At 70.9% G+C, this 57382-nt stretch carries 50 protein-coding genes (1 of these 50 cut by a window edge); 19 read left to right on the top strand and 31 right to left on the bottom strand.

Annotated features, from left to right (window positions below):
• From ABZX22_RS33905 to rpmE, 16 genes are all read right to left on the bottom strand, one after another.
• Positions 1-613: the 5' portion of a F0F1 ATP synthase subunit gamma gene (locus tag ABZX22_RS33905; RefSeq protein ID WP_354917256.1), read on the bottom strand. The gene continues 290 nt to the left of window position 1, outside the view; only the first 613 of its 903 coding nucleotides appear in the window; the start codon lies at positions 611-613; its stop codon lies off the left edge, out of view.
• Between the two features lie 3 nt (positions 614-616).
• A complete protein-coding gene (gene atpA / locus ABZX22_RS33900; RefSeq protein WP_354917253.1) occupies positions 617-2266 on the bottom strand; it encodes a F0F1 ATP synthase subunit alpha in 1650 nt (549 codons plus the stop codon).
• A 23-nt stretch (positions 2267-2289) separates the two neighbouring features.
• The gene (locus ABZX22_RS33895; RefSeq protein ID WP_354917250.1) at positions 2290-3099 is read right to left on the bottom strand and encodes a F0F1 ATP synthase subunit delta; all 810 of its coding nucleotides are present in this window, start codon (positions 3097-3099) and stop codon (positions 2290-2292) included.
• Positions 3099-3650 (bottom strand): F0F1 ATP synthase subunit B, encoded by a 552-nt coding sequence (locus ABZX22_RS33890; RefSeq protein ID WP_354917247.1) that lies wholly within the window; start codon positions 3648-3650, stop codon positions 3099-3101. Before ABZX22_RS33890 ends, ABZX22_RS33895 begins: the two co-directional genes overlap by 1 nt.
• A 34-nt stretch (positions 3651-3684) precedes the next feature.
• Positions 3685-3915, bottom strand: a complete 231-nt coding sequence (gene atpE / locus ABZX22_RS33885; protein ID WP_354917244.1) for an ATP synthase F0 subunit C — start codon at positions 3913-3915, stop codon at positions 3685-3687.
• Between the two features lie 71 nt (positions 3916-3986).
• Positions 3987-4781, bottom strand: coding sequence for a F0F1 ATP synthase subunit A (gene atpB / locus ABZX22_RS33880; protein WP_354917241.1), 795 nt, complete (start codon positions 4779-4781; stop codon positions 3987-3989).
• A gap of 70 nt (positions 4782-4851) precedes the next feature.
• Entirely contained in the window at positions 4852-5067 is a 216-nt protein-coding gene (locus ABZX22_RS33875) for an AtpZ/AtpI family protein (RefSeq protein WP_354917238.1), read from the bottom strand.
• A gap of 66 nt (positions 5068-5133) precedes the next feature.
• Positions 5134-5556: a hypothetical protein gene (locus tag ABZX22_RS33870; protein WP_354917235.1), complete on the bottom strand. Its 423-nt coding sequence runs from the start codon at positions 5554-5556 to the stop codon at positions 5134-5136.
• 129 nt (positions 5557-5685) lie between these two features.
• The gene (locus ABZX22_RS33865) at positions 5686-6933 is read right to left on the bottom strand and encodes an MraY family glycosyltransferase (RefSeq protein ID WP_354917233.1); all 1248 of its coding nucleotides are present in this window, start codon (positions 6931-6933) and stop codon (positions 5686-5688) included.
• 57 nt (positions 6934-6990) lie between these two features.
• Entirely contained in the window at positions 6991-8250 is a 1260-nt protein-coding gene (glyA, locus tag ABZX22_RS33860) for a serine hydroxymethyltransferase (protein WP_354917230.1), read from the bottom strand.
• Positions 8251-8271: 21 nt separating this feature from the next.
• Complete coding sequence (locus ABZX22_RS33855) at positions 8272-8649, bottom strand: hypothetical protein (protein WP_354917227.1); 378 nt, start codon at positions 8647-8649, stop codon at positions 8272-8274.
• Positions 8650-8700: 51 nt separating this feature from the next.
• Complete coding sequence (locus ABZX22_RS33850; protein ID WP_354917224.1) at positions 8701-10575, bottom strand: hypothetical protein; 1875 nt, start codon at positions 10573-10575, stop codon at positions 8701-8703.
• A 55-nt stretch (positions 10576-10630) separates the two neighbouring features.
• Entirely contained in the window at positions 10631-11278 is a 648-nt protein-coding gene (locus ABZX22_RS33845; protein WP_354917221.1) for an L-threonylcarbamoyladenylate synthase, read from the bottom strand.
• Positions 11279-11288: 10 nt separating this feature from the next.
• Positions 11289-12143, bottom strand: coding sequence for a peptide chain release factor N(5)-glutamine methyltransferase (gene prmC, locus ABZX22_RS33840; protein ID WP_354917218.1), 855 nt, complete (start codon positions 12141-12143; stop codon positions 11289-11291).
• Entirely contained in the window at positions 12140-13192 is a 1053-nt protein-coding gene (prfA, locus tag ABZX22_RS33835) for a peptide chain release factor 1 (RefSeq protein ID WP_354917215.1), read from the bottom strand. The genes prmC and prfA overlap by 4 nt, the downstream gene beginning before the upstream one ends.
• A gap of 93 nt (positions 13193-13285) precedes the next feature.
• Positions 13286-13501: a 50S ribosomal protein L31 gene (gene rpmE, locus ABZX22_RS33830; protein WP_354917212.1), complete on the bottom strand. Its 216-nt coding sequence runs from the start codon at positions 13499-13501 to the stop codon at positions 13286-13288.
• A 249-nt stretch (positions 13502-13750) separates the two neighbouring features.
• Between rpmE and ABZX22_RS33825 the strand changes: the two genes are divergently transcribed.
• Complete coding sequence (locus ABZX22_RS33825; protein WP_354917209.1) at positions 13751-14839, top strand: hypothetical protein; 1089 nt, start codon at positions 13751-13753, stop codon at positions 14837-14839.
• A gap of 239 nt (positions 14840-15078) precedes the next feature.
• On the opposite strand, the gene rho is transcribed toward ABZX22_RS33825, so the two are convergent.
• From rho to thrC, 3 genes are all read right to left on the bottom strand, one after another.
• Positions 15079-17064, bottom strand: a complete 1986-nt coding sequence (gene rho, locus ABZX22_RS33820) for a transcription termination factor Rho (RefSeq protein ID WP_354917207.1) — start codon at positions 17062-17064, stop codon at positions 15079-15081.
• 454 nt (positions 17065-17518) lie between these two features.
• Positions 17519-18490, bottom strand: a complete 972-nt coding sequence (gene thrB, locus ABZX22_RS33815; protein WP_354917204.1) for a homoserine kinase — start codon at positions 18488-18490, stop codon at positions 17519-17521.
• A gap of 121 nt (positions 18491-18611) precedes the next feature.
• Entirely contained in the window at positions 18612-19652 is a 1041-nt protein-coding gene (gene thrC, locus ABZX22_RS33810; protein WP_354917202.1) for a threonine synthase, read from the bottom strand.
• Positions 19653-19820: 168 nt separating this feature from the next.
• Here thrC and ABZX22_RS33805 point away from each other — a divergent pair, with 168 nt between their 5' ends.
• Positions 19821-21278: a glycosyltransferase gene (locus tag ABZX22_RS33805; RefSeq protein WP_354917199.1), complete on the top strand. Its 1458-nt coding sequence runs from the start codon at positions 19821-19823 to the stop codon at positions 21276-21278.
• A gap of 83 nt (positions 21279-21361) precedes the next feature.
• Entirely contained in the window at positions 21362-21715 is a 354-nt protein-coding gene (locus ABZX22_RS33800) for a carboxymuconolactone decarboxylase family protein (RefSeq protein ID WP_354917196.1), read from the top strand.
• Positions 21716-21767: 52 nt separating this feature from the next.
• Here the strand turns inward: ABZX22_RS33800 and ABZX22_RS33795 are convergent, their stop codons facing one another.
• Entirely contained in the window at positions 21768-23387 is a 1620-nt protein-coding gene (locus ABZX22_RS33795) for a glycosyltransferase (RefSeq protein ID WP_354917193.1), read from the bottom strand.
• Complete coding sequence (locus ABZX22_RS33790) at positions 23384-24493, bottom strand: glycosyltransferase family 2 protein (protein ID WP_354917190.1); 1110 nt, start codon at positions 24491-24493, stop codon at positions 23384-23386. Before ABZX22_RS33790 ends, ABZX22_RS33795 begins: the two co-directional genes overlap by 4 nt.
• 212 nt (positions 24494-24705) lie before the next feature.
• On the opposite strand from ABZX22_RS33790, the gene ABZX22_RS33785 reads away from it, so the two are divergent.
• From ABZX22_RS33785 to ABZX22_RS33770, 4 genes are read left to right on the top strand one after another with little or no spacing between them, the layout of a single operon-like run.
• Complete coding sequence (locus tag ABZX22_RS33785) at positions 24706-25140, top strand: hypothetical protein (protein WP_354917188.1); 435 nt, start codon at positions 24706-24708, stop codon at positions 25138-25140.
• Positions 25137-26612, top strand: a complete 1476-nt coding sequence (locus ABZX22_RS33780) for a glycosyltransferase (protein WP_354917185.1) — start codon at positions 25137-25139, stop codon at positions 26610-26612. Before ABZX22_RS33785 ends, ABZX22_RS33780 begins: the two co-directional genes overlap by 4 nt.
• Positions 26609-28468 (top strand): glycosyltransferase family 2 protein, encoded by a 1860-nt coding sequence (locus ABZX22_RS33775; protein ID WP_354917182.1) that lies wholly within the window; start codon positions 26609-26611, stop codon positions 28466-28468. Before ABZX22_RS33780 ends, ABZX22_RS33775 begins: the two co-directional genes overlap by 4 nt.
• Positions 28465-30150 (top strand): glycosyltransferase, encoded by a 1686-nt coding sequence (locus tag ABZX22_RS33770; protein WP_354917179.1) that lies wholly within the window; start codon positions 28465-28467, stop codon positions 30148-30150. The genes ABZX22_RS33775 and ABZX22_RS33770 overlap by 4 nt, the downstream gene beginning before the upstream one ends.
• A 119-nt stretch (positions 30151-30269) precedes the next feature.
• Here the strand turns inward: ABZX22_RS33770 and ABZX22_RS33765 are convergent, their stop codons facing one another.
• From ABZX22_RS33765 to ABZX22_RS33735, 7 genes are all read right to left on the bottom strand, one after another.
• A complete protein-coding gene (locus tag ABZX22_RS33765) occupies positions 30270-31244 on the bottom strand; it encodes a hypothetical protein (protein WP_354917176.1) in 975 nt (324 codons plus the stop codon).
• Positions 31245-31380: 136 nt separating this feature from the next.
• Positions 31381-32004: a TetR/AcrR family transcriptional regulator gene (locus tag ABZX22_RS33760; protein WP_354917173.1), complete on the bottom strand. Its 624-nt coding sequence runs from the start codon at positions 32002-32004 to the stop codon at positions 31381-31383.
• 88 nt (positions 32005-32092) lie between these two features.
• Positions 32093-32494, bottom strand: coding sequence for a DUF6463 family protein (locus tag ABZX22_RS33755; RefSeq protein WP_354917170.1), 402 nt, complete (start codon positions 32492-32494; stop codon positions 32093-32095).
• Between the two features lie 714 nt (positions 32495-33208).
• The gene (locus ABZX22_RS33750; RefSeq protein ID WP_354917167.1) at positions 33209-34492 is read right to left on the bottom strand and encodes a homoserine dehydrogenase; all 1284 of its coding nucleotides are present in this window, start codon (positions 34490-34492) and stop codon (positions 33209-33211) included.
• Positions 34489-35871, bottom strand: coding sequence for a diaminopimelate decarboxylase (gene lysA / locus ABZX22_RS33745; RefSeq protein WP_354917164.1), 1383 nt, complete (start codon positions 35869-35871; stop codon positions 34489-34491). Before lysA ends, ABZX22_RS33750 begins: the two co-directional genes overlap by 4 nt.
• Before the next feature lie 115 nt (positions 35872-35986).
• Complete coding sequence (locus ABZX22_RS33740) at positions 35987-36610, bottom strand: anticodon-binding protein (protein WP_354917161.1); 624 nt, start codon at positions 36608-36610, stop codon at positions 35987-35989.
• 65 nt (positions 36611-36675) lie between these two features.
• Positions 36676-38520 (bottom strand): hypothetical protein, encoded by a 1845-nt coding sequence (locus tag ABZX22_RS33735; protein ID WP_354917158.1) that lies wholly within the window; start codon positions 38518-38520, stop codon positions 36676-36678.
• A gap of 70 nt (positions 38521-38590) precedes the next feature.
• Between ABZX22_RS33735 and ABZX22_RS33730 the strand changes: the two genes are divergently transcribed.
• Both ABZX22_RS33730 and treS read left to right on the top strand, forming a co-directional pair.
• On the top strand, positions 38591-40234 hold the full coding sequence (locus ABZX22_RS33730; RefSeq protein ID WP_354917155.1) for an asparagine synthetase B family protein: 1644 nt from the start codon (positions 38591-38593) through the stop codon (positions 40232-40234).
• A gap of 279 nt (positions 40235-40513) precedes the next feature.
• A complete protein-coding gene (gene treS, locus ABZX22_RS33725) occupies positions 40514-42190 on the top strand; it encodes a maltose alpha-D-glucosyltransferase (protein WP_354917152.1) in 1677 nt (558 codons plus the stop codon).
• Between the two features lie 61 nt (positions 42191-42251).
• Here the strand turns inward: treS and ABZX22_RS33720 are convergent, their stop codons facing one another.
• Genes ABZX22_RS33720 through ABZX22_RS33710 form a run of 3 tightly spaced genes read right to left on the bottom strand, consistent with a single transcriptional unit; the run spans position 42252 to position 45744 of the window.
• Positions 42252-44513, bottom strand: coding sequence for an FtsX-like permease family protein (locus ABZX22_RS33720; RefSeq protein ID WP_354917150.1), 2262 nt, complete (start codon positions 44511-44513; stop codon positions 42252-42254).
• On the bottom strand, positions 44510-45241 hold the full coding sequence (locus ABZX22_RS33715; protein WP_354917147.1) for an ABC transporter ATP-binding protein: 732 nt from the start codon (positions 45239-45241) through the stop codon (positions 44510-44512). Before ABZX22_RS33715 ends, ABZX22_RS33720 begins: the two co-directional genes overlap by 4 nt.
• On the bottom strand, positions 45238-45744 hold the full coding sequence (locus tag ABZX22_RS33710; RefSeq protein WP_354917144.1) for a PadR family transcriptional regulator: 507 nt from the start codon (positions 45742-45744) through the stop codon (positions 45238-45240). Before ABZX22_RS33710 ends, ABZX22_RS33715 begins: the two co-directional genes overlap by 4 nt.
• A 135-nt stretch (positions 45745-45879) precedes the next feature.
• Here ABZX22_RS33710 and ABZX22_RS33705 point away from each other — a divergent pair, with 135 nt between their 5' ends.
• From ABZX22_RS33705 to ABZX22_RS33660, 10 genes are all read left to right on the top strand, one after another.
• Positions 45880-47085: an ABC transporter substrate-binding protein gene (locus ABZX22_RS33705; protein ID WP_354917141.1), complete on the top strand. Its 1206-nt coding sequence runs from the start codon at positions 45880-45882 to the stop codon at positions 47083-47085.
• Positions 47086-47101: 16 nt separating this feature from the next.
• Positions 47102-48418 (top strand): ABC transporter substrate-binding protein, encoded by a 1317-nt coding sequence (locus ABZX22_RS33700; RefSeq protein ID WP_354917138.1) that lies wholly within the window; start codon positions 47102-47104, stop codon positions 48416-48418.
• 12 nt (positions 48419-48430) lie between these two features.
• Positions 48431-49906 (top strand): ABC transporter permease subunit, encoded by a 1476-nt coding sequence (locus tag ABZX22_RS33695; RefSeq protein ID WP_354917135.1) that lies wholly within the window; start codon positions 48431-48433, stop codon positions 49904-49906.
• Positions 49906-50781, top strand: a complete 876-nt coding sequence (locus ABZX22_RS33690) for a carbohydrate ABC transporter permease (RefSeq protein WP_354917132.1) — start codon at positions 49906-49908, stop codon at positions 50779-50781. The genes ABZX22_RS33695 and ABZX22_RS33690 overlap by 1 nt, the downstream gene beginning before the upstream one ends.
• 376 nt (positions 50782-51157) lie before the next feature.
• Complete coding sequence (locus tag ABZX22_RS33685; RefSeq protein ID WP_354917129.1) at positions 51158-52525, top strand: M1 family metallopeptidase; 1368 nt, start codon at positions 51158-51160, stop codon at positions 52523-52525.
• A gap of 53 nt (positions 52526-52578) precedes the next feature.
• Positions 52579-53256, top strand: coding sequence for a uracil-DNA glycosylase (locus ABZX22_RS33680; RefSeq protein WP_354917126.1), 678 nt, complete (start codon positions 52579-52581; stop codon positions 53254-53256).
• 11 nt (positions 53257-53267) lie between these two features.
• On the top strand, positions 53268-53594 hold the full coding sequence (locus tag ABZX22_RS33675; RefSeq protein WP_354917124.1) for a hypothetical protein: 327 nt from the start codon (positions 53268-53270) through the stop codon (positions 53592-53594).
• Between the two features lie 501 nt (positions 53595-54095).
• Positions 54096-54389, top strand: coding sequence for an MTH1187 family thiamine-binding protein (locus ABZX22_RS33670; RefSeq protein ID WP_354917121.1), 294 nt, complete (start codon positions 54096-54098; stop codon positions 54387-54389).
• A 360-nt stretch (positions 54390-54749) separates the two neighbouring features.
• Positions 54750-56315: an FAD-dependent monooxygenase gene (locus ABZX22_RS33665; RefSeq protein WP_354917118.1), complete on the top strand. Its 1566-nt coding sequence runs from the start codon at positions 54750-54752 to the stop codon at positions 56313-56315.
• Between the two features lie 26 nt (positions 56316-56341).
• Positions 56342-57214, top strand: a complete 873-nt coding sequence (locus ABZX22_RS33660) for a winged helix-turn-helix transcriptional regulator (RefSeq protein WP_354917115.1) — start codon at positions 56342-56344, stop codon at positions 57212-57214.
• Positions 57215-57382: the final 168 nt, after the last annotated feature.

The raw sequence follows: 57382 nt of genomic DNA, 5'->3' as shown, positions 1-57382 counted from the left end.
CGGTCGCCGTCGCCTCCGACTCCTCGATCTCGAGCGGCAGGACGCGCTTGACCACCACGTTCTGGGTCAGCATCGAGACGAACTCGGTCGAGACGATGTGGATCTCGTCGATCCCGTTCTCGTCCTTGAACGCCTCGATCAGCTCGTTGGCGATCTCCTTGGCGTTGGCGTAGGACGGCCTGCGGGAGAACCCGACCCACTCGCCGGCCATCTCGCGACCGCGGAAGGAGTGCCAGGTGACACCCTTACGCCCGCTGACGAACGGCTTGACCTGGAGACCCCGCCCTTCGAGGTGACCACGCAGCGCCTCGGCCTCACGCAGCACGTTGGCGTTGAAGCCGCCGCAGAAGCCGCTGTCGCTGGTGACGATGAGCACGCCCGCCGTCTGCGGCTGGTCCTTCTCCACGGTCAGCGGATGGTCGACGCTCGCCGCGTTGCTGACGACGCCCGTGACGGCGCGGGTGATCTCCCGCTCGTACGGCACCGCCGCCTGCATCCGCTGCTGCGCCCGCACGATCCGTGACGAGGCGATGAGCTCCTGGGCGCGCGTGATCTTGGCGGTCGACTCGACCGACTTGATCCGCCGCCGCAGCAGCCTTAGCTGGGCACCCATCGGCTACTTCTTCTCCGCCGGGCGGACGACCTTGCGGATCTTCTCCTGGCCGACCTCGTCGGCGTCCAGCGGCGCGACGGGCTCGTCCTTGACGAGCAACTCACCCGAAGAGGTGGTGAAGCCCTTCTTGAACTCGGTGATGGCGTCCTTGAGGGCGGTCACCGTGTCGTCGCTGAGGTCCCTGGTCTCGGCGATGCTGGTGAAGACGCCCTTGTGGGAGCTCTGGATGTAGTCGAGGAACTCGCCCTCGAAGCGGCGGATGTCCTCGACCGGAACCTCGTCGAGCTCACCGGTGGTGCCGGCCCAGACCGAGACGACCTCGCGCTCCAGGGAGAACGGGCTGTACTGCGGCTGCTTGAGCAGCTCGACCAGGCGCAGACCACGCTCGAGCTGAGCCTTGGAGGCGGCGTCGAGGTCGGAGGCGAACGAGGCGAACGCCTCGAGGTCACGGTACTGCGACAGGGCCAGACGGAGCGTGCCCGCGACCTTGCGCATCGCCTTGGCCTGCGCCGAACCACCGACTCGGGAGACGGAGATACCGACGTTGATGGCGGGGCGCACACCGGCGTTGAACAGGTCGGTCTCGAGGAAGACCTGGCCGTCGGTGATGGAGATGACGTTGGTCGGGATGAAGGCCGACACGTCGTTGCCCTTGGTCTCGATGATCGGCAGACCGGTCATCGAGCCACCGCCCATCTCGTTGGAGAGCTTGGCGCAGCGCTCCAGCAGGCGGGAGTGGAGGTAGAAGACGTCGCCGGGGAAGGCCTCACGGCCCGGCGGGCGACGCAGCAGCAGGGAGACGGCGCGGTAGGCGTCGGCCTGCTTGGTCAGGTCGTCGAAGACGATCAGGACGTGCTTGCCCTGGTACATCCAGTGCTGCCCGATGGCGGAACCGGTGTAGGGGGCGATGTACTTGTAGCCGGCCGGGTCGGAGGCGGGGGCGGCGACGATGGTGGTGTACTCCATCGCGCCCGCCTCCTCGAGGCGGCCACGGACCTGCGCGATCGTCGAGCCCTTCTGGCCGACGGCGACGTAGATGCAGCGCACCTGCTTGGCCGGGTCGCCGGACAGCCAGTTGTCGCGCTGGTTGAGGATGGTGTCGACGGCGATCGCGGTCTTGCCGGTGCCACGGTCACCGATGATCAGCTGGCGCTGACCACGGCCGATCGCGGTCATGGCGTCGATCGCCTTGATGCCGGTGGCGAGGGACTCCTTCACCGGCTGGCGCTGCACGACGGAGGGGGCCTGCAGCTCGAGGGCGCGCAGGCCCTCGGCCTCGATGGCGCCCTTGCCGTCGAGCGGGTTGCCCAGGGGGTCGACGACGCGACCGAGGAAGTTGTCGCCGACCGGCACCGACAGGACCTCGCCGGTCCTGCGGACCGACTGGCCCTCTTCGATCTTGCTGAAGTCGCCGAGGATAACGACACCGATCTCGCGGGTGTCGAGGTTCAGTGCCAGGCCGCGCGTGCCGTCCTCGAACTCGAGCAGCTCGTTCGCCATCGCCGAGGGAAGGCCGGAGACATGGGCGATGCCGTCGCCACAGTCGACGACGGTCCCGATCTCCTCGCGCGCGGCGCCTTCCGGTTCGTACGCCTGGACGAAGCGCTCAAGCGCGTCCCGGATCTCGTCCGGCCGGATCGTAAGCTCCGCCATCTCTTCTCTGTCTCCCTATTCGCCTAGCCGGCCAACCGGCGGCGGACTTCTTCGATTCGTCCCGCGATCGTGCTGTCGATGACCTCGTCGCCGATGCGAACCGAGAAACCACCCTGCACTCGCGGGTCCACCTCGACGTTCACGTGAACGTCACGGCCATAGGAGGTGCGCAGCCACGCACCCAGACGCTGCCGCTGCACGTCGGTCAGCGCCACTGCGCTGCGAACCACCGCCACCAGACGCTGGCGCTGCTCCGCGACGAGCCAGGAGTACTCCTCCAGGCCCGTCTCCAGGCTACGTCCTCTCGGACGAACTGCCAGCTGCGTGATGAGACGCTGGCTCGCAGCGGCGACCTTGCCACCGATCAGCTCCGTCAGCAGCCGCTCCTTGCCCTCGGCGGGCGCGGCCGGGTCGGCGAGCGCGCGTCGCAGGTCGGGGTTGGCGGCGATGATGCGGCTGAACCGGAAGAGCTCGTCCTCCACGTCGTCCAGCCGGCTCTCGGACTCGGCCTGAGCGGCCGAGGCGATCACGCTGAGCCGCTCGAGCGCGTCGGTCAGGTCACTGGCGCGCGACCACTTGGCCTCGACCGCCGCGACGGCGGTCTCCAGCGCGGCCTCGCTGACCTTGCCCTCGAGCAGCGTGCGGATGACCTGGGCCTTCTGGGCTGCGGGCCGCGCCGGATCCGAAAGGTTCCGGCGCAGGCCGTGCTCGCGGTCGAGCAGGTCCACGATGGCGCTCAGGTCGTCGGCCAGGCGCCCCAAGTCCGCCGAGGCCGCCACCGTGTTGAAGCGCTCCTCAACAGCGGCCAGCGAACTCCTGCTCAAGCCTCTCATCAGCGCACCGCCTGCGCAGAGGAGCTCTCCAGCTCGTCAAGGAACCGGTCGACGATGCGGCGCTGACGCGCCTCGTCCTCGAGGGACTCGCCGACGATGCGGGCGGCGAGGTCGGTCGACAGCCGACCGATCTCGGTGCGCAGCTGACCGAACGCCTGCTGGCGGTCGGCCTCGATCTGCGCGTGCGCCGCCTCGACGATGCGGCGCGCTTCGACCTGAGCCTCCTCGCGGAGCTCGGCCTTGATCTGGGCGCCCTGCTCGCGAGCCTCCTCGCGCAGCCTGGCGGCCTCGTGCCTGGCCTCGGCCAGCTGGTCGCGGTACTGCTTGAGCAGCGCCTGCGCCTCGGCCTGGGCGTCCTCCGCCCTCTTGATGCCGCCCTCGATCGCGTCGGTCCGCTCGGCCAGAGTCTTCTGGATGCGCGGAGTGAGGATCTTACCGACGACGAGGAGGACGGCGAAGAACGCGAAGATGCCCACGACCAGCTCGTACACGTGCGGAATGAGCGGGTTGGCGCCGCCCTCCGACGCGAGGAGCGAAGCTGCCGTATTCATGGATGCAGCCTTTCAGTCAGGGTGGTCTTCGGTCTTACAGGTTCGCGAAAATGAACGGCGCGACCAGACCGATCAGGGCCAGAGCCTCGGTCAGAACGAAGCCGAGGAGCATGTTCTGGCGGATCAGGCCGTAAGCCTCGGGCTGACGCGCGATGGCCTGCACGCCCTGACCGAAGATGATGCCGACGCCGATGCCGGGGCCGATGGCGGCGAGACCGTAGCCGATGGCGGTGACGTTGCCGGAGACCTCAGCGAGAAGGCTCATTGATGTTTTCCTTTACTTGGTCGGCCGGTGATGCGGTGTATCACCGGTCTGGATATACCGCTAGGTGGTTCTTAGTGCTCCGGGTGCAGGCTGTTGCCGATGTACATCGCAGCCAGCATCGCGAAGAGGAACGCCTGCAGGAACTGGATGAACATCTCGAAGCCGGTCATGATGACGGTCATCAGGACGCCGAGGACGCCGATCGGCGCACCGAGAGGGGTCAGTTTCTCGAAAAGGAACCAGAAGCCGACCGCGCTGAAGAAGGCAAGGAGCATGTGGCCGGCGAACATGTTGGCGAAGAGTCGCACCGCGTGCGTGAAGGGCGCGATGATCATGTTCGAGAGGAACTCGATCGGCGCCAGCAGGGCGTAGATGCCCTTCGGAAGCCCGGGCGGGAACATCATGTTCTTGAAGTAGCCGCCGACACCCTGGGTCTTGAAGCCGAGGTAGAGCTTCAGCACGTAGATCGAGACGGCGAGCACGATCGGGAAGGCGATGTGCGAGGCGACGGGGAACTGGGCGAGCGGGATGACACCCATCACGTTCCAGACCCAGATCACGAAGAACATACTGAGGAGCAGGCCCATGAACCGGTCGGCGTCCTTGCCCAGGAAGGGCCGGGCGACCTGGTCACGCACGAACATGTAGCCCATCTCGGCGATGTTCTGGACACCCCTGGGCACGATCTTCGGGTTGGAGAACGCCGCCCAGACGAAGGCGAGCACGATGATCGAGCTGAGGATCGCCAGCAGCACCGGCTTGGTGAACCAGTCGACCCCCGGAATGATCGGAGGAAGTTCGAACAGCTCTTCCGGCGTCGGAGCCTGGAACTGATCAGGATCGGCGAGGAGCGTCAGCGCGATCACGCGGCGTTCCCTTCAGCGTGGTAGGTGGTCACAACAAAGGTGCTTCGGCGGGTGGTACCGCCGCGCGGAGTTAGCGGCCGTGCTTCCGGTAGACCAGGTAGACGGCGAGCACTGTCCCCAGGACGATGCCTATGGGGAAGAACGCGGACGTGTCGAGGTACCGGTCCAGCAACCAGCCAGCACCGCCGTAGACAACCATCCCGGAGATCAGGGAGCTGGGAATCGACCACGCGGCGTTGGCGAAGTCGCGACCGTCGTCCTCGGGCCGGCGTTTCTCTTCGCTCATCGCGCGCCCGACGATAGCAGGCACAGGCAGGACTAGTCATATCGGGCCCGGTTACTTTACCGGGGTTCATGACAGGTCCCGCCCGGGCACCTTGGCCTCGGGGTCCACGTAAAGCATCTTGGTCTTGATGAAGGCGCGCACTTCACCGGCGGTCCACGCGATGGTGCCGAGCACGACGGTCCAGGCGAAGGCCTTCGGCTCCCACGCGGTCGTGTCGCCGAAGGCGTTCAGCATCGCGAGGATGACGAGCACCTTGACGACGTAGCTGAGCATGGCGGCGATGGCCATCATCTGCGGGGAGACGCGGGCGGCGTAGGACACCGCCACCACGCTGATGCTGAAGAAGACAGCCACCAGCGCGAGACCGACGAGGGCGCCGAGGACGCCCTTACCGCCGGCGAGAACGAAAGCCACGATGACAGCGACGGCACCCACCACCACCGTGGGTAGCGCGGCGCTCTTGAGGACGCGCACGTCGTTTGCCTGCATCGGTGCTCCATAAGTCAGTTAACAAGCGAGCGATTGCTACCCCATGAGCCGTACTCTATGAGGGCCTGCTCGTGAAAGATATCACAAGCTCGCCGATGACCGCCTTTACCTGCCCTTTCTAGTTCGCGATCAAGGCGAACGGGCGGGAAACGCGGGGAGAACGTGGGAGTCATCACTGACCTGGCTCATCGAGGTGACATCGGCGCTGATGGGAGGCATCGGACCGGTAGGCGGACCATCGTCCTCATCGTCCGGTTTGCCCTTGCGTTTGGCGGAATGCGAGCCGCCCCTTCCGCGCCAGCGCGGCAGCGCCATCAGCACCAGCACACCGATCGCCAGCGCGATGACGATCGGGAAGAACACGACGGGCACACCGGTGACCGACATGCCGACCAGGCCGAGCGCGAACAGCGACGTCCACGCGTACATGATCAGTACGGTGCGCCGGTGCGAGTGGCCGATGTCGAGCAGGCGGTGGTGCAGGTGGCCCCGGTCGGGCGCGAACGGCGACAGGCCCATCGACGTGCGCCGGATGACCGCGCTTATCAGGTCGATGAGCGGCAGCACCATCACCGCGGCGGGCAGCAGGATCGGCATCAGCGCGCCGAACCTGTTCATGCCCTCGATCACGTCGGCGTCGACGGGCGTGACGGTGATCAGCGACGCGGCCAGGACCAGGCCGAGGAGCATCGCCCCGGTGTCGCCCATGAAGATCCTGGCGGGGTGGAAGTTGTGCGGCAGGAAGCCCAGGCACATGCCGATCAGGATCGCGGTGATGGCCGCCGTGGTGTTGATCCTGTTCTGCTCGATGTTCTGGTCGAGGAAGATGGCGTAGACCCAGGTGGCCGCGGCGGCGATGCCGACGATGCCGGCGGCCAGGCCGTCCAGGCCGTCGACGAAGTTGACCGCGTTGATGGAGATCACCACGACCAGGATCGTGATGATCGCGCTCAGATCCGGCGCGAGGCCGATGCTCTCGCCGCTGACCCAGGGGATCCACGGCAGGTACAGCCCGAAATAGACCAGCACGCCAGCCGCGCCGATCTGGCCGCCCAGCTTGATGAAGGCGTCCATGCCCCACCAGTCGTCGAGGAAGCCGGTCAGCGTGATGAGCCCGCCCGCGACGATGAGCGCGAGGACGGTGCTGTCCTGGGCGAGGACGCCGCCGGTCTTGTCGAGCTGGGTCGCCGTCAGCAGTCCTGCGACCAGCCCGCCGTACATCGCGAGCCCGCCGAGCCGCGGAGTCGGAGTGGTGTGCACGTCGCGATCGCGAACCTCGGGCATGGCTCCGATACGGATGGCGAAACGCCGGACCAGCGGGACGAGCAGGTACGTCACCGCCGCCGCTGCCAGCGCCATGAAGAGGTATTCGCGCACGGACCTAGTTTCCCGGATACCCCGGCCAGCTGTGACCGGAAATCGACACAGATCACCTTATAATTCACTGAGATAAGGCTGATGTTCCGCCGCCAGCTCGGTGACGCGTTCCCGCACTTCATCCACTGTTTCGGGATATCTCACCGCGCGCGACACCAGCGTTCCCACCTCCTTCATGTGCTCGGTTCCCATGCCCTGCGCCGTGAGGCACGGCGTGCCCACCCGCAGCCCCGACGTGACAGCCGGTGGCTCAGGATCGTAAGGGATGGCGTTGCGGTTCAGCGTGATGCCGGCCGCGGCGCACCGCCGCTCGGCCTCCACCCCCGTCACCCCGCACCCGCGCAGGTCCACCAGCGCCAGATGCGTGTCGGTGCCACCGGACACCGGCCGCATGCCCTCGAGCGCCTCGCACAGCGCGCGGGCGTTGTCGACCACCGCCCGCGCGTAGCCGGCGAACTCCGGCCGCGCCGCCTCGCCGAACGCCACCGCCTTCGCCGCGACCGCGTGCATGAGCGGACCGCCCTGCACGAACGGGAAGACCGCCCTGTCGACCCGTGCCGCCAGCTCCGCCGTGCACAGGATGGCGCCGCCGCGCGGCCCGCGCAGCGTCTTGTGCGTGGTGAAGGTGACGACGTCCGCGTACGGCACGGCCGAGGGGATCGCGCCACCGGCCATCAGGCCGATCGTGTGCGCGACGTCGGCCAGCAACCACGCGCCCACCTCGTCGGCGATGCCGCGGAAGACACCGAAGTCGATCAGCCTCGGATAGGCCGTCGCCCCGCACACGATGAGCTTGGGCCGGCGCCGCAGCGCCAGATCGCGCACCTCGTCGTAGTCGATCAGCTCGGTGTCGCGGCGCACCCCGTACGACACCACGTCGAACCAGCGGCCGGAGAAGTTGACCCGCGAACCGTGGGTGAGGTGACCGCCGTGCGGCAGCGCCATGGCCAGCATCGTGTCGCCGGGCTGGAGCAGCGCGGCGTAGGCGGCCAGGTTCGCGCTGGCGCCCGAATGCGGCTGCACGTTGGCGTGCTCGGCGCCGAACAGCCGCTTGGCGCGCTCCGTCGCCAGCAGCTCGGCCCGGTCGACGACCTCGCAACCGCCGTAGTAGCGCCGGCCGGGGTAGCCCTCGGCGTACTTGTTGGTGAGCGTCGATCCCAGCGCGGCGAGCACCGCGGGAGAGGTGAAGTTCTCGCTGGCGATCAGCTGCAGGCCGCCCCGCACCCGATCCAGCTCGTCGAGCAGCACCTGCGCGATCTCAGGGTCCTCCCGCTGGAGAACCCCGAAGTCCGGGCCGTAATGGGGTGCGTAGCCCATCTCACCACTGTAAACCCACAATCACGAGAAGGCATGGGGAGCGCCGACCGCGGCCGGAACCCACCGCGGTGTGTCGGCCGCCTGGTCGCTGATCGCCGTGAGCACCGCCTGCCGGTACAACGCCAGCCTGTTCCGCCATTCACCGAGATCCTCGACATACCGGGCACCGACCGGCGCGTCCCACGTCTGGGGGCTGCGCGCCAGCCCGTACACCTTGTCCAGCGTGGCCGTCAGCGTCTCCAGCATGGGCAGGACGGTCTGCCAGGCGGTCACCAGGCGCTGGTAGTCGGGATTGAACTCCCAGGCCCGCGGCTGGCCGTCCAGGGGGCTTCCCGAGCCGGTCGCGGGCGGCTGCTCGCCCGGCTGGCGCGGCTGCGGGGCCGGTGGATCGACGTACATGCGACACTTCCTCTCAGCTGCCCGGCATGCTCCTCGTTGCCCGGCGTGCGCTCAGCCGCCGGGCGGCACGATCGGCCTGCCGGGCGCGTTCGGCTCCACCCGGCCCAGCTCGCCGTCCGGCCCGACGTCCTCGGCGACCCACGCGCCCGTGCCCCACTCGCCCGGCGGGACGTGCACGCCGGGCATCTCCATCGGCTCGATGTCGCTCGCGTTGTCCATCAACGCTTCCAGGGCCGCGGCCGACGGGGGCTTCGCATCCACAGACACGACGTCGCTGCCGTCGTTCGCCCATCTCGCGACGCCGTCACCGACAGGTCCCGTCGGTGACGGATCTTCCGCGTAGGCGGCCGGAGCACCGTGAACGGCCCCGGTCGCGCCTTCGGCAGGTCGTGGGCCGCCTTCTGGTGACCGTTCAGACACCTGGGGGCCGGTCTCCGGCCGCCCTTCGGCATGGCGCGGCGCGGAGTCGTGGGCGGCTCCAGAGACCTGGCCGTTCGCTGCGCGGGCGTCCGCCGGAGGCTGACCGGTGGAGTCCTGACCCTGCGGCACCGGCCCGCCCGGATCCACCGAGCCCGTGGGACCGTCGGGGCGGAAGTGCTCAGGAACCGCCGGTCTGCCCACCTCCCCCGTGGGCAGCTGCACGCCCGGCATCTCCTTCGGCGTGATCGTGCTCGCGTTGTCCACGAGCGACTTCACCGCCCCGTCCGACGGCGGCCTGGCCTGCGCCGACACGACGTCGCTGCCGTCGTTCGCCCAGGTGGCGGGGGTAGCGCCGGGGGCATCCGAGCTCCCCGTACGGCCTGCCGTACCCTCCGGCGGCCCGGCGCCGTCCGTCGCGCCCTCGACGGCGGGCAGGTCGGCCGGCTGGACGGCGTCGGCGTGCTCCAGCAGGTCGGCGACCTCGCGAGCCGTCGGCGGGTCGAGCGGGATCTGCAGGACCTTGACCCCGTCCACCTCCACGACCTGCGGTTTGCCGGGGTCGGTCTGGTCGACGTCGTCGGGGTGGTCCTTGCCCGGAGTGTCGAGGACGTCCTGGCCGGATCGGCCGGGATCGGTCACCCGGTCGTGACGGCTGTCCCTCCCGCCGTCCTTGGGGTCGTCCGTGCGAGGCTGCGGCTGCTCCGGCCTGCGGGGGGTGTCGTCGTTGTTCGGCTCGTGCGCCCTGGCAGGGGGATGCGGCTGGTCGTTCCCGGGCGGGTCGGCGGGCGTCGTGTCCCGGGGCGTCTCGCTCCTCGGGGCGGGGTCCGGTGGAGCGGGGTCCCGCTTCGGCTGCGGTTCGGGGGGCGTCGTCTCGCGGGGGTTGGCCGTGCGCGAGGCCCTGTCGTCGTCACGCTGGTCCTTCGGCGTCTCCTTGGGCTCCTGGAAGAGCTCGCGCGACTCCTTAGAACTCTCCCGTGACTCCTTGCCGACGTCCCGCGTCTCTTTCGGGTCCTCCCGCGGCTCCTTGGCGACGTCCCGCGTCTCTTTCGGGTCCTCCCGCGGCTCCTTGGCGACGTCCCGCGTCTCTTTCGGGTCCTCCCGCGGCTCCCTGCCGACGTCCCGCTGATCGTGGGGACTCTCGCGCGGCTCCTTCGGAGAGGGGCGGTGCTCCGTCGAGTCCTTCGGGGTGGGGCGGTCGCGGCCCGGGTCCTCGTCCTTGCCGGAGGCAGGCGTGCCGTTCATCGACACGTCCTTGGCCTGCTCCCCCGTCCGGGGCGCGGCCTCCTTCTTCTCCAGCAGCGCGAGCCGCGCCGTGACGTCGCGCGCCATGGTCTCGCACGCGTCGGCCACCTGCGAGGGCCGGTGCGTCGCGGGTGTCGCCAGCCCCGCGGTCCTGGTCACCTGCGCGACCCTGGCCTCGATCGTGCGCATCTGCTCGGCGGCCCGCCGTACCTCGGCCAGCAGGTCGCGTACCAGGGTCGGATCCATACCGTCGAACGAGCCCATGGGCCACACGGTAGGTGCAGGCGGAGCCCCCCGCCTCAGGGATAAACAGACGGCATCAATCGTCGGTGGCGACGTAGCCCACGATGCCGCGCAGCTTCTCCACCGGGATGGCGCCCTTCCTGAGCAGGCGGGGCACCGCCGTGGTCAGGTCGATGATCGTCGACGGCGTGTTGTCGGCGCACGCGCCGCCGTCCAGGTAGACCGTCACCGAGTCGCCGAGCTGCTGCTCGGCGTCGCTCGCGGTCGTCGCGGCGGGCGCGCCGGACCGGTTGGCGCTGGAGACGGCCATCGGCCCGGTCTCCTTCAGCAGGTCGAGCGCGACCGGGTGGAGCGGCATCCGGAGCGCGACCGTGCCCTTGGTGTCGCCGAGGTCCCATGACAGCGACCGGTTCGCCTTGCACACCAGCGTCAGCGGGCCGGGCCAGAAGGCGTCGATGAGGTCCTGGCCGTACGGGCCGAGGTCCTCCACCAGGGCGTTGGCCGCGCGTACGGTGCCGACGAGGACGGGCGGCGGCATGTCGCGCCCCCGGCCCTTGGCCTCGAGCAGCGCGGTCACCGCCGACGGGGTGAAGGCGTCGGCGCCGATGCCGTAGACGGTGTCCGTGGGCAGCACCACGAGCTCACCCTTGCGTACGGCCGAAGCCGCGTCGGTCAGGCCCGCGGCCCGCTGGTCGGGGTCTGCGCAGTCGTAACGTCGTCCCACGGCGTGCATCCTATTCCTGGCCGAACTTGGCGGTGACGAAGCGGTCCCTGCGGGTGAGGTCCTGGCGCAGCCTGGCGTCGCGCCAGCCCTTGTCCTCGGGGAACAGCCGGTAGACGGCCTGGCCCTGCTCGTCGGCGTGCTCGACGGCCACCAGGCCGCCCGGCCTGAGCAGGCGGCGGGCCGTACGCTCGACGGCTCTGACCTCGTTGAGGCCGTCGGCGCCGCTGCCGTACAGCGCCCGCGCCGGATCGTAGTCGCGCACCTCGGGGTCGCGCGGGATCGCGCCGGGCGGGATGTAGGGCGGGTTGGAGATGACGAGGTCGACCTTGCCGTTCAGCTCGGGCAGCGCGTCGGCGAGATCCTCGGGGTGCAGGTGGACCCGGCCCTGGCCGTGTTCGGCGATGTTGCGCTTGGCCCAGCCGTACGCGTCGGGGTCGACCTCGACCGCGTGCACCTGGGCGAGCGCGACCTCCTGCGCGATCGACAGCGCGATGGCGCCCGAACCGGTGCCGAGATCGACCACGAGCGGTTCGGCGACGTCCATCTCGCGCAGGCGCTCGATCGCCCAGCCCGCGACGACCTCGGTCTCGGGGCGCGGCACGAAGACGCCGGGGCCGACCGCCAGCTCCAGGTAGCGGAAGTAGGCGTGGCCGGTGATGTGCTGCAGTGGCTCTCTGGCCTCGCGCCTGGCCACGCCCTCCCAGAAGAGGGCGTCGAAGTCGGCGTCCTTGACCGTGTGGAGCGCGCTCCTGCGCACGCCGTGGACGAACGCCGCGATCTCCTCGGCGTCAGTGCGCGGCGACGGCACCCCGGCCTCGGCCAGCCGAGCGGTTGCGAGGGCGATCTCGTCCAGCAGGAATGTCATGAGTGTTGTGCGAGCTTCTCCGCCATTTCGGCGTCGATGAGGGCCTGGGTGACAGCGCTCAGTTCTCCGTCGAGCACCTGGTCGAGGTTATACGCCTTGAACCCGACGCGGTGGTCGGAGATGCGGTTCTCGGGGAAGTTGTAGGTCCTGATGCGCTCGGAGCGGTCCATCGTGCGGACCTGTGACTTGCGCTCGGCCTGGGCGGCGGCCTCGGCCTCCTCCTGCGCCACGGCCAGCAGCCTGGCGCGCAGGATGCGCATCGCCGACTCCTTGTTCTGGAGCTGGCTCTTCTCGTTCTGGCAGGAGACGACCACGCCCGTCGGCAGGTGCGTGATGCGGACCGCCGAGTCGGTGGTGTTGACGCTCTGCCCGCCGGGGCCGCTGGAGCGGTAGACGTCGACGCGCAGGTCGTTGGGGTCGATGGTGACCTCGACCTCTTCGGCCTCGGGGTAGACCAGCACGCCGGTGGCGCTGGTGTGGATCCGGCCCTGCGACTCGGTGACCGGCACCCGCTGCACGCGGTGCACGCCGCCCTCGTACTTCAGCCGCGACCAGACGCCCTCGTCGCCCTTGGCCTTGATGGCGATCGTGACGTCCTTGTAGCCGCCGAGGTCGGAGTGCTGGGCGTCGATGATCTCGGTCTTCCAGCCGAGCCGTTCGGCGTAGCGCAGGTACATCCGCAGCAGGTCACCGGCGAACAGCGCCGACTCCTCGCCGCCCTCACCCTGCTTGATCTCCATGATGATGTCCTTGTCATCGTTGGGATCGCGCGGGATGAGCAGGTGCTTGAGTTTGTCCTCCAGCTTGGGGACGCGCTCCTCCAGCTGGGCGGCCTCCTCGGCGAAGGCGGCGTCCTCGGCCGCCAGCTCCTTGGCCGCGGCCAGGTCGTCGCGGACGGCCTCGAGCTCCCGATAGGTGCCGATGACTGGCGTCAGCTGACGGTAGCGCCTGCCGAGCGTGCGGGCCTTGTTCTGGTCGGCGTGCACGGAGGGGTCCGCGAGCTGCTGCTCCAGCTCGGCGTACTCACCGAGCAGTTCGTCGAGATTCACCGTGCGTCCTTCTTCCGCTTTGTCGCCGCCCTCTTCACCACGAACGCCGACCCGGGAGCGCGGACGCGCGTCTCCGGGCCGGCGTGAGGGAAGCTACTTGCTGGCCTTCTTGCCGAAGCGCTGCTCGAAGCGCGCCACGCGACCGCCGGTGTCGAGGATCTTCTGCTTGCCCGTGTAGAACGGGTGGCAGGCCGAGCACACGTCGGCGTGGATGACGCCGTTCTTCGCGGTGCTGCGCGTGGTGAAGGAGTTGCCGCAGGTGCAGGTCACCTGCGTCACGTTGTACTCGGGGTGGATGTCGCGCTTCATGGCTGTCCTTTCGAGATGCGGTCGCCGGGTCGCTCCGTACGGCTTGCGCGCGGTCGCACACGGTCGGTCGCGCGCTGCGGGAACCGGTACCGCTTCGGTTCAGCTACCAGTGTGCCAGATCCTTGAACCATCCCAGGCCACGAGCGATTCCCGCCGATCTTGTGGACGGGTCACCCCAGGCACACTAGGCTCCGGTGCCCAAACCGTAACTTTTGTTACATTTCAAACTGATGCAAGGGGCCCCATCACATGAAAAGAAGGATGCGGTTGCTGCTGGCGACCGCAACGGGGGTGGCTGTGCTCGTCGGGGGTGCCGGCCTCTCCTCGGCCAGCGCATCCGTGTCGCGGGCGGTCCACGCGGTGGCCGACGACATCACCAGTGTGTCCGTCGGCAACGCGTACGTGCCCGCTGACAAGGAGATCGAGGTCTCGTTCACCTTCCAGGTGTCGAACCCGCTCGGCACCGGCACCGCCGCCACGACGGACGCCGACAAGGTGACGATCAGTTCGGCCGCCATCACCCCGCCCGGCAAGAGCGCCAGGCCGCTGAACGTCTCCTACACCGCGCCCGCCCACGTGGGCGAGAACCAGCCGCGCCCCGCCTCCGCGCCGGGCAGCGGCAAGTTCACCATCTCCAAGGACGACCCGTCCGGCGACTGGACCCTGACCATCGTGACCTCTCGCGGCACGAACAACTTCACCGTCAAGGTCGCAGCCAAGCAGGGAATCACCGGCGCCTCCATCACCCCCAACCCGGTCGACCTGATCAAGGGCAAGGAGGTCAAGGTCTCCGTCCGCGCCGCCGTCAAGGACGCCACGCTCGTCAGCGCCAAGATGGTCAGCGACACCACCTCCGAGTACTACGACCTCGGCAGCCTGGAAGTCGACACCGACGGCTACTACACCGGCGCCGTCTACTTCACCGACGACAGCGCGCCCGGCGCGTGGACGCTGGAGATCTCCGCGAGCCGCGGCAACGAGACCCTCAAGGGCGTCGGCTCGTTCACCGTCAACGCGCCGGCCGGCGGAACGTCCAAGAAGTCGAAGTCGAAGATCACGCTGACCGCGCCGAACAAGGCGACGACCGGCAAGGCCTTCAAGATCTACGGCAAGGTCTATCGGGGGACCAAGGCGTACTCGGGCAAGGTCGTCGAGGTGTACTTCAAGAAGAAGGGCACCAAGTCGTACAAGTTCATGGGCTTCGCGAAGGCCACGTCGACCGGCAAGTACACCAAGGCGGTCAAGCAGCGTTACGACGGCTACTGGCGCGCCAAGGTGCCGGCGTCCGGCAAGACGTACAGCTCCTGGTCGGCCCAGGAGTACGTGGACGTGAAGTAACGGCGTCCCTGATCGGCACGAACGGCCCGCTCCCCTTCACGGCACTTTCCAGGGGGCGGGCCGTTTTCCTGTATCCGGCGGCGCCCATGGGCCCGAACCCCCCCCGCCGACAACCGCAGAGCCCAGCGGACGGCCCGGCGGCAACCGTCCGCACGGCGCGGCCCGATCCCCGGCACGCGCCCTGGAAGCCCGAAAGCGCCCCGGGTGCGACACCCGGGGCGCTTTCGCGTGACGTCGTGCTAGTCGCGGTCGGAGCTGACCGTCGTCTTCTGGACCTGGAGGAGGAACTCCGCGTTGGACTTCGTCTCCTTCATCTTCTCCAGAAGCAGCTCGAGCGCCTGCTGCATGTCCAGCGCGTGGAGCACGCGGCGGAGCTTCCAGACGATCTGGAGCTCCTCCTTGGCCATGAGGATCTCTTCCTTACGCGTGCCGGACGCGTCGACGTCGACCGCGGGGAAGATGCGCTTGTCGGCCAGGGAGCGGTTGAGCTTGAGCTCCATGTTGCCGGTGCCCTTGAACTCCTCGAAGATGACCTCGTCCATCTTGGACCCGGTCTCGACCAGGGCGGTGGCGAGGATCGTCAGCGAGCCGCCGTTCTCGATGTTGCGCGCGGCGCCGAAGAAACGCTTCGGCGGGTAGAGCGCGGTCGAGTCGACACCACCGGACAGGATGCGTCCGGACGCCGGGGCGGCCAGGTTGTAGGCGCGGCCGAGGCGGGTGATGGAGTCGAGCAGGACGACCACGTCGTGGCCCAGCTCGACCAGGCGCTTGGCGCGCTCGATGGCCAGCTCGGCGACGGTCGTGTGGTCCTCGGCGGGCCGGTCGAAGGTCGAGTGGATGACCTCGCCCTTGACCGAGCGCTGCATGTCGGTGACCTCTTCGGGCCGCTCGTCGACGAGGACGACCATGAGGTGGCACTCGGGGTTGTTGCGGGTGATCGCGTTGGCGATCGACTGCAGCACCATCGTCTTACCGGCCTTGGGCGGGGAGACGATGAGGCCGCGCTGGCCCTTGCCGATCGGCGACACGAGGTCGATGATCCGCGTGGTCAGGATGTTGGGCTCGGTCTCCAGGCGCAGCCGCTCCTGCGGGTAGAGCGGGGTGAGCTTGTTGAAGTCGGGCCGGTTGCGGGCCTGCTCCGGGTCCATGCCGTTGACGGTGTCGAGGCGGATCAGGGCGTTGAACTTCTCCCTGCGCTCGCCGTCACGCGGCTGGCGGACGGCGCCGGTGATGACGTCGCCCTTGCGCAGGCCGTTGCGGCGGATCTGGGCCAGCGACACGTACACGTCGTTGGAGCCGGGCAGGTAGCCGCTGGTCCTGACGAAGGCGTAGTTGTCGAGGATGTCGAGGATGCCGGCGATCGGGATGAGAACGTCGTCGTCGCCGATCACGGGCTCGTTGCTGTCGAAGCGGTCACGGCCGCGGCCGCGGTTGCGCTCCCTGAAGCGACCGCGCCTGCCGCGCCCGCGCTCGTCGTCATCGCCGCCGCCGCGCTGGTCCTGCGAACGGTCCTGGACGCGATCCTGCGAACGGTCCTGGACGCGATCCTGCGAACGGTCCTGGCGGTCCTGGCGGTCCTGGCGGTCCTGGCGGTCACGGTCCTGACGGTCCTGGCCGCGGTCGGTGCGCTGCGACTGCTGCTCGCCACGCTCCTGACGCTCGCCGCCACGCTCCTGGCGGTCACCGCGCTCGCCACGCTCGCGGCGGCTGCGGCGCTCGCCGCGCTCGCGACGGCTCTCGCCCCGCTCGGCGCGGCCTTCGGCCTGCTGGTCCGCCTGCTCGACGGCCGGCTGCTGCGGCTGCTCGACGACGGGCGCGGCGGCGGCCACGGCGGGCTGCTCGGGGGCCGCCACGGGCTCGGCGGCGGTCACGGGCTCGGCGGCCGGCGCAGGGCGGGAACGTTCCCGGCGGCTGCGGGCGGGACGCTCGGCCACAGGCTGCGCCTCGGCGGGCGCGGCGGTCTCGGCGGGCGCCGGGGCACTGTCACCGGCGCCGACTCCCTGCTTCTCCTGGATACGCGCGATGAGCTCGCTCTTGCGCATCCGCCCGGTCCCGCTGATGCCGAGCTCGGCGGCGATCTTCTGCAACTCGGGCAGCACCTTCGCGGACAGTCCGGTGCCGGAGCGACGCGCGCGAGGCTTGGCCGGGGCGCGGGTGGGGGTGTCGCCGGACGCGCTCGCGGCGGAGCCGGAAGCGTCGGAGAGGAGTTCGGTGGTGTCGCTCAACTAAGGGTCCTTCCCAGGGGTCGGGCGTCGGCCGTGATCAGCCGATCGTCCTGGAGGTGCTGTCGATCCGGCGGGACAGACCGGGTCGAGGTGCACTTTGCGATCTTCGGCCGCCGCGCAGGACGGCCGCCACGGTTGGGGAGGGGCTCGTCCAGGTCGCCACAGGACAGTGGCACGTGGAATGAACCCCCCAGATTGCTGTCGCCAGCCAGATGTCGAGGTGGTTCGAACGCGCACTTCCCCGGATTCGCCGCCTCGCGTCGCGCCGACCGGTTGTGGGCCGAACGGGGCGAACGGATTCGGGGAGACAGCCATGCTGCTCACGCCTCGCGACGTGAAGCATGATGCAGCGATGTGTGGCTGACAAGCACGCACCCAACAAGGGGGCATCTGGTGCGGCTACCAGCCTAACATCACCAGCGCACACGGCTATTCCCTGAAGGTCTAAGAGGCATCAGCGTGTCTCGGGGAACTGAACGCTCGCACCATCCTGGTCGACGTCCATTTGCTGGATGTGCCAGTCATTACCCACTTCTGGCGCGATCAAATCCTGCGCATCCGGTGTCGAAAACGCAAGAATTGTGGGACCTGCTCCCGAAACGACGGCGGGTACCCCCACGGCACGCAGTCGTTCCACCAGATCGGCGGTCCGCCGCATGGCAGGCGCGCGATAGTCCTGGTGGAGACGATCTTCCGTGCCGGCCAGCAGCAGGTCGCGATCGGGCAGCCGGGTCAAGGCGGCGATCAGCAGTGCGGCCCGCCCCGCATTGAAGGACGCGTCCGTGTGGGGCACGTCCTTGGGTAGCAGTCCCCTTGCCGTCTCCGTGGACAGCCGCGTGGCGGGTATCAGCACCACAGGTCTGATGTTCGCGTCGGGAACCAGTTTCACCATATGCGGAACTCCACCGTGGTCGCTCCAGGCGACGGTGAGCCCGCCCGCCAGGCAGGGGGCCACGTTGTCGGGATGCCCCTCCATCTCGGTGGCCAGCGCGAAGACCGCCTCGTCGCTCAGGTCGGCTGTTCGCTCAGAGCCGAGCGCCGTGCCGTCCTCGGCCGTGTACGGCATGCCCGCCAGCGCCCTGGCGGCGAGGATGCCCGCGCAGATGGCCGCCGACGACGAGCCGAGCCCCCTGGCGTGCGGGATGCGGTTGCGACAGTGCAGGCGGATCCCCGCGGGCCGAGGGGCGTTCATCCGGTCGAAGGTCTTGCGCACGGCCTGGATGACGAGGTGCTCGTCACCGAGGTCGAGTTCGCCGAAGCCCTCGCCCTCGACCGAGACCTCCACCACGCGCTGCCCGCTGGGCGGCGTGAACAGTGACGCCTCGATCTCGTCGTAGAGGCTCAGCGCCAGGCCGAGGGAGTCGAACCCGGGACCCAGGTTCGCCGATGTCGCCGGAACCCGGACGATCACCCTGCTGTCGGTCATGCATCTCCTCAGGGTCGCCGTGACGGCGGGCGCCGGAGTCCTGCTGGGCGGCGCGCCTTCGGCGGACGGCGCCCCGTGACCACGGAGGCGCCGGGCCCGCTTGCCGTAGGGGAGGACAAGGTCATTCGAGGCCGAGGGCGGAGGCCGCGGCGTGGACGTCGATGGGGATGGTGACGGGCGCCGGAGCGCCCGAGATCGCCCAGTCGGGGTCCTTCAGGCCGTTGCCCGTGACCGTGCAGACGATGCGCCGGCCCGGTTCGACCAGCCCCTGCGCGTGGGCGTGGAGCAGGCCGGCGACGCTGGCCGCCGAGGCCAGCTCGACGAACACGCCCTCCTCCTGGGCCAGCAGCTTGTAGGCGGCGGCGATCTGCCGGTCGGTCACCGCCTGGATGAGCCCGCCGGACTCGTCGCGGGCCGCCTCGGCGAGCTTCCACGAGGCCGGGTTGCCGATGCGGATGGCGGTGGCGATGGTGTGCGGGTGGGTGACGGGCGCGCCGTTGACGATGGGCGCGGCGCCGCTGGCCTGGAAGCCGAACATGCGCGGCGCGGTGCCGTACTCCTGGTAGCCCATCCAGTAGGCGGAGATGTTGCCCGCGTTGCCCACGGGGATGCAGTGGATGTCGGGGGCGGCCCCGAGCGCGTCGACGATCTCGAAGGCGGCCGTCTTCTGGCCCTGCAGGCGGTACGGGTTGACCGAGTTGACCAGCGCGATCGGGTAGTTCTCCGACAGCTTCCTGGTCATCTCGAGGCAGTCGTCGAAGGACCCCTCGACCTGCAGCAGCGTCGCGCCGTGCACGAGCGCCTGCGCCAGCTTGCCCATGGCGATCTTGCCGCGCGGCACGAGCACCGCGCAGGTCAGCCCCCCGCGTACGGCGTAGGCGGCGGCCGAGGCGGAGGTGTTGCCGGTCGAGGCGCAGATGACGGCCTTGGCGCCCTCCTCCACGGCCTTGCTGATGGCCATGGTCATGCCGCGGTCCTTGAAGCTGCCGGTCGGGTTGGCACCCTCGACCTTCAGGTAGACCTCGCAGCCGGTCAGAGCCGAGACGCGGTGGGCGGGGACGAGCGGCGTGCCGCCTTCGAGAAGCGTCACCACGGGCGTCCTGTCGCTCACCGGCAGCCGGTCCCGGTATTCCTCGATGAGGCCTCGCCATGCCCTGGTCATGATGTGCTCCTGCGACTACCTGCGGTGTTGGGCACAGAGTCTACGGCCACCCGGCTCGCCCGGCGGAACGCACGTCCACTTGTTGGACAGACTTCTCCGCCAATACCCAGCAACCCCGGATAAGGTCTCCCACAGGGGACGGGGAGGGCTGGAAACACCATGACTGCGATGAGGCAGAACGACTACTCCGCGCTGACGCCGCCGCGGCTGGGCGCGTGGTCGCCCTCCCTGTCGGTGAGCGTGGTCGTCCCCGCCCACGGCGGCCCGCATCTCGACCTCGTCCTGGCCGCGCTGGCCGGGCAGAGCTATCCCGAGCACCTCATGGAGGTCGTGGTCGTCGACGACGGCAGCGAGCCGCCGATCAGGCTGCCGGAGATCCGGCCGGTCAACACGAGGATCGTCCGCGTGACGGACGGCTGGGGCATCTCCGACGCGGTCAACACCGGGGTGAAAGCCGCCGACGGCGAGATCATCCAGCGCCTCGACGCCGACATGGTGGCCTGCCGCGAGCACATCGAGGCGATGGCCAGATGGCACCACGTGTCGGACTACGTGGTGTCGATCGGGATGAAGAGGTTCGTCGAGGCCCCGCCGCTGACGCCGAAGCAGGTCCGCCGCGCGACGGACCTGGGCGAGCTGTTCGACCTGTCGTCGGCGCTTCCCAGCTCGACGGAGGCGACGATCGAGAAGACGGACGGGCTGCGCAAGAGCCGCAATCCTTACCACGTGTGCACGGGCCCGACGTTCGCCCTGCCCCGGGAGGTGTTCCACGCGGTGGGCGGCCTCGACCCGCACGTCCTGCGCGGCGAGGACACCGAGTTCGCCTACCGGCTGGCCATGCACGGCGTGGTGTTCGTGCCCGAGATGGAGGCGCGGGCCGTCCACCTGGGGCTGCCCGCGCAGCACCGCGACCGGGAACGGGCGGTGCGGGTGGTCGAGCCGTTCCTCGCACACCGTATCCCGCTCCGCCGTGACCTGCGCAAGGACAAGGGCAGGCGGTGGCTGGTGCCGTACGTGGAGATCGTCCTGGATGTCACCGACACCTGCGAGGCCACGGTACGGCAGGCGGTGTCGGCGGCGCTCGACGGCAAGCTGCAAGACGTGGTCGTGACGCTCGTCGGGCCGTGGTCGCGGCTGCACGACAACAGGCGTTCGGTGCTCGGCGACGCCTGCTTCGAGCTCAGGGTGATGCGCGAGCTGTACGCGCACGACGACCGCGTCAGGCTCATCGACGAGGCCGCGCCGACGCCTTCGCCGACGCCGTTCCGCTACATCGGTCCCGTCGACGTGCCGCTGCACCGGGCCACGCTGGAACGGATGGTCGAGTCCGTGCAGAAGGACCTGGTCGGCGTGCTGGTCGTCGACCTGCCCGACGGGCGCACGGCCCGGCTGGAGCGCACGTCGGCGCTGGGCCGCGCGCGGCTGCTGGCCGCCGCCGGTACCGACCCCGACGAGGTCATCGAGGCCACCCACGGCATCAGGCGTGAGGGCCCGGACCGCTACTGGCCGGCGCCCGCCCCACCCGCGCCGGTGTCGATCCCCGCGCCCGTGCCCACCCCACCGGCGGACACCCCCGAGGAGCGCACCCTCCTGCGCCGTCTCAGGTCGGCCCTGCGACCCAACTGAGGCGCCCCGGCCGCGTCCCGCCTGACAGGTTCGTCCCGATTCCCGCCTGGGTAGCTTCGTAACGAGCGTCAGGTCCTCCCCCCGTGCACCTGGACAAGCACGAGACGAACGAGGTGAGGATCATGGGGGAACCGGCCAACGGACTCGAGGCTCTCGCGCGGGGCGACGTGCCCGTGCTGGAGACGCTGACCCAGATGACGGTCAACACGATGGAGCGGTCCGGGCTCGACCCCAAGACCTACATCCTCGTGCGGATCGCCGCGCTCGTCGCGCTGGACGCCTCGCAGCCGTCCTACCTGCTGAACGTCGGCGCGGCGGGTGAGATGGGCGTCTCTCTGGAGGAGATCAGGGGGACGCTCGTCGCGGTCGCGCCGGTGGTGGGCACGGCCAAGGTGGTCTCGAGCGCCGACAAGATCCTCCAGGTCCTGGGGGTCTGACGAGCAGGCGCCTGACCTGGCAAAAGCGGGCGCCTGACCTGGGAAAAGCGGGTCAGTCCTTCTTGCGCAGGGCGCGGCGCAGCGAGGTGGCGAGCGCGGCGCGCAGTCCGCGCTGCATCCGCCCCGCGGCGGCGAGCTGGCGGCGCAGCGTGCCGACCTCGCGCCGCAGCTCCACCGCGTTCCTGCGCCACTTGCCCGACTCCTCGCGCCACCGCTCGACCTGCCCCCGCAGCCGCTCCACATCGGCGCGCAGCTTCGCGACCTCCGCCTGCGCGTCGAGCCTGGCCCGGTACACGCTGCCGCGCCCGGGGATCTCACGGCCCTGCCGGGCGAACCCGTACGTCTCCCCCGCCACCCAGCGCACCCCGGACACCGTGTCCACCGCGTCGTCGAGGTCCTCCCCCGGCCCGGCCACGATCGCGGCCCTGGCGAAGGCGGCCGCGCGTTCGAACCTGGCGGTGACGACGCCGGCGGCCGACTCCGACAGCAGCACGTCGACCAGCCCCTGCCCCTCGGTCGCGGCCAGCTCGATCAGGCGGGCGAGGGAGTCGGGGCCCGGCACCCACCCGGCCGGCACTCTCAGCACGTACGGCACGGCCGGGTCGACCGCGTCGCCGGTCACCAGGCGCACCCTGCCCTCGTAGGCGTAGTGCCCCCGCACCAGCACCAGGTCGAGGCAGGGGTCCCTGAGCGGAGCCCGCCTGTCACGCTCGAGCGTGTCCCACGGCCCGACCAGCGCCACCCGCACGTCGGGGACGGTGCCCGCCAGCAGCGCGTCCACGGTCGCCCGCACGTCCTCGTAACTGGAACCGGCGGCGTGGACGACGGCCTCGACGAAGGGCACCTTCCACTGGCGGCCGGGGTGCGAGCGCAGCCACCGGTAGGCGGGGATGCGGTCGGCGACGGTGGCGTGGCTGACCCGGTCGATGGGCGCCTTGTCACGCATGCGCATCGTGGGACCGAGGTGGTAGGCGCGGGCCAGCGGCTCCGGCACGAACACCGCGCCCGCCTGGGCCAGCCGGTAGCCCATCTCGGTGTCCTGGCCGAGGATGAGCTCCTCGTCCATGGGCCCCGCGGCGGCGATCAGGCGCGCGTTGACGGAGGTGGCGCCACCCACGTGCAGGCTGAAGGGACGCGTGGGATTGGCGGTGAGACCGTCGGTCCGCTCGACCAGGTCGACGATCCACTGGTGCGGCTCGGCCGGCTCGAAGCTCTTCTCCAGGTCGTCGGGCAGCTGCGCGGGCACGGGCGCGGAGGTGAAGCGGATGTAGCCGGTGACCACCAGGTACGGCGCGGCGTGGTGCCAGCGCATGTGGGCCTCGATGGCGCGCGGCGTGAGCACCACGTCGGAGTCGAGCCAGTGGACGACCTCGCCCGAGGCCACGTCGAGCCCGGCGTTGCGCGCGCAGGCCCGGCCCGGCCGCTCGCAGACGACGAGCTTGACCCACGACGGGACGCGCAGGGCGGGCTCGCTGCCGTTGTCGACCACGATGACCTCGGTCAGGTCACGCGGGTAGCTCTGCCTGCCGAGCGCCTCGACGACCAGGTCGAGCTTGTCCTGGTCGCCGTAGGCGGGGACGACCACGCTGACGCTCATGGTGGGGGTCCACGAGCCGAGCGCGGGCACGTCGAGCGTGCGGTAGTCGTTGCCCCGCACCCGGGGAGGGATCATGTGGTTTCCAGGAGCAGACTGGGCCGGAAGCCGCGCCACTGGTTGTGGGCGACGTTGAGGAAGTGCGCCAGCGGCAGCTGCCAGGTGTGACCCTCGCTGAGCGAGCGGCGCAGCACGTAGCCGAGGCCGTGGGCGCGGTAGATCCGGGCGCCCTCGGCGTGCCGCGACTTCAGCAGCGCCGCGTCGACGCCGCGCGTCAGCGGCTCGAAACCGGGGAAGGCGTCCCTGCCGAGCAGGATCGTGCCGCCTGCGACGAAGTCGCTCCACACCTCGCTCTTGTAGGAGGTCCGACGAATCGTCGTCCTGAGCGGCTCGAGGTAGAAGAATTCGGCGGCCGTGCCGACGATGTCGGCGCCGGACGCGCGTTTGGCGAGCAGAAGATCGGAAAGATGCTCGGGGCCGTACCAGTCGTCGTCATCCCATTTGGCGATGAATTCGCCGGAGGCGTGCGCGGCAGCGCGGTTCAGCAGCGCGCCGAACGGCACGCCCGCCTCCGCCGACACCACGCGGATCGGCGCCGCGCAGGTCTCGACGGCCCTGCGGGCCAGCGGATGGTCCTCGATGCCGTGCAGGCCGAGCAGGACCTCCACCTGGACGTGGCGCTGCCGGGCGATCTGGTCGAGCGCGGAGCCGAGCAGGTGTGGCCGCATGCTCGACATCACGACGCTCACCGTGGGCGCGAGCGCGGGCTTGGGCGCGAGCCTGCGCAGCCGCACGCTGTGCTCCTCGCGGCGCAGGTCGGCGACGCAACGCGGCCCCGGCTCCCGCCGTACGGCGAGCCATGCCCGGTCGGCGAGCAGCCCGCCCAGGTCGGCGGGCACCCAGGACGGGACCGGCGCGGAAGGCTCGGCGGTCAGCGGCACGCCCGCGCAGGCGAGGGCGAGCAGCCCGTCGCCGGCCGCCCGCCGTTCGGCCGGCCCCATCTCCTCGGCCGCCGGCCACTCGACCGACAGCCCCGCCAGCGGCCTGAGCGTGTCGAGTTCGGGTAGCGGCGCCCCCTCGACGGTCCACCGCGCGCTCTCCCATCGGAGCGTCGCGATCCCTTTCGCCGGGGTGCGCAGGTAGCCGGCAGCCCCTTGCGTGCCCACGAAGGGGGTGGCGGTCATGGGGGGACTCCTCCTGCCTTCATCGTCGAGCCCGCCCACTTTACGCCGCTCTGACAAGCGCGGCCGAGGGGGCATGCCCAACGGGCACGTGGAGCCCAAGGTTCCCAGGGATCCTCCAGAAACTTGTGGCACGGTAGTGACCAGCCTTGACTATGGTGTAAATATCCAGACTTTTCCCAGGTTGACGTTCAAACATGGAAAGGTATGCGCGGATGCTCTCGCCCCGCCGGCTGGCCGTGACCGCAATCCTCGGAGCTCTGGTGCTCGGCGCGCTGGCGATAGCGGTGTACACGGGCGTCCTGTCCTTCGCCGCCGCCGTCGCCGCGACCGCCGTCCTCCTGTCCCTGGGCGTGCTGGCCTTCCTGATGCTGGCCGTACGCCGCCTCGACGGCAAGGCGCACCGCATCGACCTGCGCGTCAAGAAGATCGAGACGGGCCTCGCGCAGACCGGCGCGGGACTCAAGCGGATCGAGACCCGCATCGACGCGCTCACGGCCGCCGTGGAGGAGGTCGCGCGCGGGCGCACCGAAGGCCTCAGCGCCATCCTCGCCTCCCTCGGCGAGGACCGCGTCAACGCGATGGCCCACGCCGAGGAGGTGGCCCTGCTCAGAGCGGAGCTCAGAGAGCTACGCAGGGAGAGCGTATGAGGATCCGCCACAACGACTACGGTGTGCTCAGCCCTCCAGTGATCGGGGCGTGGACGCCTGAGCTGTCCGTCACGGTGGTGATCCCCGCCTACGACTGCCAGGACGAGCTCGACCGCACGTTGGCCACGCTGACGGCGCAGACCTACCCGGCGCACCTGCTCGACGTGGTCGTCGTGGACGACGGCAGCGACCCGCCCCTGCGCGCGCGGCCCACCGGCGCCCTGGCCGTCAGGGTCGTCAGGGTCGAGGACGGCTGGGGCCGCGGCAACGCGAGGAACACCGGGGCGCGGGCCGCGACGGGCGAGGTGATCCACTGGCTCGACGCCGACATGATCCTGGCGCCCGACCACATCGAGGCGCACATGCGGTGGCACCACCTGATCGACCACGCGGTGGTGATCGGCGACATCGTGTTCGGCACCGGCTTCGCCGACGGGGCGGCGCAGCCGTACACGGCGAAGATGCTGGCCGAGACCCGGCGGCTCAAGGACGCGGGCGCCAGTGCCTACCTGCTGCACACCGGCGCGACGACATCGGTCCCGGCACGCCTGCTCGCCGACGCGGGCGGCGTCGACCCGCGCCTGAACATGGCCGAGGACACCGAGCTCGGCTACCGGCTCGCGCAGGCGGGCGCGGTCTTCATCCCCGACGGGGAGGCGCGCAGCCTGCACGTCGGGGAGTCGACGGTGATGCGCAGGCAGCAGGAGGTCCACCGGCACAACTGGTCCTTCCTCGGCGACCACATCCCCGACCTGCGCTGGCTGCGCGGCCACCCGCGCCGGCAGTGGCTGGTGCCGTACGTGCGGGTCGTGGTCGAGGCGGGCGGCTACGAGGAGAGCCGCGCCACGGTGGACTCGGCGCTGGCCGGCTCGGTACCCGACGTGGCGGTCACCCTGGTGGGTCCCTGGCCGTTGCTGACCGGCGGGCGGCGGTCCAGCCTCGACGACCCGCACCTCGACCTGCGGCTGCTGCGCAACCTGTACGAGCACGAGCCGCGCGTCGACTTCGCCGCGGCCGCGCCGGTCAGCGTGGCGCCGACGCCGTACCTGCTGACCGTGCCGCGCGGGTGGGTGCTCGGCGCCGACACCGTCGCCCGGCTCGTCGCCCGCGAGGAGGGGCTGGTCAGCGTGGCGCTGGCCGAGGCGGCCGAGGGGGTGGTCGCCGCGCGCCTGGAGCGCACGGCCGCCTTCGCCAGGGCGCGCAGGATCGGCGGGGACCTCGACGCGCTGGTGGACGAGATGTTCGGGTCCCTGTGGGTCGGCGCGGCCGAGTACGGTGTCACCACCGCGGAGGAGGCCGAGCCGCTCGCGGGCGATCCGGCCAAGTGGCGGGCGCTGGCCGCCCGGCGCAAGGACGAGATCAAGGCGCTGCAGGCCGAGGTGAGCAGGCTGAAGCGGCAGCTCGACACCCCCGCCACGGTGGCGCGGCCGCGCCGGGGCGGCCTGTCGACGTTCCTGAGGCGCGTCATATGATCGCCGACCTGGTGGCCGAGGCCCTGGCCCGCACCCCGGACGTCCGCGTCTTCCACGCGGGGCTCGACGTGGACGTCGAGGGCACCGACCTCGACCACGAGCTGGTCGAGCCGCCCCCGGCCGCCGAGCGGGTCGCCGAGGTGCTGGTGCTCGCCGGCACGCCCGCCGACCTGCGCAGGATCGCCACGCTGCACAAGGTGCTGCCGGAAGCCGAGCGGGTCGTCGTCGCGGTCGCCGACACCCCCGCGGCGCACCCGGCCCCGGTGCCCACGCCCACCCCCGCCCATCGTTGGCGGTCGCTGGCCGAGCTGCGCGTCCACCAGCCGAAGGACCGGGTGTGGGTGGTCGACGCGCGGTTCTCGGCGCCCACCCCGGCCGGCCGTACGGTCACCGCGACCGCCCGCGCCTTCGCCGGGCACCGGCTCGACGTGATCGCCGCGCCGGCCGCGGCCATCGCGGGCGTCGGCGCGGCGGACTGGCGTCCGGGCGACCCGAACGCGACTCCCGCCGACCTGACCGGTCCCGTGCCGGAACGCGTCGGCGCGCCGGGCGGCGACATCGTCCTGCGTACGGTCGAGACCGAGGTGGAGTGGACGGAGGACGAGCCGCCGGTGGACCGGCCGACGGCCGGGGCGACCAGCTGGGAGCGCATCGGCCGGCCTGGCGGCACCGGCCTGGCCGCCGTCCTCGCCGAGCCCTCGATGATCCCCCCGGTCGACGAGCGCCTGGTGAACCCCATGGGCTTCGTCACCACGCCGTCCCGGGGAACGGCGAGGCTGGCGGAGTCGGGCGGCCGGTGGTCGGTCGTGCTGGACGGCAGGCCCGTGGTGACGTTCGCCGCCTCCGGTGGCGTGACCGACGCCGACGTGGCCAGGCTGCGGCAGGTGCGCGGCGTGACGATCGACTGGCACCACGCGCACAGCGGGCCGCTGGCGGCCGTGCGGGTGCTGGCCGGGCTGGCCGCGGCGGGAGTGCCGCTGGTCGCCCAGGAGGTGCCGCGCTGGGCCGGCGCGCTCGGCGAACCGCTCGCCCGCCTCGTCACCTCGCCCGTCGACCTGGCCGACGACCTGCGGCGCGAGGAGCACAGCGTCAGGCTGCGCCGCGAGGCGCTGCGCACCCACGGCGTGGCCGCCCGCTGGGAGCAGCTCGGCGCGCCGGCTCCCGCTCCCCCGCTGACCTCGGTGCTGCTGGCGACGCGCCGGCCGGCCATGGTCGGCTTCGCGCTGGAGCAGGTGGCCAGGCAGCGTGACGTGCAGCTCGAGGTGATCCTGGCCCTGCACGGGTTCCCGGCCTCGCACGCCGACGTCGTGGACGCCGTCAAGCGCTTCGACCGGCCGATCACCGTCTTCGAGACCGAGTCGGTGTTCGGGGAGGTGCTCAACGACGCGGCGGCCCGCGCCGCCGGATCGTTCCTGCTGAAGATGGACGACGACGACTGGTACGGACCCGACTTCCTGTCCGACCTGCTGCTGGCGCACTCCTACTCCGGCGCGCAGGTCGTCGGCACCGTGCCCGAGTTCGTCTACCTGACCTCGATCGACGTGACCGTGCACCGCAGCCAGGTCACCGAGCAGATCACCAGCTTCGTGGCGGGCGGCACCATCCTGGTCGAGCGGTCGGCGTTCCAGGCGGTCGGCGGGTTCCGGCCGCTGCGCCGCTCGGTCGACACCCAGTTCCAGGAGGCGCTGCAGGCGGCGGGCGGGCAGATCTACCGCACCCACGGCCTCGGCTACGTCCTGCGCAGGGGACCGGCCGCCGACCACACCTGGCAGGAGCCGATCGGCACGTTCCTGCGGCGCAACCGGCGGCAGTGGCGGGGCTTCCGGCCGAGCGCGCTGATGGAGCTGGCGCCATGAGGATCAGGCGCAACGACTTCGGGGTGCTCAGTCCGCCCACGCTCGGCACCTGGGAGCCGACCATGACGGTGACCGTGGTGATCCCCGCCCACGACTGCCAGGAGACGCTCGACCTCACGCTGGCCGCCCTGTCGGCGCAGACCTACCCCGCCCACCTGGTCGACGTCGTCGTGGTGGACGACGGCAGCGACCCGCCGCTCCAGGCGGCCGGCCCTGGAGACCCGCCGCGCCACGCCTCCCGGCCCGTCGACCCGCCGCGTCCTGCCCGCGTGCGGGTCGAGCGGGTGCGGGACAGCTGGGGCCGGGCCGCGGCGGTCCAGACGGGCCTGGAGGCGGCCACCGGTGACGTCGTGCTGGTGCTCGACGCCGACATGGTGCCGCACCCCGACCACGTCGAGGCCCAGATGCGGTGGCACCACCTGGCCCCCTACCTGGTGGTCCTCGGCTGGATCGACTTCACCCAGCCCGAGTCGCCGCCCACCCCGGCCGAGGTGGCCGCCGGGGCGAAGGACCTGTTCCCGATGTCCCCCCACCGGCACGACTGGGCGGAGGAGATCATCGCCGCGCACGACGGGCTCAGATCCGCGCCCAGCTCGCTGGTGTCGCGGGTGCACGTGGGCGCGACCGCGTCGTATCCGGCGTGGCTGCTGCGCGCGTGCGGCGGCATGGACGTCTCGCTCAAGCTCGCCGAGGACACCGAGCTCGGCTACCGGCTGACGCAGGCCGGCGCGGTCTTCGTGCCGGATCCCGAGGCGCGCGCCTGGCATCTCGGGCTGCCGACGGCCATGCGCTCGTTCGCCGAGCTGAAGCGCTACAACGACCCGTTCGTCGCCGACCGCGTGCCGTACCGGCGTTACCTGCGGGGCGAGCAGGGGCGGCAGTGGCTGGTGCCGTACGTGGACGCGGTGGTCGAGGCGGGCTCCTACGAGGACGTCCGCGCCACGGTGGACGGCCTGCTGGCCGGGTCGCTGCCCGACGTCAGGGTCACGGTCACCGGGCCGTGGGAGTGGCTGACCGACGCGCGCCGTTCCCCGCTCGCCGATCCGCTGCTCGACCTGCGGCTGCTGCACGCGCAGTTCACCCACGACCCCCGGGTACGGCTGGACGGCGCGCCTTCCGGCGTGGCGCCGTTCCGGCTGCTGTGCCCGCCGGGCTGGATGCCGGGACACGACACGGTGGAGCGGCTGGTCGCGCACCTCGAGGACAGCGACGGCGGCGTCCTGTGCGTCGCCCTCGGCGAGCGGCCCGACGGGGTGGTGGCGGCGCGGCTGGAGCGGACGGCGGCGCTGTCGCGCGCGGCGCTCGTCATCCGCCCCGGCGAGATCCTCGACGACGTGCTGGACGAGGTGTTCGGCGTCGAGTGGGTGGACGGCGCCGAGTTCGGCTTCACGCGCCGGCCGCGCGTCTACCCGCCGCGCAGGCGCCCGCTGCCCGAGCACGAGCGCCTGGCGCGGCAGCGGGAGAAGGAGCTGGCCAGGTTGCGCGAGCGGACGGCCGCGCTGCGCGCCGAGGTCGCCCAGCTGCGCAGGGAGGCGGCCAAGGGGCGCAGGGACACCGCCAGGTGGAAGGAGAAGGCCGAGCACTGGCGGCGGGAGGCCGTCAGGCTCGCCCGGGAGCGGAACCGCACCGTCCTCAACCGCGCGGTCCGGCGGGTCCGGAGCCTGACCTTCCCCGGCCGCTGACCCAGCCGGGGAAGCTGGGTACTTCGCCCGCCGACCAGGCCGGAAAGCTGGATACCTTCGCCCGCTGACCAGGCAGGGGAAGGCGGGCCGGTGCTCAGGCCCGCCGGCGCAGGTGGTGCTCAGGCCCGCCGGCGCAGGTGGTAGGCGTAGGTGGCGGCGGCCAGGGCCAGCCCCCAGGGCAGCCACGCCAGGCCGGGCAGGAACGTGCCCCAGCGCTCGGCGGTGATGGTGATGTCTCCGGTGAGCATCGCCAGATACAGCCGCGCGCCCGCCTGGATCAGCATGACCGACGCGGCCAGCCCCGGCACGACCGCGAACCGGACCGGCACCCGCCTGCCGCGCAGGAACGGGATCCACCGGGGAAAGACCTCACCCCAGCGCCGCACCAGACCGATCGTGAGGACGGCGCCCGCGACGCACAGGCCGCCGAGCACCATCTCGGAGATCCACCCGCCATCGGCGTTCGTCACCGCGATGTCCTCCGCCGGTATCCCGAGCGGGATGCCCGCCGCCCACGAGATGCGCGAGATCGCGTACGGCAGGGCCAGCAGCGCGGCCGCGTAGGTCACCGGTCTGCCCCATCGGACCGGCTCCCGCATACCGCCGCCCTGGTGGACCCAGGCCGCCGCCGCCCAGAGGGCTCCGCCCGCGATGCAGAACACCATGAACAGCAGGGGCCCGTCCCACAGGCCGGTGTATCCCATGAACAGGTAGGCGAAGTTCTGGATCACCCTGATGTCGGGCACGGCGACGAGCAGCGCGCCGCTCATCGCCCACGCGAAGACGAGCGGCACCCTGGCCGGGGTGGCGCGGGCCATCCCCACCGCGACCACGGCGCCGAGCAGTCCGAGCACCGCCATGGCCGCGCCCACCGGCCCCGGCTCCGCCGCCGCGAACAGCGAGCCCACCTGTTCGGCTCGCGGATCGCCCGCGCCGAACGGGAAGCCGGCGCCCCCCGCCGCCCAGTAGGCGCCCGCCGCCGCGAACGCCACCGACCACACCGCCGACGCCGACGCCGCCCACCCTGTCCGGCCCCGTGTCCGGCCCCGTGTCCGGCCCCGTGCCGTGGCGGCCACGCTCACACTCTCTGTCATGGCCACCAGCCTGCTCCGTGCGGGCCCGGCGCCCCTCCCCTGCGCGGGGGAGGCCGCTCCCCTCAGGCGGGGAGCGAGCCAGCGCGGGCAGGCCGCCCTTCAGGCGGGGAGCGAGCCGGCGTGGGGAGGGCGCCCCTCAGGCGGGGAGCGGCCCGCCTGTGCGGGTCAGCGCGGCGGCCAGCCGGGCGGCCAGTTCCCGGGCGAAGACGTCCCGCTCCTGGCGGCGGATCAGGAACAGCCAGGCGAACACGGGACCGACCAGCAGGGCGTGGACCACGTCCAGCTCGGGCCGCTCCGCGAGCTCACCCCGCTGGACCGCGCGGTCCAGGACGGCCGTGACGCAGTCGCGCTGCCGTTCCATGAACGTCCGCTGGAACCTGGCCGTCAGGTCGGTGTCGGCGACGACGTCGGCCAGCAGCCCGGGAACCGTGACCAGGGCGACCGGGTTGCCCAGCGTGGCGAGGACGTCGTCGACGAGCGCGACCAGGTCGGTGACGAAGGAGCCCGTGTCGGGCGGGATCTCCAGGGCCATGGAGTGGACGGTGGCGGCGAAGACCATCTCCTGCTTGGTGGCGTAGCGGCGGTAGATGGCGGCCTTGCCGACTCCCGCCCGTACGGCGACCGCGTCGACGGTGAGGCGGGCGTAGCCGGTCTCGGCGAGCACGTCCCTGGTCGCGACCAGGACGGCCGCGTCGACCCTGCTGTCTCTCGGCCGTCCTGTCCGCGTTGCCTGCGCGGCCCGCGTGCCCTGCCGTTCCACTGGCGTTCCTTTCCCGGTCACCGCGGCCCCTGGTCCGCGCCCGCCCCTCCGGCCTGCCCGCGCCGCCGGTCGGCTGCGGGAGCCGCGCTCACCGGCGTTTCCCGGCCGCGACGAGCAGCATCACGGCGGGCACCCAGACGGCGATGAACGGCGACGGCTCGAGGGTGAGCGCTCCGATCGTGCCCCAGACGCCGAGCAACCATGCCACGACCGCCGGAGGAGTCGCGCCGCGCCGGCCGGCCCAGTCGATCAGCAGGCCCAGCGCGAACAGCGGCAGGGCGAAGGACCCGATCGTGAGCCAGAAGGCGCCCAGCGCGGGAGGGAGCTCGTCCAGGCCGTTGGCGGGGAACCACAGCCCGCCCGAGAACCAGGTGGGCAGGTACCGGATGTTCAAGGCGATGGTGACGGCCATGTGGAACACGCCGAGGAAGGCGATGATCCGGCCGGCGAGAACGACCGCGCGGTGCGGGGAGGTGACAGAGACATCCATGCTCGCTCCTAACGGAACCATGAGTTTCGGAACTCTTAGTTCCGTAGGATGTCATGACGGGTGCTCGGTGTCTTCCGCGGGTGACGGTCGGCGCGCCGCGTCGGGTGGCGACCCTCAACGCCGGCAGCGTGCCTGACGCCCGTGTGCCCCTCCGGGCATGGCGCCGGCCTGCCGTTCCTCTCGGGTACGGCAGGCCGGGTCGTCGCGGTTTCGGGTGTGTCGCTAGGGTGCCGGGTCGTCCCGGTGCGCCGCGCCGGGTCGCGACGCCTCAGCCATCGCCACGGTCCGACGCTTCGGCGGACTCGGCCGCCGATTCGTTCTGCCGCAGAGCCTCCTCGAGGAGGTCTCTGTCGATCCTTCGCTCGACTGCATCCACATAGGCGGAGAAACGGCTTGTTTCTCCACCCTCTTCACCAAAAGGCGGCGAGCACGACAAGGGGATCTCCTTCGGTGGGGAACCGAGAGCATGGCGCGTCTCTCGGCGGAAAAGGGATATCCGTGCACGACCGCGCCCCGGGCGACCTGGGTGCCTGCATCACCGACGGCATGACCATGGTCGTCACGTCTCTCGATGGGCGCTCTTCAAGAATCGCCCATCGAGCATCTCTTCGCCCGGCGAATCAGATCAGCGGTCCGCCATTTCGACGGGGCCGGTCACCGGCCCCGCACGAAATCCCGCACCAAATCCCGCAAGAAATCTCCATGCCTGCCAGGTCAGTCGTCGCCCTCGACCCGCATCACGCCGGCGATCGCCCGCACGATGTCGAGGTCGCGCAGCCCCTCCATCGTCGCCGACAGCGCCGCGTCCGTCGCCCGGTGCGTGACGATGACGAGCTGGGCGTCGTCGCCGTGGCCCTCCTGGCGGACCGTCTGGATGGACACGTCGTGCTTGGCGAACAGCGTCGCCACCTGCGCCAGGACGCCCGGCTTGTCGGCGACGTCCAGGGACACGTGGCAGCGGGTGACGGTCTCGCCCATCGGGTGGACGGCCAGCGACGCGTAGATCGACTCGCTGGGGCCCCTGGTGCCCGCGATCCGGTTGCGGGCCACCGCGACCAGGTCGCCGAGCACGGCGGACGCGGTCGGGGCGCCGCCCGCGCCCTTGCCGTAGAACATGAGCTGCCCGGCCGACTCGGCCTCGACGAAGACCGCGTTGTAGGCCTCGCGGACCCCGGCCAGCGGGTGCGACCTGGGGATCATCGCCGGGTGGACGCGGACCCCGATCGAGCGGCCGTCGTCGGAGCGGGAGCAGATGGCCAGCAGCTTGATGACGTAGCCCATGGCCTTGGCACTGGCCACGTCGGTCGCGGTGATCTCGGTGATGCCCTCGCGGTGCACGTCGGCGGCGGTGACGCGGCTGTGGAAGGCGAGACCCGCGAGGATGGCGGCCTTGGCCGCGGCGTCGAAGCCCTCGACGTCGGCGGTGGGGTCGGCCTCGGCGTACCCCAGGGCTTGGGCCTCTTCGAGCGCGTCGGTGAACGAGGCGCCGGTGGAGTCCATCTTGTCGAGGATGTAGTTGGTGGTGCCGTTGACGATGCCGAGCACCCGTTTGACGTGGTCGCCGGCCAGCGACTCGCGCAGCGGGCGCAGCAGCGGGATGGCGCCGGCGACGCTGGCCTCGTAGTAGAGGTCGCCGCCGCCCGCGTGGATGGTGGCGCCGTCCTCGGCGAGCAGGGCCTTGTTGGCGGTGACCACCGCCTTGCCGCTGGCCATGGCGGCGAGGATGAGCGAGCGGGCCGGTTCGATGCCGCCGATCACCTCGATGACGATGTCGACGTCGTCGCGGGTGACCAGGCCCTCCGCGTCGCTGGTCAGCAGGGCCGGGTCGAAGTGGACGTCGCGCTTGCGGCCGGGCTTCCTGACCGCGACGCCCGCCAGCTCCAGCGGGGCGCCGATGCGCGCGGCCAGGTCGTCGGCCTGCTCCTCCATGAGCCTGATGACCTGGGACCCGACGACGCCGCACCCCAGGAGCGCGACTTTCAGCGGTTTGCCACTCATAGCTGTCCCCTCAACAGGTCATCCTCGGTCTCGCCCTGCACGATGACGCGCGCCTGGCCGCCGGAGACGGCCACGACGGCGGGCTTGGGCAGGTAGTTGTAGTTGCTGGCCAGCGACCTGCAGTAGGCGCCGGTCGCGGCCACGGCGATCAGGTCGCCGGGCGCGAGGTCGGCGGGCAGGTAGTGGTCGCGGACCACGATGTCGCCGCTCTCGCAGTGCTTGCCGACCACGCGCGACAGCATGGGGGCCGCGGCGGAGGCGCGGGAGGCGAGGACGGTGGTGTACTCGGCGCCGTAGAGGGCGGTGCGGGCGTTGTCGCTCATGCCGCCGTCGACGCTGACGTAGGTGCGCAGGCCCTCGACGTCCTTGACCGTGCCGACCTCGTAGAGGGTGACGCCGCCGGGGCCGACGATGGCCCGGCCCGGCTCGACCGTCAGGCGCGGCACGGGCAGCCCGGCGCCTGTGCAGACCTTGGCGACGATCTCGCGCAGGGCGTCGGCGATCACCTTGATGTCGGGGGCTTCGTCCTCGTCGACGTAGGCGATGCCGTAGCCGCCGCCGAGGTCGAGCTCGGGCAGCACGACGCCGTGCTCGTCCTTGATCTGCACCAGCAGGCCGGCCAGCCGGCTGGCGGCCACCTCGAAGCCGGCGGTGTCGACGATCTGCGATCCGATGTGGGAGTGCAGGCCGACGAGTTCGAGCTGCGGCAGGGCCAGGATGCGCCGGACGGCCTCGGCCGCGGCGCCCGAGCTGAGCGACAGGCCGAACTTCTGGTCGTCGTGCGCGGTGGCGATGAACTCGTGGGTGTGCGCCTCGACGCCGGTGGTCACGCGGACCATCACCCGGGGCCGCACGCCCCTCTCCTCGGCGAGGTAGCCCAGGCGGGCGATCTCCTCGAAGGAGTCGACGACGATGTGGCCGACGCCGACCTCGAGAGCGCGCGACAGCTCGGCGACCGACTTGTTGTTGCCGTGGAGCGTGATGCGCGAGGGCGGGAAGCCGACGCAGAGCGCCACGGCCAGCTCGCCGCCGCTGGCCACGTCGAGGCCCAGGTCCTCGTCCATCAGCCAGCGCACGATCTCCTTGCACAGGAACGCCTTGCCGGCGTAGTGGACGTCGGAGCCGGCGAAGGCGGTGGCGTACTCGCGCATCCGGGAGCGGACGTCGTCCTCGTCGATGACGTAGAGCGGCGTGCCGTACCGCTGGGCGAGGTCGCGCACGTCGACGCCGCCGATCGTGAGCGCGCCATCCGTTCGCGTCGACGTTCGCGGCCAGATCGAGGGGTTGATCCGGTTGAGGTCGGCGGGCGCCAGCGGCGGGCGCTCGTGGGGCAGCATCTCAGCGTGCCTGTCCCCGGCTGGATGGGCGAATCGACTCACCCGATCGAGGCTATCGGACGTGGTGCAGCTGATGGGACGCCCGACCACGGATCGAGACGAGATCGCGGGATGGAGAGGAAACTTTTGCCCTAAATCGTGTAATGACCGGATATTTTCAGATTCGCTCTGGTCCGGGGAGCACGGTCCAGACGGCCGCCGCCAGCCGGACGCGCGCCGTGTGCACGGGCTCCGGCCTTCCGTCCCCCCGTGGTACGGCGGGCGCGTGCTCGTGGGCGTCGTGGTAGGCGAGGGCGAGCCGGGGAAGGTAGGACTGCCATCCTGGATCGCGGCTCGCCTCGCGCCCGGGGATCTCGGCCAGCAGCCTGAGCACCGCCCGGTCACGCGGATCGGTCAGCGCCCGCGGGTCGCGGCCGGTGCCGGGCACGCCCAGGTCGGCGGCCCACCTGATGACCGCCGCGGCCCGCGCGTGGGCGTATCGCACGACGAAGCCCGGGTTGTCCCAGGTGCGCGGGAGGTCGGGCCACGCGTCCTCGACCGGGATCCGCGCGAAGGGCTCGTCGAGCACCTCCCCCGGGTCGTCGACGGTGATGCGCAGGAACCCCCTGCCGGAGACCGTCACCGCCCGCACGCCGGGAAGGGCGCTGACGTCGGCGGCCAGCCGCTCGGCCGGGATGCCGCGGCGCAGCGCGGCGGTGGAGAGGTAGACGCCCTCCTCCGCCCAGCTCCCCTCGGGAGCCGGGGCGGCGCCGAGCACCTCGGCCAGCCGTCTCGGTCTCACGAGCCGAGCGTAGACCCCCGCCCGCGGCCGGGGAGCGGCGGGCGCCCCGGCGCGGCGGGGTGCGGTCAGATGAGGGCGTGGGGTTCGGCGGAGCCGTACTCGACCAGGTGGGCGGCGCCGAGCAGCCACCGGTCCTCGTCGCGCACCCGCACGTAGCCGAACCTGTCGGCGGAGAACACCTTGACCCCGTCCGTACGGCACTGCCGCATGAGCACCTCATCCCACCCCTCGGTGAGGTCGGCGAACCCGACCGCCCGCAACGCGTGCCGCCTGGCCAGCAGCGTCGCCCCTGCGACCTCGGGGGTGTAGGTGTACTCCGCCTCCGGCTGCTTCAGCAGCGTGGCGTGCGCGGTGCGCAGGTGGGCGTAGAAGCAGGCCTTGCCCACGATGTCGGCGGTGGTGAACAGGAAGGCGCGGCTGAGGTCGTCCAGGTAGTGCGAGCCGTAGACGTCGCGCGGGTCCATGATCGCGACCAGGTCGGCCTCGCACAGGTCGAGCCCTCTGTTCAGCAGGGCTCCCGTGCTGGAGACGGGGTCGGGCTCGCGGTAGACGACCTCGCGGGGCGCCAGCACCTCCCGCGCCCGCTCCTCCCCGCCGGCGGGCCCGAAGACGATCACCTGGGTGACGCCCGACTGCTTGGCGACCTGGGCGAGGCCGTGCTCCAGCAGCGCCGGGTCGAGGACCGGGAGGATGACCGAGACGTTGAGCGTCGCGCGGGCGCTCGGCAGCCCGATGGCCTCCAGCAGCTCGTCGACGCGCTCGCTCATGGTGCCCATGGCGTAGGCCCTGCGCAGCGCCGCGTGCGCGCGCCTGGAGTCGCCCTCCGGGCCGATGGAGGTGCCGCAGGCGGCCAGCTCCGCCAGCCGCCACTGCGGCGTGCCGGGCGGGCAGTCGACGGCGATGGGCCAGCGGTAGGAGGTGAGCACGTCAGGGTAGCCGAGATGGTCGGGCAGCAGCTGGTCGAGGGTGAGCACCCGGCCGTAGCGCCCGCCGGACAGCGGCAGCGGGTTGTGGACGCGCGGCTGGACCGAGAACGGCAGGCGGGGCCAGCCGGCGGCCAGGTCGGTCGTGAAGCGGTGGTCGAACAGCTCGGCGGCGGCGGCGTAGTCGGCGACGGTGCCCTGCGTGTGCCAGAAGACGGTGCGGATGCCGCGCTCGGCGCACCAGGCCAGCAGCTCGCGCAGCCCTTCACCCGGCTCGCCGGTGACCTCCTCGGCCCACGGCCCCTCCGTGACCGACTCGACGACCAGCAGGTGCGGCACCTCGGCCGCCAGGACGCGGGCGAAGTCGCGGGGCGTGAAGCCCGTGGTCTGCCGCCACTCGTAGCGCAGCAGCGCCTCGGCGTGCGGGTCGGCGATCACGGCGGCGGTCAGGTGCGGGCGCGTGTTGGGGCCCGTCGGGATCCGGAACGGCTTGAGCCGCACCGAGGTGCCCTCGACCGTCCTGGTGGTGCTGGTGGCCTGGAAGGCCGCTCCGGGACGCTCGTCCTTCGGCGCGCTGACGGCCAGAGGCTTGCGCTTGGGCGCCACGGGACGCTTGACCGGCTTGGTCGCGCCCTTCAGCCCCTTGGCGAGGCGGACCGGGTTGCGCTTGCCCGTCTTGATCGCGTCACCGATGCGGTTCCACCGGGCGACCTTGATGGAGGACAGCTTCCACTGGGCGACCTCGGCCTGGTAGCGCTGCTCGGCCAGCTCCTTGCGCAGCTTCTCGGCCGCGGCGCGCTCGCGCTCCAGCTCGCTCTCGGCCTCGGCGAGGCGCTCGCCCATCGTCTTGAGCTCCTCGGTGGCCCGCTCGGCCGCGGCGAGCCTGGCCTGGGCGGCGTCCAGCAGCCTGGCCAGCTCCGCCGCGCGCTCCGCCTCGGCGATGGCGTCACGCAGCGCGCGTCGCGTGCTCTCCAGCTCAGTAGTCACAGGCCCTCCGTCTCTCGGCCCGGCAAAGGATACTCTTTCGCTTGGAATCGGCGTTGAGGAGTGAGATCGCGTGCAGTGGCCGGCGTTCAATGTGAGGCCGTACGTGTGCGGCGCCCTCGGCCGGCTCGATGCGGGCCTGCTCGACAAGCTCGCGGGGTCGGGGCCCAAGGTCAGGCCCGCCCTCCAGACGGCCGAGGCGGCGCTCTACAGCTCCCAGCCGCTGCCGCCCTACCACCGCGCCGACGGCACGTTCGCGTTCGCGTGGGGCGAGCGCAGGCCCGCGGCGCCCGCCGACTGGATCACGGTCGCCGAGACCTACGAGACGCCCGGCCTGATCGGCGACGGCGCCCGCACGGTGCTGCACGCGGGGGCGCTCGGCCTGGTCGACGTCTACTACGTGCGCGTGGGCGAGGCGGTCTACTTCTCCTCGCTGCTGAAGCCGCTGCTGGAGCTGGTGCCCGTCGACATCGACTGGGCGGCGTGGGCGTCGATCATCCAGGTGACGTTCCCGCTCGGCGACGCCACGCCGTACCGGGGGATCAGCCGCCTGCCGGGCTCCAGCGCGCTGGTCCACGCCCACGGCAGGATCTCGACCGAGCGGCGGCTGCCGCGCTGGCTGCGGCAGGAGCCGTACGAGGCCTGGCGCGGCGCCGGTGAGCTGCTGGAGATCCTGCACGGGGTCTACGACGACTACGAGGGGCGCCCGCTGCTGGTGCCGGTCAGCGGCGGCTACGACTCGCGGCTGCTGTGCTCGGTCGCGGTGGCGCGCGGCGCCGACGTGGAGTCGTGGACGACCAGCCCCGACGACGGCACCGACACCGACATCGCCTTCGCCCGCGCCATCACCCGCGAGCTGGGGGTACGGCACCGCGTCATCACCCAGGAGGCCGCCGCCTACCCGCGCGACGCGCTCGAGGTGGCGCGGCGGCTGGAGTTCATGACCCCGCACCACGCCTGGTACGCGCCCTTCGCCAAGCAGGTGCACGGCGCGGGCCGCGTGCTCGTCGACGGCCTGGCCGGCGGCCCGCTGCTGAAGAACTTCATGGTCAGCGGCGCGGCGCTGGAGGCCAGGACGCAGGCCGAGCGCTCGGCGGCCGTGCTCGGCTCGCTGTCGCTCGGCGCGCCCTCGGTGCCTTTCCTGTCGCCCGCGGCCGAGGCGTGGATCGGCGACGTCGTGCGTGAGCAGTTCGCCGCCGCCACCTCGATGCTCCACGGGCACCGGGCCGAGCTGCCGCTGTCGGTGCTGCACACCCGTACCGTGCGCGGCATCGCCCGCTCGGCGGTCAACCTGGTCGGCCCCGAGGCCGGCTTCGCGGCGCCGTTCATCCACCCCGACTTCTTCGACGCCGCGCTGTCGGTCGGGGTGGCCCGCAAGGACAAGGGCCGCTTCTACCGGGAGCTGCTGCACGCGGCCAACCCGAGGGTGGCCGCGCTGCCGTCGACGAACGTGGTCAAGCAGCCGCTCCAGCGGGTGCCGCTGCGCTCGACCGCGGCCCCGGCCCGCGACTACTCCCACCGGATGCTGGTGAAGGTGACCGAAAAGGTGCCGAGCCTGTTTTCGGACACGCTGCACGAGGTGATCGCCTCGGGGCCGGACGCGCTGACCCGGTTCACCGGGTGGAACGACCGGTTCTGGGTGCGTGGCCTGGTGCTGTTCGGCGCCTGGCTGACGGACTACGAGAGCGACCTCGCCGAGCTGACGCCACCCTTCTGACCTGCGGGCATCCACCGGGAGAACGCAGGGTTACAGAGCGGTTACATACGGATCTCGTGGGTATTACGACCGCTACAAAGAAGCGGGTTCCGGAGGGCCATGGGGCTGGTAGTGTTCGGCCCGAGAGCGTCGCAAGAACCGGGGCATCAGATCACAAATCTGGTCTCGGCCGGGCATGGAGATCGCAGGGATGACGACTCCATGCGACGCGGTCACCACACAACACGCCGGGGAAACCGGTGACTTCGTCCTGCCCACATCTCCTTCTGTGAGCGTCATATGAACAACCCATCGGTCTCCGAGGCCTTCGTCTCGGCCGATCCACGCTGGTACAAGCGGGCGGTGTTCTACGAGGTGCTCGTCCGGGGGTTCAAGGACTCCAACGGCGACGGGACCGGAGACCTGCGCGGTCTCATCGAGAAACTCGACTACCTCCAGTGGCTCGGCGTCGACTGCCTGTGGCTGTTGCCGCTGTACGAGTCGCCGCTGCGCGATGGCGGCTACGACATCTCCGACTACGGGAAGATCCTCCCGGACTTCGGTGATCTCGGAGACTTCGTCCAGCTCATCGAGTCGGCGCACGCGCGCGGGATCCGCATCATCACCGACCTGGTGATGAACCACACCAGCGACCAGCACCCCTGGTTCCAGGCCTCGCGCCACGACCCCGAGGGGCCCTACGGCGACTTCTACGTATGGGCGGACGAGCCGACCGGTTACCCCGACGCGCCGATCATCTTCATCGGCGCGGAGGAGTCCAACTGGACCTACGACCCGGTGCGCAAGCAGTACTACTGGCACCGCTTCTTCCACCACCAGCCCGACCTCAACTACGACAACCCGGCCGTCCAGGAGGCGATGCTGGAGGTCCTGCGGTTCTGGCTGGACCTGGGCATCGACGGGTTCCGGCTGGACGCCGTGCCGTACCTGTTCGAGAGGGAGGGCACCAGCTGCAGCGGGCTGCCCGAGACCCACGCGTACCTGAGGAAGGTGCGCGCGGAGGTGGACCGCCTCTACCCCGACAGGGTGCTGCTGGCCGAGGCGAACGGCTGGCCCGAGGACGTGGTCGAGTACTTCGGCGACCCGACGACGGGCGGCGACGAGTGCCACATGGCCTTCCACTTCCCGCTGATGCCGCGCATCTACATGGCGGTGAAGAAGGAGACGCGCGAGCCGATCTCGGAGATCATGTCGCGCACCCCCAAGCTTCCCGACAACGCCCAGTGGGGCATCTTCCTCCGCAACCACGACGAGCTGACGCTCGAGACGGTGACCGAGGAAGAGCGCGACTACATGCACGCCGAGTACGCCAAGGACCCGCGCATGCGGGCCTACCTGGGCATCAGGCGGCGTCTGGCCCCGCTGCTCGACAACAACCGCGACCTGATCGAGCTGTTCACGGCGCTGCTGCTGAGCCTGCCCGGCTCGCCGGTGATGTACTACGGCGACGAGATCGGCATGGGCGACAACATCTGGCTGGAGGACCGCGACTCGGTCCGCACGCCGATGCAGTGGAGCCCTGACCGCAACGCGGGCTTCTCGACGGCCGACCCCGGTCGGCTCTACCTGCCCGCCGTCATGGACCCGATCTTCGGCTTCCAGGCGGTCAACGTGGAGGCGCAGCAGAAGACCGAGGCCTCGCTGCTGCACTTCACCAGGAAGATGCTGCACATCCGCCGCCAGCACCCGGTCTTCGGCACCGGCGCCTACACCGAGATGTGGTCGTCGAACCCGGCCGTCCTCACGTTCGTGCGTGAGGAGGGCGACGACCTGATGCTGTGCGTGAACAACCTGTCGAAGTTCCCGCAGCCCGTCGAGCTCGACCTGCGGCGCTTCGAGGGCATGGTGCCCGTCGAGGCCAGGGGCGGCGTCCGCTTCCCCAGGATCGGCGAGTCGCCGTACATGCTGACCCTGCCGGGGCACGGCTTCTACTGGTTCGCGCTCAAGGCCGGCTGAGCGCGCCCCTCCGGGGCGCGCTCTCGCGGGTGCCTGTCAACGGCGACAGGCACCCCTGCGGCTACCTGGCGGTGATCGGCACCTGCGCGCGGGCGGCCCTGCGGGCGGGGATGAGGGCGACGGCCAGCGCCGCCCCGACGGCCACCAGCACCGCCACGGCCAGCATGAGGGGCGAGGGCGGACGGGCGATGCCCGCCCCGACGCCGCTGGTGTGGCCCTGCAGGTCGATCAGGCCCTGCACGACGAACGAGCCCGCCGCGGTGCCGGCGACGACGCCGAGCACCACCAGCACCCCCGTGCCCATGACCAGTGTGGCCATGACCTGGCGCGGGGTGAGCCCCATCGCCTTCAGCACCGCGAGGTCGTAGGCGTGGTCGCGCAGCCCGAGCGCGCTGGCCGTCAACAGGTTGGCCAGGCCGATCAGCGCGAGCACGGCGACGAGCGCGACGATGACGACGCGGATGACCGCCAGGCGTTCGGCGGGGTTGACCACGCGCTGGATCTCCAGCCCCTCGCCCGAGGCCGCCAGGAGCCGGTCGCGCACCTCGGCGGGGTCGGCGCCCGGTTTCAGCGCCAGGCCCCAGAACTCCGGCGGCACCACGTCCTTGGCCGCGAGGCTGTCCACGCCGAGCGAGAGCACCTGGCCGTCGAGGTCGGGCTCCACGGTCCTGCCGACGATCCGCACGATCAGCGGGGTGCCGCCGACCGACAGCCACACCCGGTCGCCGATCTTCACCCGCAGCAGGTCGAGCAGGCCCTGTCCGGCGACCGCCTCACCCCTGTCGGCGTACATGCGCCCCTCGACCACCGGGAAGGGGTACGGCGAGGCCGAACCGCCGATCGCGCGCACCCTGATCGAGCGGGCCTCGCCGGGCACCAGCGCGTCGACCTCGGCCCCCGGATAGACCTGCAGGACGGCCGGATCCCGCTCGGACAGGGCCTTGGCCTGCTCGGGAGTCAGCTTGTCCGGGCGCACCAGGAGCCGGGCGTGCTGGCCGACCTGCTCGGGGTGGGCGAGGAAGCCGTCGAGCGTGGCCCAGACGCCGAGCCCGATGGTGATCATCATCATCGGCACGGCCAGGCCGAACGCCGTCAGGAAGGCGGGCACCCGCCTGGAGAAGGCGTCGCGGGCGCCCAGCACGAGCGCGGGCGGCAGCCGTACCAGGAGGGCCAGCCTGGCCAGGCGCGACAGGCGGCCACGGGGCGGCGCCGCGGGCGCGGCGGGAAGGGGCGGTGTACGGCTGCCGCGCCAGGCGGGCACGCCGACGGCCACCAGCACGACCAGCGCGGTGCCCGCGGTGATGGCCAGCAGCGGCACGAGCGCGACGGAGGTCGTGTCGAGCACCAGCCAGGTCACCAGCCAGCCGGGCGGCACGCCCAGCGCGATGCCGAGCAGGCCGAGCGCGCCGTGCTCGACCAGCAGCAGACCCGCCACCTGGCCCCTGGTGAAGCCCATGGACTTCAGCGTCGCCAGGTCGCGCAGCTGCGACAGCACGCGCCCGCCGGCCGCGTTGGCCAGCGCCAGCACGGCGGCCACCAGGCCGACGATGCCGAACAGCGCCAGCAGCGTGCCGAGCAGCCGGTTGTCCAGCTCCATGGCGGCGCGCACCTCGCGCCAGGTGTAGACGCGCTGGACCTCCTCGTCCAGCATCACCACGACGCGCTGGGAGACGAACTGGGTGGCCTCGGGGTCCTCGAGGCGCAGGCCCGTCACCCACTCGCTGCGGCCGAGCTCAGGCTCGACCCGGTCGAGCTTCTCCGGCAGGACCCAGATCAGGCCGGGCGTCCACTCGGGATAGAACCCCTGGTCGGCCGAGTCGGCGATGCCCCGCACGTACAGCACGTGGCGGGCGCCGCTGAGCGCGGTCACGGTGACCGCGCTGCCCAGGCGCAGCCCGAGCGCCCTGGCGAAGGAACGCTCGACGACCACGCTGTCGGGCTGGGCGCGGTCGAGCCAGGCGCCCTCGGCGACCACGGGCCTGGCCACCTCGGGGGCGGCGACCGGCATGGCGCGCAGCGCGGCCGGGGCCTTCCTGCGCTCCTGGAGCACGGTCACGGGCGCCGAGCGGTACGGCCCGGTCGCCTGCTCCACCCCGTCGATCTGCCTGAGCGCGACGACCTGCGGCCGGTCCTTGGTGTGGATCCACAGGTGGGCGCCGTTGGTCTCGGCGAACAGGCCGCGCCACGGGTTGGTGCCGTCCTCGAGCAGCGTGGCCGCGGTGATCAGCGCGGCCACGATCCCGGCGATCGTCAGCACGGTGAGGAGGGCCTGTCCGCGCCTGGCGCGCAGGTCGGCCCTGATCCATCGGAGGCCGGCTCTCATCGCAGGTCGATGACCTCTCCGGCGCCGCCTCTGCCGGGCCGCCTGCGGACGATCTTGCCGTCGTCGACGATCTGGCCGTCGAGCAGCGAGACGACCCTGTCGGCCAGGCTGGCCACCCTGGCGTCGTGGGTGACCAGGACGATCGTCTGCCCTTCGCGGTGCACCTCGTTGAGCAGGCGCAGCACGTCGCGGGTGTTGCGGCTGTCGAGGTTGCCGGTGGGCTCGTCGGCCAGCAGCAGGCTGGGTTTGTTGGACAGGGCGCGGGCCAGCGCCACCCGCTGCTGCTCGCCACCCGACAGCTGGGCAGGGGCGGCCTCGACCCGCTCGGTGAGGCCGAGCGCGTCGAGGAGGTACTCCCTGCGCTCGCGCGCCTCCTTCGGCGAGGCCCCCGCCAGGAGGGCGGGCAGCTCGACGTTGTCGGCGACGGTCATGCTGGCGACCAGGTTGAAGAACTGGAAGACGAAGCCGATCTTCTCGCGCCGCAGCAGCGCCCAGGCGCTCTCCGAGAGGGTGTCGGCGCGCTTGCCGTCCAGCCAGATCTCGCCGCTGGTGCGGGAGTCGAGCCCGCCGAGCATGTGCACGAGCGTCGACTTGCCGGAGCCCGAAGGACCCATGATGGCGACGAACTCACCCTCGTCGACCTGCAGGTCCACCCCTCGTACGGCGGGCACGGGCACGTGGTTGTTCTGGTAGATCTTCACCAGGTTGACGGTCTTGAGCACGGTCACGTCAGGTCCTCCTGGCAGCGTTCGAGCCAGTCGAGGTCGGCCTGCAGGTGCAGCATGGCGCCCTCGATCAGCAGGAGCGCGACCTGATTCCCCGGATCGGTCCGCTCGGCGAGTTCGTTGAGATCGCGCATCAGCGCAAGGTAGTGGCGGCGCTGGCGGTTGATCAACGCCATCCGGTCGGCGATGCCGGTCAGGGGCGCGAGCACGAGCTTCATGAAGAACTCGTCGCGCACCCTCGGGCCCTCCGTCGGCTCGTCCACCCAGTCGGTGAGCACGTCGCGGCCCTTGGCGGTCAGGTAGTAGACCTTCTTGTTCGGCCGGTTGGACTGCTCCACGTCAACGGCTCTGACCAGGCCGTCCTTCTCCAGGCGGCCGAGCGTCACGTATATCTGGCCGATGTTGGGTGAGGGGTAGGCCGTGCCGAACGTCTGCTCCAGAGCCTGCTTGAGCTCGTACCCGTGGGCGGGTTCCTTCGCGAGGAGCGCCAGCAGGTGCAACCGCACGCCCCACCTCCTCGTTACGCGCTCGTTACGGACATATCCGTTGACGTTCAGATTAGCGCTGTGCATAACATGAATGCATCTACCTAACACGAATGTAATCCGGTCGGAATGTGGAGGTCATACGTGTTCCGCCCCATGTCCGTGATGCTGATCGCGCTCCTGGTGGCCGGATGCGCGTCGGTAACGGAAGAGGGCGGGGAGGACCCCAACGGTCCGATCACCTTCGCCACCGGGCGCGACACCACCGGCTACCTGCAGCCCCTGCTGGACCGCTGGAACAAGGCGCACCCGGCACAGAAGGTGACGCTGCTCGAACTGCCGGAAGCGGCCGACGAGCAGCGCGCGCAGCTGGTCGCCAACCTGCAGGCCAGGAGCGACCGCTACGACGTGCTCGGACTCGATGTGGTGTGGACGGCGGAGTTCGCCGACAACGGCTGGATCATCCCCCTGGAGCGCGGGCAGTTCCCGCTCGACAGGTTCCTGCCGCCCGTCGTGGACACCGCGGTCTACCGGGGCAAGCTCTGGGCGGTGCCGTACACGAGCAACGCAGGGCTGCTCTACTACCGCAAGGACCTGGTCAAGAAGCCGCCCACGACCTGGGCCGCGCTTCGCGCCCAGGCCCTTGCGATCACCAAGAAACACGACATCGGCGGCTACGCGGGACAGCTGGCCGCCTATGAGGGACTGACGGTCAACTTCGCCGAGGCGGTCCAGTCGGCGGGCGGGACGCTGCCCGACCTGGACCAGGCCAAGGCGAAGCAGGCGCTCGACTTCTTCACCCAGGGCCTGCGCGAGGGATGGATACCTCCGCAGGCGCTGAACTACAAGGAGGAGGAGTCCAGGCTGGCCTTCCAGAACGGCCAGCTGGTCTTCGCCCGCAACTGGCCCCACGCGTACGGGCCCGCCACCCAGTCCAAGGTGGCCGGCAAGTTCGCGGTGACCAGGCTCCCCGGACCCGACGGACCGGGATCGAGCTCGCTGGGCGGCGCCAACCTGGCCATCAGCGCCTACTCCAAGCGGCAGAACACCGCGCAGGAGTTCATCAAGTACTTCACCAGTCTGGAGAACGAGCGGCGCGTCCTGACCGAGGGTTCCTTCCCTCCGGTGTGGGCCGAGCTCTATGACGATCCTTCGCTGATCAAGCGCTTCCCCTATCTGCCTGTGCTGAAGGAGAGCATCCTCGCGGCCAAGCCGCGACCGGTCAGCGCGAACTACGACCAGCTGAGCCTGGTGATCGCCAGCGCGGTCTCCAAGGCGCTCAGCCCGCCGTACGACCAATCAACCGATGACGTGGCGGCCTCCATGAAGGCAGAGCTAGCCGAGATCATCGCAACCCAGTGATTCGAGGTCAGGCATCATGCGCAAAGCAGTTGTTCTGGCGGGGCTCGCGGTAGCCATCGCCGCCTGCGGCAACGCCCCAACGACCACCCCCCAGCAGACCGGCGCGGCCAGCTCCGCCCCGGCCGCCGGTGCCAAGCCCCTCGAGGGGGTGACCATCGAGGTCGCCGCCAAGTGGACGGGCGAGGAGCAGACGAACTTCGAGACCGTGCTGAAGGCCTTCCAGGACAAGACCGGAGCCAAGGTCACCTACGCCTCCACCGGTGAGGACACCGGCGCCTACCTCGGCCCCCGCATCCAGGGCGGCAGCCCGCCGGACATCGCGATCCTCCCGCAGCCCGGCCTGGTGAAGCAGTACGCCGACCAGAAGGCGCTCAAGCCCCTCAGCGCCGAGGTCCAGAAGCAGATCGACGACAACTACACCCCGTACTGGAAGGAGCTCGGCTCCGCCGACGGCCAGGTGTACGGCGTGCTCGTCAAGGCCGCGCACAAGTCGATCGTCTGGTACCGCGACGCCGCGTTCACCGACGCCGGCGTGCAGGCTCCGACCACCTGGGATGAGCTGATGAAGACCGCCCAGGCCATCGCCGACTCCGGCACCCCGCCGTTCTCGCTGTGCGGTGCCTCCGGCTGGACCCTCACCGACCTGTTCGAGAACGTCTACCTGTCGAGCGCGGGCCCGGAGAAGTACGACCAGCTCGCCAAGCACGAGATCCCGTGGACCGACGCCTCCGTCGTGACCGCGCTGGAGAAGATGGCGCAGATCTTCGGCAAGAAGGAGTACATGGTCGGCGGCAACAGCGGCGCCCTCCAGACCGACTTCCCGACCTGCGTGACCCAGGTGTACGGCCAGGACAAGGGCGCGATGGTCATCGAGGCCGACTTCGTGGCCGCCTCCGCCACCCAGTCCGGCGCCAAGATCGGCGAGACGGCCAAGGTGTTCCCCTTCCCGAAGGTCGGCGACACCGCGCCGGTCGTGCTCGGCGGTGACATCGCGGTCGCGCTGAAGGACTCCCCCGGCGCCATGGCGCTGCTGGAGTTCCTGGCCTCCAAGGAGGGCGGCGAGGTGTGGGCCAAGCTGCCCGGCTACCTGTCGCCGAACCGCAACGTCTCCCCCGACAACTACCCGAGCGACATGACCAAGCAGCTGGCGCAGACGATCATCTCCGCCGGTGAGAGCGTCCGGTACGACATGTCCGACCTCGCGCCGAGCGCCTTCGGCGGCACCGACGGCAAGGGCGAGTGGAAGGTCCTTCAGGACTTCCTGCGCAACCCCGCGGACGCCAAGGCCGCCGCCAAGGCCCTTGAGACCGAGGCCGCCAAGGCCTGGAAGTAAAGGGGCGAGGCCGTGACCGACCGGTTGAACGGCCCGACCGGCCCGCGCGACACCACGTCGCGCGGGTCCACCCCCGGGCCAGAACCCACCCCCCAGACGGAGTCGGGCACCTCCCCCACCGAGAACCCCGATCCCGCCGGCGCGACCGCACGCGCCACCACCGCCACCGAGACGAGCAGCCGCCCTGCCGCCGCCAAGCCCGGCCGCGGCAAGCTGGGCCCCTCGGCCATCGTGGCCTGGTTCTTCGTCCTTCCCGCGATGCTCCTGCTGGGCATCTGGGTCATCTACCCGATCGTCTACTCGATCTTCCGCAGCCTCTACGACGCCACCGGCACCCAGTTCGTCGGGCTGCAGAACTTCGGCACGATCTTCACCGACTCCGGCACGCTCACCACGATCAGGAACAACCTGATCTGGGTGGTGGTGGGCCCGATCGTGGTCACCACCCTGGGCCTGATCTTCGCCGTCCTCACCGAGCGCATCAAGTGGGCCACCGCCTTCAAGCTCATCGTGTTCATGCCGATGGCCGTCTCGCTGATGGCCGCCGGCGTCATCTTCCGCCTGGTCTACGAGGAGGACCCGGACCGCGGCGTGGCCAACGCGCTCATGTCGACGGTCTCGAGCGTGTTCTCCAGCGGGGGCGGCCTGGAGGGAGCGCGACCGAGGGAGAACGACGCCTCGCCCGTGGCCGAGCAGGACGGCGCCGTCGTCACCAAGCAGCCCGCCCAGGCGGGCCAGCCGGTGCTGATCCCGCTGGTCGGGCTCAAGCCGGAGGCGGTGCCCGCCGACGCCAAGCCCGCCGCGGCGGCCTCAGGACAGGGGCTGAGCGGCACCGTCTGGCTGGACTTCACGCCCGGCGGCGGCGGCAAGGCCGGCCAGGTCGACGGCAGCGAGAAGGGCCTGCCAGGGGTGACCGTGGAGGCGGTCAGCGGCGACTCCGTCGCGGCCACCGCCACCACCGGACCCGACGGCACCTTCACCTTCGCGGGCCTGGCACCCGGCTCCTACACCGTACGGCTGCCGCAGTCGAACTTCGAGGCGCCGTTCAACGGCCTGACCTGGCTCGGCCCGACCCTGATCACGCCCGCCATCATCGGCGCGTTCGTCTGGGTGTGGGCGGGCTTCGCGATGGTGCTGATCGCCGCGGGCCTGGCGGGCATCCCGCGTGACGCGCTGGAGGCGGCCCGCATCGACGGTGCGACCGAGTGGCAGGTCTTCAGGAAGATCACCGTGCCGCTGCTGTCGCCCGTGCTTCTCGTCGTGTTCGTCACGATGATCATCAATACGTTGAAGGTCTTCGACCTGGTCTTCATCATCGCGCCGGGATCGGTGCAGCCGAACGCGAACGTGATCGCGCTGGAGATGTGGCGAGTCTCCTTCGGCGGCGGCAACAACCAGGGGCTGGGCAGCGCACTCGCGATCTTCCTGCTCATCCTGGTCCTGCCGTTCATGATCATGAACATCCGCCGGTTCAGGAGGGAGCAGTGATGGCTCACGTTCACGCGGGAGCCGTACGGCGAGGCCCCATCGGCAGGCTCGTCGACCGCCTCGGCAGCGGCGCGGTCCAGGTCGTGATGATCCTCATCGGGCTGTTCTGGCTGATCCCGACCCTCGGCCTGCTGGTGGTGTCGCTGCGCGACGAGACGGTGAACAACTCCGAGGGCTGGTGGACGATCTTCACCAAGCCGGCGGAGCTGACGATCAGCAGCTACACCAACCTGCTGGCCAGCGGCTTCACCGCCTCCTTCTGGAACACGGTGCTGATCACCGTGCCGACCACGGTGCTGGTGATCGGCATCGCGGCGATGGCGGCCTACGCCTTCGCCTGGATCGAGTTCCCCGGCCGCGACACGCTCTTCCTGGTCGTCGTCGGCCTGCTGATCGTGCCCATCCAGATCGCGCTGATCCCGATCGCCACCCTCTACGGCCAGGTCGGCATCTTCGGCACGATCCCCGGCGTGGTGCTGTTCCACGTCGCGTTCGGACTGCCGTTCGCGATCTTCCTGCTCCGCAACTTCTTCGTCGGCATCCCCTCCTCGCTTCTGGAGGCGGCCAGGATGGACGGCGCGTCGGAGTGGAAGATCTTCTCGACCGTGGTGTTCCCTCTGGGCAAGCCCGCGATCGCCTCGCTGGGGATCTTCCAGTTCCTGTGGGTGTGGAACGACCTGCTCATCGCCCTGGTCTTCGCGGACACCGCGTCCCAGCCGATGACCAAGGCGCTGCAGTCGCAGATGCGACAGTTCGGCACCAACGTCGACATCATCGCGCCGGGCGCGTTCCTGTCGCTGATCATCCCGCTGGTGCTGTTCTTCGCCTTCCAGCGGTACTTCGTGCAGGGCATGATGGCCGGCTCGGTGAAGTGAGCCACCTGCACTGATTCGCGGGCGCCCGCCTGGCTCGGGGCGGCGGGCGCCCGTGGATCACTCGGCCGGCGCCGCTCGCCACCCGCGGGCGGCCTCCGGCCCCGCGCGCTCCTGGCAGCGCTCGGCCCGCGTGCTCCGGGAGGGCGGCGCGCGCTGCGGGCGGGCGCTGCCGGGGTTGGCGACGCGCTCCCGGAACGGGGGCGCTTTCTGGCATCCGCCCGGAATGAGGCCCTGGCCTCCGCCCGAAATGGGCCCTGGTTTCCGCCTGGAACAGAGGCGCGCCGCTCCCAGCGGGCGGCGGGCGGTGGGCATGCGCTCCGAGCGGACGGTGGGCATGCGCTCCGAGCGGGCGGTGGGTGTGCGCGAGAATCGCTCTATGAAGCGTCTTCTCGCCGTGGCCGCCTTCACTGTCATCGCCCTTCCGCACGCCTCCGCCGTGGCCGACTCCCCCGGCGCCCCGGGCGCGGGCGACCCGTACTTCCCGGCGCAGGGCAACAGCGGCTACGACGCCCGCCACTACGACCTGGCGCTCGACTACGACCCCCGCACCCGCGTCATGCAGGGCACGGCGACGATCGGCGCGCGCAGCACCCAGGCGCTCAGCCGGTTCAACCTCGACCTGGTCAGGACCATGGCCGTCTCCTCCGTCACCGTCGACGGGACGGCCGCGCGGTTCACCCGCAGGAACGACGAGGTGGTCGTCACGCCGGCCGCCGGCATCGCCAACGGGAAGGCGTTCACCGTCGCGGTGACCTACAACGGCCGGCCCACCTACGTCGTCGACCCCGACGGCTCCAAGGAAGGCTGGGTGCGCACCCCGGACGGCGTGTTCAACGCCAACCAGCCCCAGGGGGCCATGAGCTGGTACCCCGGCAACCACCACATGACCGACAAGGCCGGCTACCGGTTCAGGGTGACCGTGCCGAACGACCGCGTCGCGGTGGCCAACGGCGAACTGGTCTCCAAGAACGCCGCGACGGGCAGGACGACCTACGTCTGGTCCGCCAAGGAGCCGATGGCCAGCTACCTGGCGACCGTCACCATCGGCGCCTTCACCGTCACCGATACCAAGGTGAACGGCCTGCGCACGATCGTGGCCGTCGACCCCGCGCTCGGGAACGCCGGCAAGCGCCTGGCCCAACGGCACGGCCCCCTGCTCGCCTATTTCAGCCGGATGTTCGGCCCCTACCCGTTCTCCGCCACCGGCGCCATCGTCGACAACGTCCCCACCGTCGGCTACGCGCTGGAGGCGCAGACCAGGCCGGTCTACCCGAACGTCCCCGACGACGTCCTGCTCTCGCACGAGCTGGCCCACCAGTGGTTCGGCGACGCCGTCACCCCCACCCGCTGGAAGGACATCTGGCTCAACGAGGGCTTCGCCACTTACGCCGAATGGATGTGGGCCGACAGGCTCGGCACCGTCCGCCTGTCGTCCGCCTTCGCCGACGCCTACGCCAAGCCCGCCGAGGACCCGTTCTGGAAGATTCCGCCCGCCGACCCCGGCGGCCCCAAGCACCTCTTCCACAACGCCGTCTACGTACGCGGCGCGATGACCCTCCAGGTCCTGCGCAAGGCGGTCGGCGACCAGACGTTCTTCAGGATCCTGCGCACCTGGGTCACCGACCACAAGTACGGCAACGCCACCACCGCCGACTTCGTCGCCCTGTCGGAACGGATCTCCGGCAAGCAGCTCGACTCCCTGTTCGACGCCTGGCTGTACACACCGGGCAAGCCCGCTTTGTGATCTTTTCGGTACGGCCTGCGGTTTGTCGGAGCTGATCGGTAGGGTGCATGTCCATGGTCGGTCGTCCCCTACACGAAGTAGTCGAACCTGGATGGGCCAGCGCTCTCGAGCCCGTCGCCCAGCGCATCTCGGACATGGGAGATTTCCTCCGCAACGAGATCGCCGAGGGCAGGCAGTACCTTCCCTCCGGTTCCCACGTCCTGCGAGCCTTCAACCAGCCCTTCGACGAGGTCAAGGTGCTGATCGTGGGCCAGGACCCCTACCCCACGCCAGGGCACCCCGTGGGGCTGTCCTTCTCCGTGGCCCCCGACGTGCGCCCGCTGCCCGGCAGCCTGCGCAACATTTACAAGGAGATGGAGACCGACCTCGGCCTGCCGATGCCGTCCAACGGTGACCTGACCCCGTGGGCCGAGCAGGGCGTCCTGCTGCTCAACAGGGTGTTGACCGTCATGCCAGGCAAGCCGGCCTCCCACCGCGGCAAGGGTTGGGAAGAGGTGACCGAGCAGGCCATCCACGCGCTGGTCGCGCGTGACAAGCCGATGGTGGCGATCCTGTGGGGCCGCGACGCCCGCAACCTCGCGCCCATGCTCGGACAGGTGCCGCGCATCGAGTCCGCCCACCCGTCGCCCCTGTCGGCCCGCAGCGGTTTCTTCGGCTCGCGGCCCTTCAGCCGGGCCAATGAGCTGCTCGTCCAGCAAGGCGCGACGCCCGTGGAGTGGAAGCTGCCCTAGGCTCTTCTGCCATGAGTGATGAAGAAAAGTTCCTCCGCCTCACGGTCGAGCTGACCGTCGAGGTGCTGGACGTCGCCGCCCTGCAGGCGGCCGCCCTCGCCGAGATCCGGCACCCTGACGCCGACCTCGACGAGGACGAGCGCAAGGAGCAGGCGGAGCTGGTCAGCTCCGACGAGACGGGCGCGACCGCGCTGCAGTGGCTTATCGAGCCCGACCATGTCCTGTCGCTGATCGACCACATCCAGGAGGTCGAGCCGCGCGAGGCCGTTCTGGGCGTTGAGCCCTCCGAGGGGCCCAGCGACGAGGACGAGGATGACCACGAAGGTCACGACCACTGAGGCTCAGGGGTGGGAGCCACCGCTCCCACCCACGGCCCTTCCCCGGGAAGGGCACTCCTCCGGCCTGCGCGGCCGGGGACGCGGCTCCCACGGGACCGCGACGCCGACGCGCCGGCCCGGCGGACGGCCCGACAACGAACCCGCCTGAGTAAACCGGACACGTCGCGCACCGCGAACCGACCGGCAGCCGGGCGAGGAAAGCGCAGCATGCCGGCAGCCCGGCAGGGAAGAGCAGCGGGGGGCCGCCCGGCAGGCCAACGCTCGACGTGGCCCGAGCCGATCGGTCACCCGGCAGGCCAGCGCCCGAACGCGGCCCGAGCCGATCGGTCACCCGGTAGACAAGCGGCCCGAGCCGATCGGTCACCCGGCGCGCCGGCGCAGCCCGAACCGATCAGGCACCCGATGCGGAAGCGCAGCCCGAGCCGATCGGTCTGGCTGGTGCGCGCGCGAAGCGCGAGCCGGCTCGGTGGCATGGTGGTTTCTCGCGGCTAGGATCGAGTCATGATCGTTGCATTCTCCATCACGCCGCTCGGGGTCGGCGAGGGAGTCTCGGAGCCGGTGGCGCGCGCGGTCAAGGTGGTCCGCGACAGCGGGCTCCCCAACCGGACAGACGCCATGTTCACCACCGTCGAGGGCGAGTGGGACGAGGTGATGGCCGTGGTGAAGCGGGCCGTCGAGGCCGTGGGCGAGGTCGCTCCCCGGGTCAGCCTGGTGCTGAAGGCGGACGTCAGGCCGGGCGTCACCGACGGCATGACGAGCAAGGTCGAACGGCTGGAGCAGCATCTGCGCGACTGATCGCGCACCACCCGCGCCGGAGCAGGCACGCCGGACACTCCGATCGAGGTGGCGCCCGCTCTCGGGCGCCTGCGATGCGCAGCCCAGGTGGCGGACTGGACCCGCGCTGGGCGCTGCCGCGTTGTCATGAAAGTACGACGCGCACGGCGAGGCCCCCGCTGACTGCTGAGTCCACTTGCGGCGCTGTCGCGGCGAGAACCGCTCAGGGAGCGCGACGCCCGTGCGGGAGCCGTACGGAGCGAACCCGGAGCCGGAACCTCAATCCGAAGCCGATGAGCCGAGCAACTCGAGATATATCTTGACGATCGAGAAGTCGCGTCATATCTTGACGATACGCGATATGTCTCGAAGGAGCGAACGATGCGAGTACCCGTACTGATCGTCGGCGGCGGCTACGCGGGCCTCAGCGCCGCGACCATGCTGGCCTGGCGCGGCGTCCCCGTCATGCTGGTCGAGCGGCACGCGAGCACCTCGATCCAGCCCAAGGCGTTCGGCGTCAGCACGCGCGCCGTCGAGCTGCTGCGCCCCATCTCCGGCCTGGAGGAAGAGCTCCGGGGTATCTGGCAAGGCATCGGCGAGAGCATGCGCATCGCGATCGCGGCCAGTCTCACCGACCCCGACGCCAACATCATCCTCGACACCAGCACCATGCCCTTCCCCCGGCACCTGTCGCCCGCGCCCGACCTGGGCGCCCCCCAGGCCGAGGTCGAGCGGATCCTGCGCCGCAAGGCCGAAGAACTGGGCGCCGACCTGCGCTTCTCCACCGAACTGGTGTCGCTCGAGCAGGACGAGGACGGCGTGACCGCCCTCCTCCACGCCGACGGCGTCGAGACGACCGTGCGGGCCGACTACGTCATCGCCGCCGACGGCTACCGCAGCCCGATCAGGGCCGCACTCGGCGTCACCACCTCGGGCAAGGGGGTGCTCGGCCACATGCGCGCGATCATGTTCGACGCCGACCTCACCGCCCTGGTCAACGAGCGCGAGGTCACCCTCTGGTTCCTGCAGAACACCGCCTTCACCGGCGCACTCATCACCGGGACCGGCGTCGGCGCCCACGTGCTCGGCGTCAACTACGACGGCGAGGAGCCCGGCTTCGACGACGTCGAGATGGTACGGCTCGGCGTCGGCGTGCCCGACCTCGACGTCACCGTCCTGGACACCACGTCGTTCGCCATCGGCCACGTCCTGGCCGACACCTACCGTGTGGGACGGGTGTTCCTGGCCGGCGACGCCGCCCACACCATGCCGCCGACCGGCGGGCAGGGCGGAAGCACCGCGCTGCAGGACGGCTGCGACATCGCCTGGCGGCTCTGGCTGGTCGTCTCGAGTCAGGCCGATCCCGCCTTCCTCGACTCCTACGACGCCGAACGCCGTCCGGTCGGCGAGCTGGTCGCCGACGCCCAGCTGGCCAACCTCGGCTTCCGCATGCCGCCGGCGGAGCGGGTCGACTACCCCGAGCCGCTCGAGGACCCCTTCGCCGCCATCCTCGGGTGCCGGTACCACTCCTCCGCGATCCTGTCGGAGCCGGACGACGACGGCTCGCTGCTGGAGGACCCGCGCGTCGCCACGGGCCGGCCCGGCGGTCGGGCCCCGCACGTCGTCCTCGACTGGGACGGGCGCACGATCTCGACGCTCGACCTGTTCGGGTCGGGGTTCGTGCTGCTCGCCGGGCCGTACGGGCAGAGCTGGGTGGACGCCGGCCGCGCCGTCAGGGACCAGCTCGGCGTGCGCCTGGCGCCGCACCGCATCGGCGGCGAACTGCTGGACGTCGAGGGACAGTGGCTGGAGCGGTACGGCGTGGGCAAGGCCGGCGCGGTCCTCGTGCGCCCCGACGGGTACGTCGCCTGGCGCAGCGCCGGCCCCGACCTCGACCCGGCGGGCACGCTGGAGAGCGCGCTGGTGCGCATTCTCAGTCTCCTTTAGAGACTCGCCCGGCGTACAGTGAGGACATGAACCGAGACCTTCGCGGACAGGACATCCCCTGCTCGATCGCGCAGGCCGCGTCCGTGGTCGGCGACTGGTGGAGCCTGCTGATCGTGCGCGAGGCCACGCGAGGGCGCCGGCGCTTCGAGGAACTGCTGGTCGAGCTGGGCATCTCCCGCAAGGTCCTCACCGAACGGCTGCGGCACCTGGTCGAGCGCGGGGTGCTGGAGCGCAGGCCGTACCAGTCGGGGCCGGTCCGGCACGAGTACGTGCTCACCGACGTGGGATGGGCCCTGGCTCCGGTGCTGATCTCCCTGCAGGACTGGGGCGACCGCTGGCTCGCCGGGGACGGCACGCTGACCGGGATGGCACCGCCCGGCAGCCCGGAGGCCCAGCGGGTGCGGGCGCTGGCCGGGACCGCGATCCCGGCGCCGGTGGAACTGCCGAGCGCCTCCGGCCCCGTCGAGCTGGTGGACGGTCCCACGGTGCTGTTCACCTACCCGGCCACCGGCGTGCCGTCGCCGCTGCCGCCCGCATGGAACGAGGTGCCGGGGGCGGTGGGCTGCACCCTGGAGAACCGGCTGTTCAGGGACCACGCCGCCGCGTTCGCGGGCGACGGGATCGCGATTCGGGGGGTGAGCACGCAGCGTCCCGACGAGCAGGCGGTCTTCGCGGAAATGGAGGGGATCCCGTTCCCGCTGCTGTCGGACACCGAGTTGCGGCTGGCGGCGGCCCTGCGGCTGCCGACGTTCAGGGCGGGGCAGACGGTACGGCTCAAGCGGCTCATCCTGGTGGTGGACGGGCAGCGGGTGATCCGGCACACGATCTTCCCCGTCCTGGACATTCCGGCAGCGGTGAAGGAGGCACACGAGGTCGCCCGCACCCTCCCCACCACCTGAGCCCTCAGCCCCTCTTCCCCGACACCCCGACACCCCGACACCCCGACACCCCGACACCCCGACACCCCGACACCCCGACACCCCGACACCCCGACACCCCGACACCCCGACCCCGACACCCCGACACCCCGACACCCCGACACCCCGACACCCCGACACCCCGACACC

The organism is Nonomuraea sp. NPDC003804 (assembly GCF_040610675.1).
In the GTDB taxonomy this organism is placed as follows: Bacteria; Actinomycetota; Actinomycetes; order Streptosporangiales; family Streptosporangiaceae; genus Nonomuraea.
Note: the sequence above shows the minus strand (reverse complement) of the source record. Positions and strands in the feature narration are given on the sequence as shown.

Excerpts from the sequence above, each read along its gene's own strand:
- ABZX22_RS33795 (WP_354917193.1), bottom strand. The coding sequence starts at position 23,387 with ATGATCCCTCCCCGGGTGCGGGGCAACGACTACCGCACGCTCGACGTG.
- ABZX22_RS33775 (WP_354917182.1), top strand. The coding sequence starts at position 26,609 with ATGATCGCCGACCTGGTGGCCGAGGCCCTGGCCCGCACCCCGGACGTC.
- ABZX22_RS33680 (WP_354917126.1), top strand. The coding sequence starts at position 52,579 with ATGGTCGGTCGTCCCCTACACGAAGTAGTCGAACCTGGATGGGCCAGC.
- thrB (WP_354917204.1), bottom strand. The coding sequence starts at position 18,490 with ATGACCGACAGCAGGGTGATCGTCCGGGTTCCGGCGACATCGGCGAAC.
- rpmE (WP_354917212.1), bottom strand. The coding sequence starts at position 13,501 with ATGAAGCGCGACATCCACCCCGAGTACAACGTGACGCAGGTGACCTGC.
- ABZX22_RS33790 (WP_354917190.1), bottom strand. The coding sequence starts at position 24,493 with ATGACCGCCACCCCCTTCGTGGGCACGCAAGGGGCTGCCGGCTACCTG.
- ABZX22_RS33785 (WP_354917188.1), top strand. The coding sequence starts at position 24,706 with ATGCTCTCGCCCCGCCGGCTGGCCGTGACCGCAATCCTCGGAGCTCTG.
- atpE (WP_354917244.1), bottom strand. The coding sequence starts at position 3,915 with ATGAGCCTTCTCGCTGAGGTCTCCGGCAACGTCACCGCCATCGGCTAC.
- ABZX22_RS33660 (WP_354917115.1), top strand. The coding sequence starts at position 56,342 with ATGAACCGAGACCTTCGCGGACAGGACATCCCCTGCTCGATCGCGCAG.
- prmC (WP_354917218.1), bottom strand. The coding sequence starts at position 12,143 with ATGACATTCCTGCTGGACGAGATCGCCCTCGCAACCGCTCGGCTGGCC.
- treS (WP_354917152.1), top strand. The coding sequence starts at position 40,514 with ATGAACAACCCATCGGTCTCCGAGGCCTTCGTCTCGGCCGATCCACGC.
- ABZX22_RS33665 (WP_354917118.1), top strand. The coding sequence starts at position 54,750 with ATGCGAGTACCCGTACTGATCGTCGGCGGCGGCTACGCGGGCCTCAGC.
- ABZX22_RS33850 (WP_354917224.1), bottom strand. The coding sequence starts at position 10,575 with ATGGGCTCGTTCGACGGTATGGATCCGACCCTGGTACGCGACCTGCTG.
- ABZX22_RS33720 (WP_354917150.1), bottom strand. The coding sequence starts at position 44,513 with ATGAGAGCCGGCCTCCGATGGATCAGGGCCGACCTGCGCGCCAGGCGC.
- ABZX22_RS33700 (WP_354917138.1), top strand. The coding sequence starts at position 47,102 with ATGCGCAAAGCAGTTGTTCTGGCGGGGCTCGCGGTAGCCATCGCCGCC.
- ABZX22_RS33890 (WP_354917247.1), bottom strand. The coding sequence starts at position 3,650 with ATGAATACGGCAGCTTCGCTCCTCGCGTCGGAGGGCGGCGCCAACCCG.
- ABZX22_RS33750 (WP_354917167.1), bottom strand. The coding sequence starts at position 34,492 with ATGAGTGGCAAACCGCTGAAAGTCGCGCTCCTGGGGTGCGGCGTCGTC.
- thrC (WP_354917202.1), bottom strand. The coding sequence starts at position 19,652 with ATGACCAGGGCATGGCGAGGCCTCATCGAGGAATACCGGGACCGGCTG.
- ABZX22_RS33765 (WP_354917176.1), bottom strand. The coding sequence starts at position 31,244 with ATGACAGAGAGTGTGAGCGTGGCCGCCACGGCACGGGGCCGGACACGG.
- ABZX22_RS33755 (WP_354917170.1), bottom strand. The coding sequence starts at position 32,494 with ATGGATGTCTCTGTCACCTCCCCGCACCGCGCGGTCGTTCTCGCCGGC.
- ABZX22_RS33855 (WP_354917227.1), bottom strand. The coding sequence starts at position 8,649 with ATGTACGTCGATCCACCGGCCCCGCAGCCGCGCCAGCCGGGCGAGCAG.
- ABZX22_RS33685 (WP_354917129.1), top strand. The coding sequence starts at position 51,158 with ATGAAGCGTCTTCTCGCCGTGGCCGCCTTCACTGTCATCGCCCTTCCG.
- ABZX22_RS33895 (WP_354917250.1), bottom strand. The coding sequence starts at position 3,099 with ATGAGAGGCTTGAGCAGGAGTTCGCTGGCCGCTGTTGAGGAGCGCTTC.
- atpA (WP_354917253.1), bottom strand. The coding sequence starts at position 2,266 with ATGGCGGAGCTTACGATCCGGCCGGACGAGATCCGGGACGCGCTTGAG.
- ABZX22_RS33675 (WP_354917124.1), top strand. The coding sequence starts at position 53,268 with ATGAGTGATGAAGAAAAGTTCCTCCGCCTCACGGTCGAGCTGACCGTC.
- glyA (WP_354917230.1), bottom strand. The coding sequence starts at position 8,250 with ATGGGCTACGCACCCCATTACGGCCCGGACTTCGGGGTTCTCCAGCGG.
- ABZX22_RS33805 (WP_354917199.1), top strand. The coding sequence starts at position 19,821 with ATGAGGCAGAACGACTACTCCGCGCTGACGCCGCCGCGGCTGGGCGCG.
- ABZX22_RS33690 (WP_354917132.1), top strand. The coding sequence starts at position 49,906 with ATGGCTCACGTTCACGCGGGAGCCGTACGGCGAGGCCCCATCGGCAGG.
- ABZX22_RS33825 (WP_354917209.1), top strand. The coding sequence starts at position 13,751 with ATGAAAAGAAGGATGCGGTTGCTGCTGGCGACCGCAACGGGGGTGGCT.
- ABZX22_RS33705 (WP_354917141.1), top strand. The coding sequence starts at position 45,880 with ATGTCCGTGATGCTGATCGCGCTCCTGGTGGCCGGATGCGCGTCGGTA.
- ABZX22_RS33875 (WP_354917238.1), bottom strand. The coding sequence starts at position 5,067 with ATGAGCGAAGAGAAACGCCGGCCCGAGGACGACGGTCGCGACTTCGCC.
- ABZX22_RS33770 (WP_354917179.1), top strand. The coding sequence starts at position 28,465 with ATGAGGATCAGGCGCAACGACTTCGGGGTGCTCAGTCCGCCCACGCTC.
- ABZX22_RS33870 (WP_354917235.1), bottom strand. The coding sequence starts at position 5,556 with ATGCAGGCAAACGACGTGCGCGTCCTCAAGAGCGCCGCGCTACCCACG.
- ABZX22_RS33670 (WP_354917121.1), top strand. The coding sequence starts at position 54,096 with ATGATCGTTGCATTCTCCATCACGCCGCTCGGGGTCGGCGAGGGAGTC.
- ABZX22_RS33780 (WP_354917185.1), top strand. The coding sequence starts at position 25,137 with ATGAGGATCCGCCACAACGACTACGGTGTGCTCAGCCCTCCAGTGATC.